Below are 54,601 nucleotides of genomic sequence, written 5' to 3'. Positions count from 1 at the left end.
GGCCGGCGCTGGCTCGCCAGTGACGATTTCCCCGCTGGCCAGCTGGCCCACGATGGCCGCCAGCACCACGCCCGGATGCATGGCGCATACGTACCCCCCTTTGATATTTGGCAGATAGCCGATGACGGGTACGCCGTCAAGCGGCATGGGCCGCAGGCCGATGCAGGCGAATTCCGGCGCGATGGCCTCCGCCCCCTCCAGTTCTTCCCGTATCGCGCTGGCCGTGTGTAGCGCCATGGCGGCGGGCTGGTTATCCGGCGCGTCGTCCACGTAATCTTCCGCTGCCAGCATGGTCCCGTCCTCGGCTTGCCGCACTTCCATTGCATGACTGGAAATAATCGCGCGCACGAGGCCGGGCGGCGCCTGGTAGCGCAGGAAGATGGCGGGCGAGGCGATAATCGGCAAGTCAACTCCCAGCTGCGCGGCCAGTTTGGCCGTGCCCGTGCCTGCCGCCAGCACGACCATATCAGCCTCGATGAGGCCCGCAGCCGTTTCCACGCCCGTCACCTGCGCGTCCTCGGTTGCAAAGCCCAGCACGGGCGTATGCGTGCGGACCGTCGCACCGAGCGCGTCGGCCGCCGCCAGCAAGGCGTGCGTCGCGGCAACGGCATCGAGGGCGCCCTGCTCCGGCTCGTACAGCGCTTGTTCCGGCGGCTGCCGCAGTTGCGGTTCAAGCAGGGCGATGCGCGAGCGGTCTATCAATACGGACTCGGGCGACACGCGCCCATCCTGCGTGCCATACGACAAGGCGCCATGCCAGCGTACCGTCAAGCCCGGCACCTGCGTTTCCAGCTGGCGCCAGGCGGCGATGGCGTCGCCGCGCAGGGCCGCAATGGAATCAATCCCCGCGCAGGACGTGTTAATCCACGCAAACGAGGTGCCCGTCACGCCGGACGCGATGCCGCCCGCCTCGAGCACGGTGACTTGTGCGCCCTTGCTGGCCAGGTGGTAGGCGAGCGACGCACCGACGATGCCGGCGCCGATGACGACGATGCGTTTTGGGTCTTCATGATTCATCTCTGCCAACTTTGCTTATTTATCACAAGTCAGAGTCTACCCCAGCCGCCGCAAATCCAGCGCATAAGCATGGCCATCGACGGCCTTCCCTGCCACCAGGGCAATATCGGGCACGGCCAATCCCTGCACGAAACCGCAGCGCTCGAGCACGCGGATCGATGCCGCATTGCCGTCGATGGCGTAGGCGCACAGGCTGGCCAGCTGCCATTCGTCTTGCGCCAAGTCAATCAGGTGGCGCAGCGCGGCCGTGGCCAGGCCCTTGCCCGCCTGCTGCTGCCCGATGCGGTAGCCCACTTCGGCCGTTTGCGTCTGCCCGTCGATATCCTTGAGGTTGGCGCGGCCGATCAGCTCGCCGTGCTCGTCGACGATGACGCAGGGGTGCATGCGGCCTTGTGCGTGCTCGTCCAGGAATTGCGCGACGTGCGCCTGCACGCCATCGATGCTGTAAAAATCGTCGGGGCGCCGGTCGATATGGCGCTCGAACCAGGCCCGGTTGGCTTGCTCGAAGGCCAGCAGCGGCGCGGCATCGTCGGGGCGCAGGGTGCGAATGGTAAATATGCTCATGGAGACTCCTGGAAAGGCATGAGTCTAGTGACACGCCGCCCGGCCCGTCAATCTTGATTCCATCAATCAATATAAAGATACAATCGCCGCCATGAACAACGATCTCTCCGCTCCTGACGCGGCGCGCCTCTTGAACGTCAGCCTGCCCACCCTGTATTCCTATGTGAGCCGGGGCTTGCTGGCCTCCGTCAGCAATGGTGCATCGCGCCGCAAGCGCTATCCGCGGGAAGACGTGCTGCGCCTGGCGGCGCGCAAGAACGACGCCAAACGGGGCGGCCAGACGGCCGTGGCCGCCATGCACTGGGGCTTGCCCGTACTCGAAACGCGGATTTCCCACATTCTCGATGGACGCTTGCTGTACCGGGGGTGCGATGCGACGGCATTGGCCGAGTCCGCGACGCTGGAAGCGACCGCCGGCCTGTTGTGGGACGATGGCCTGAACGACTATTTTCAGCAAGACATCCCTGTCCTGCCGCACGGGCTGGCCTGCGCACCTGAAGCGCCGCCGCTGGCGCGCGCCATGCTGGCCATGGCCATGCTGTCATCCATGCCCGTGTCAGCGGACATGCTGCAATCCGGCCCGGCCCTGATGCGCCTGCTGGCCGCCGCCCTGATGCATACGACGCCGTCCGCACTGCCGCTGCACCGGCAGCTGGCCCGGGCGTGGCAAGCCGATGCGGAGCAAACGGAACTGCTGCGCGCGGCCCTCGTGCTGCTGGCCGACCACGAATTGAATGCGTCGACTTTTGCCGTGCGCTGCGTCGCCTCGACGGGCGCCAGCCTGCCCGCCGCGCTGATGGCCGGGCTGGCGGCCTTGTCCGGCGACAAGCACGGCGGCGGCAGCGCGTCTGCCCGGCGCATGTTGGCGCAGGCGCTGGCCGCACCGGATGCGGGGGCCGCCATCGTCGCCTATTACCAGACCGTCGCGCCGGAATTCGCCGGTTTTGGCCACCCGCTGTATCCAGACGGCGACCCGCGCGCCGCGTATCTGCTGGGAAGCATGTCGGCGCTGTCGCCCGGGTATCCGCCACTGGCCGCCATCCTGGCCGTTTGCGCGTCGGCGGGCCAGCTGCTCGATGCCCGTCCGAATGCCGACCTGGCGCTGGCCGCGATGGAACTGGCGTTCGGCTGGCCCGAGGGCGCCGGAATGAGCGTGTTTGCGCTGGCCCGCTCGGCCGGCTGGATCGCGCATGCCGCCGAGCAAGCCGCCAGCGCGGCACTGATACGGCCACGCGCCCGCTACGTGGGGCGGCACCAGCGCGACTAGCAATAGTCGCTTGATTTATTACGCATACGTAGTAGTATACTTCGCATGCGTACCAATATCCCTCCCCAGTCCGACCTTCCCGATGCCGCCGCCTGCCCGCTGGGCGAGCGTTCGCCGCGCCTGTTCAATCTGCTCAACCTGGCGCGCCAGAACCTGTTCCGCTCGGCCGATGCCGTCTTCACCAGCGAACTGGGGTTTTCCGGCACGCAAGTGGTCGCCCTGTTCGCCCTGAAGGGAGAAGAAGGCTGCCAATTGAAGGATCTGGGACGGGCGCTGCAGCTGAAAAACTCGGCCGTGACAGGCCTGGTGGCGCGCATGGAAGAAAACGGCCTGATCGTGCGCGGCCAGTCGGCGCTCGATGCGCGCGCCGGCACCCTGCACATGTCGGCCAAGGGCGGCGAGGTGCTGGCGGCCGCCCTCCCCCTGCTCGACAGCCTGAACGAACAACTGAAAGCCGGTTTCAGCGAGGAAGAGCTGGCCATCGTCGCCCGCTTCCTGCTGCACGCCTCGCGCCTGCGTTTTGCGCAGGACGTCTGACTCATCCCCACATCACCACCACAGGAGTTACCCATGCACCCGAAAGACATGACCGGCTTGCAACTGATGCAAGCTTTCGCGCAAGGCCTGTTCCCCCGGCCCGGCATTTCCAAGACCATGCCCATGGATGCGCACACGATCGAGCACGGCAGAGTCATCTTCACGGCCACGGCGAATGAAAACCACACGAATCCCATGGGCGGCGTGCACGGCGGTTTCGCCGCCACCGTGCTCGACACGGTCACGGGCTGCGCCACGCATACGGTCTTGCCGGCCGGCGAAAGCTACGGCACGACGGACCTGAACATCAAGATGTGCCGTCCCCTGCCCTTCAACGTGACGGTCTACGCCGAAGGCAAAGTCATCAATGCGGGACGCAACCTGGTCATTTCCGAAGGCACGATCCGCGACGAAGCCGGCAAGGTGTACGCGCACGCGACGGCCACCTGCATGATCATCCGTCCGCGGGAGCAAGCGGCCGCGTGATCCATATTGGCAACATCGAAGAAGCCTGGCAAGTGCTCGATACCCGAATTCGACCAGCGGCGCAGTTCAATCACGGATTGGCCAGGCATACGTTCCTCATTTGCTGACACGTTGAGACAACTCGGTTCGAGATGTCAGCTTACCCAATAATGGAAAGTCAGCTATCGTTTAAAGGCTTTCCATCTTCTTCGCCATACAAGCATCCTGAAGTGACCAAAAAAGTCAAATGTGCAGCACTGGGGCACCCGTCGCGCCGTCCTGTGGCAATTCGACTTGAACTTTCAAAGCGATGAGGAGAGCAGCAAACAGCATCACAACGCCAGCAATAATGAAAACGCCTGTGACGCCACCAAACCCGAACATCATGCCACCCAATGCAGCGCCGGCAGCGATGGAAGATTGCACCGCAGCGACGACCATGCCGCCAGCCGTCTCCGCCTGATCCGGGACAGCACGAGCCACCCAATTGGACCAGGCGACAGGTACGCCGCCGAACGCCAGCCCCCACAGAGCCACCAAAAACATCAGGCTGGTTCCCTGGACTGGCAGCAAGATCATGCCGAATGCCGCGAGGCCCACCAGCGCAGGCATGAGCACTAAAGTGGCACGCAGGCTACGCTCCATGAGCCAGCCGGCCAGCAGCGTGCCAATGAAGTTGGCGACACCAAAACCCAGGAGCATCAGAGACAGACTGTTTACATCAATATGGGCAACACTTTCAAGAGCGGGGCGAATATAGGTGAACAATGCGTATTGCCCCGTATGGGCAAGGACACAGCCCAACATCCCGATCCCAATCCCCGGGCGACGCAGCAATCCCAGTACCGACGTGGTGCGCGTCATCGTGCGCGGCGCCATACGGGGCAGTGTGAACAATTGAAACAAAAGTGTTAGCCCTCCGACAGCTGCGGCGGCTATAAATGCACTGCGCCAGCCATATATCCCCCCCAAGTAGCTGCCCAGCGGTACGGAGACAACCGTCCCGATGGCGATACCGCTGAATATGATGGATAGCGCTCGCGGCACTGACCTTGCTGGCACCAGTCGCATAGCCACGGCTGCCGCCATGCTCCAAAAGCCTCCCAACGCGACGCCCAGCAGTATGCGCATCACCAACAGAACTGTCAGGCTTGACGATAACGCCACCAGCAAGTTCGACGCGATCATCAGCACTGTGAAAGCCAACAGGACGACACGTCGGTCAAAATGACGCGTCAGGCGCGGCACCGAAAGTCCGGCGAACATGGCCACGACGGCCGTCACCGTCACTGCCTGACCAGCTAGCGCCTCCGACACACCAAGATCGAAGGCCATCGGGGTCAATAGGCTGGCTGGCAGATACTCCGCCGTCAGGAGGCCGAAAACTCCCATGGCCAGTGAAAACACTGCCATCCATGCCGCCGCCGCTGGCTCTACAACAGAGGCATCGCTCGCGTCGGGCGTTTGCCGGTTACTTAAAACATCATTGTTCATCTCTAAAATTCCTAAAACGATCAGAGTCGAAAGTCTAGAGCTAAAGTCCAGGATGATCTATGATGACAAGTCTTGATGTTTTGATCGAAACTCCTGAAATGACCAAGAAGAAAGCAGTTTTCCTGTCCTCTAGTCTCGTCAGTGAACTGTTGACGGGTATGCGCCTGCGTGGCGTCCAGTACCGGCGCATTCAGACCGGTCCCACTTTCGGCATGGGCTTTGAAGACAAGCCAGGCCACGCCTACTTCCACTTCGTGGCTGTTGGCACAGCCTACATATGCACGGATGATGGCGAGTTGCATAAGCTGTCCGCCGGTAGCGCCGCGTTCATGCCGCACGGCAGGAGGCACCAGCTGCTGTCGGATGCGGGCATTGCATTTCAGGACATCGAAAAATTCGATGCCGCGCCCCTGGGTGAAGCCGTTAGCGGAGTAGACACATGTCCCAGTACGGCCTCCGTGCCCAGTGCCGTTATTTTTTACGGCTGCATGGAATTCGATCTCGGCGGGATGCAGGGGGTCGGTAAGTTGATGCCAACCGTCATGGTGGCCGACACGCAAGCGCAAGGCTATCCTGGCTTACTGCCTGTGCTTGATTCAATGAAGCGTGAAATCTGCGCCGGTCGTATTGGCTTTGCGGGCATTCTGGCTCGACTGGCAGAGGTTGCGGCAGCAATGATCGTGCGCGGCTGGATTGAATGCGGTTGTGAAAACGCCTCCGGCCTCCTTGCCGCATTGCGTGATCCGCGCCTCGCTCTTGCCATATTGGCGCTGCACCGCCAGCCAGGACGGGAATGGACAGTTGCACAGTTGGCTGCGGAGTCCCATGTCTCTCGCTCTGTCTTCGCACGACGCTTTCAAACCACCATCGGAATGCCGCCCCTACGGTATGCCACGGAACTGCGGATGCGTCTTGCCAGACAATTGCTCACTCACGAAAGAGTGTCCATCGACGTCGTTGCCCGACGCCTTGGCTATACATCTCAAGCGGCGTTCAGTCGTGCCTTTAAGCGCGTCATCGGCAGGCCGCCGGGTGGCGCTCGGGAAGTGCCGTGACGAGAATAGCGTTCGGGGATCAAATAATGATCTGACGCGCCACTTTTCAAACCTCGCCACTATCGAAGAGGCCCCGATGTGGGCATCGAACCATCACTGAAACTTAATGCAAATGTTGAAGAAGAGACTATTTGATGCTATTGCATCTGCGGTGGACCTGGATGACCCTGCAGAACAATTGTTAGCGCAGCGATTCATGATTGAGGCGATAGAAAGGGTGACCTCACAATTGCCTGAGGCTGCTAAGTCAGTCGCCGCTGTGGCGAATCGGTACATCACCGGTGCGGCGACGGCTGAGGAAGTCATTGCTGAGCGTGTACGCCTCTGGCGGGCAATCGAAGGACGCGATCAATCGGACGAGCCAGATGTTTTAAAAATAAGAACTGCCATCTGCGTCTTGCATCCCATGGATATTGGCGCCCCTGCCGAAACACTGGAGTATTTTTTTGAATTTTGGCGGCGAGGAGGCTTGCCGCAGGCTGAGCTTAAATCCGCTGTTCACAACAAGTATGGAGTTTGAAATGGCTTCTGTCGCCCAGGTCTCGCCTTCGGAGTTCGAAATGAATCCTTTTCTTTGAGGTCAAATGCTGGCCAAAAAGATCGTCTTTATTGTCCTCGGGTTCCTGGTTGGTATCGCCTTCGATATGGTGCCTCATGCGGTTGAGGTCGCTGCAAAGACCAACGTGTGTCGCGAATCATGCTCCAAACTGCTAAAAATCGTGTCAGTCGTCATCTATGCGATCTTGCCAATCGCATGGGCTGGACTCTTGGGGATCGTGATTGGACAGCCCCGCGCACAACGAATACTGTTCATCAGCGCCCTATTCTCTCTGCTGATCATGGCAGTATTCACCTGGCTTCTCTACAAGCAGCAGCACCCATGATTATCATCAGGCCTTCCATTACCTGCTGAAGGCGCGCCGCAAGGTCTTGCCGGACACCCTCACCCCACCGGCTTCTTCTTCCCCTTCAACAAACTCCCGGCCGCATTTTCCTCGAAGCGGCCCGCCTCTTCTATATAGCCATGCACGGTGCCGTCGTGGCGCCAGCCGCCCTGGAAATCGGCACCTGTCATGCTGCGCTTTCTGATTCGCAATGCCTATTGGATACACGCCGTGGCGTACTTTGGCAATCAGGCCAGGGAGCGCATCTACTTCATCAAGCCTTTGTCCTGGAACGCTGCGTAAAGCCGCTTGTTTGTCCATTACTTGCAAAATAAGCAATGTCGCTATACACTGAGCCATTCCGGCCCTCGACATCGCATTTTTGATGAGATGCGATCTGGCATTGCAATTAATGCAATGCATTAGACTTCATCCTCTCCAGAAAGCACGACATGCCAGAGATAATCAGACAGGGCGACACCACATCCCATGGCGGCACCGTATTGGAAGGATCCCCGCTCGACCTGTGCATGGGCAAGCCGATCTCCTACTTGGGTCACAAGGTGCACTGTCCAAAGTGCAAAGGTGTATTTCCGATCGCCGAAGGTGTGACGACAACGTCGCTCTATGGCCGAGGTGTAGCGGTCGCTGGAATGAAAACCTCGTGTGGCGCCGTTCTTATCGCCTCCCAATTCTCCGACACAGTGGAATGGAGCACCGGCGCCGGGCGTGTAGCAGAGTGCTCTTCTAGCGTCGCGATTGCAGGAGCCGCAGCGCAATTAGCGCCCGGTGCTTTGCCTGAAAACGCGCGCGCTACAACCTTGGATGCATCCGAGAGCTATGACGAACAGCCGCAGCTTAACGCCGACGGAATCGATGGCGTTCCGTATTTTGTCGAAATAAAGGACGGACGTCACCTTTCTGGCCGCGCGACGATGGAAGGTATACTGCCGCGCGTGGAAACGTATAACGAAGAGGAATACACCGTCTACTGGGGCGACGTTGCCTTGGCTAAAATGGAAGAGATCGGCTGATGGCGGCGGCGCTCAAGCAACACGCGAAGATCAGGACCAACACCACGAAGGAGTCTGTGTGCAAGATTGACGTGCCCGTCGTCAAATTCGCCGACCTTTGGGAAAACTATGTTACTGGCGCTCCATACAAGCCAGGGGAAGGAGACAGGGGGGACTATAGTAATCAGTGCGCCTTACGCATGAGCGCGACTTTTCACAAGACAGGAATCAAAATGCTTTCCTTCTCGCAAAAAACCGTCAAGCCGATGCCAGGCACACAGGTATTGGGACGCGTCATGTTGAACGGTTCTCCTGCTGCCGCACGGGCCTACGAACTGGGCGAATGGCTCAAGCTCCAGCCGTTTTGCGGCTTGCCAAAGAAGCCCGAGGACATCACTGGCAAGGATTGGGAATCGAAGGTCAAGGAGCGTACCGGCATCATCATGTTTCATGCATACTGGACGCGCGGCGGGGAAGCGCCTGCTAGCGCAAGCGGAGGCCATATTGACCTTTGGAATGGCAAGCGAATGACGGTTTCCGGCGCTGAAGGTTTCATCGCGGTGGTGGGCCGAAGAATTGGCGTATCAAGTGTCCATATTCCCGGCACCTCGATTGGTTACTCGGACTTGAGCAACGCGAGACTCATCCTGTTTTGGGAGGTCAAGTGAAACGTATTTGCCTGTCGGTGGGGTTTCTCATTATTGGGCTGCTAACAACCTGGGCTGCGATGTTCGCCGGCAGTCACATGTCGTTCAGGTTTCATATCAAGCTGTTACACCACGACTCCAGAGCTTGCTATGAAATAGGACCGTGTTCGGTGTCTTGGTGGGTCACTGCCGCGCTTGTAGCCTATATTCTTGGCCCATCGTTAATTTTTACGGTGACGGGATGGGTTAGCGCACGACCCGGCGTTACTACATCTAAAAAACTGAGCAGACTCTTGATACTGACAGTCCTTACCGTCCTCCTGTATTTACTAGGGTATGTCATCAGTTGAATGTGAAATGAACATGTACGCTGCAAGGTCTTGCCGGGCACCCTCACCCCACCGGCTTCCTCTTCCCCTTCAACAAACTCCCGGCCGCATTTTCCTCGAAGCGCCCCGCCTCTTCTATATAGCCATGCACGGTGCCGTCGTGGCGCCAGCCGCCCTGGCGCTTGATGGCCTGGAAATCGGCGCCGGCCCGGTGGGCGCTGGTGGCCATGCCGCGGCGCAGGCTGTGGCTCGATAGTTCCGGCACGTAATCGAGCCCGGCCAGCCGGGCGCAGCCTTCCAATATCGTGTTGATGCTGCTCGCGTGCAATCCCTTTCCTCCCACATGGCCCCACTGGTTGACGGTGCGCAAGAGCGGACCGCTGGCGATGCCCGCCACGCCCAGCCAGGCGCGCAGGGCCGTGGCCGGGCAGCAGACGCCGTCGCCGAACGGGATCGCCTTGACGATGCCCTCCCCCAGTTGATCCGTTTTCGAGCGGGGCAAGGTGATCACCAGGCCTTGCGGCTCCCAGCGCACGTCTTCCAGCTTTAAACCCACCAGTTCGCTGCGGCGGAATCCGCCAAAAAAGCCCAGTTGCAGCAAGGCGCTGTCGCGCAAGGCCTTGTTGGTGCCCAGGGCGGCCAGCCTGGCGACGATCAGTTCCATGTCTTCCAGGGGCAGCGCCCTCGCCTTCTTTTTCGGCTTGCCGTGCAGGCGCGCGATACCCGCCAGGGTCTTGCGCACGGTGGGCGTGGACGCGGGGTCGGCAAAGCCCTGATACACATGCCATTGTGACAGGGCCGTCAGGCGCAGGGCCAGGGTGCGCGCGTTCAGGCTGTCCGCATACGCCATCAGGTAGCGGATGATGGTGGACTCGTCGGCAGGCAGCGCCCCGCCCCAGGCCTGGAAGTGGCGAATGGCGGAACGGTAGGTGCGGCGCGTGTTGTCGGACGTGGCGGCGGCGAGAAACGCCTGGTGGCGCGCGGCCAGCTCGGCATCGACGAGGGCGCCGCGTAACGGCACGGGAGCCAAGGCGGCGCTTTTGGGCACGCCAACACGGCGTTTCGGGAGGGGCAAATCGGGCATGGCGGCGGCGAAATCACGGTTTTGTACTGGGAGACACACAGAATAGCATGCCAAACACCCCTATAACACGCGATAAGCGATCTTATCGTGCTTTATATTTTTCAAGAACTATCAAAATTTATATCGTAATATTATTTGATATTACGTATCATGTAATACGTTACTAAATTTCGCTCATAGGTGATTTCATGGCCCGCACCGGCATTCTGTACTCTGATGTTATGAAAGCAGCCCAAATCGTCGCTGCCGATGGGCGTAATCCCACGGTCGACAATGTGCGCGAAGCGCTGGGCAGCACGGGCAGCAAGAGCACCATCGCGCCCCTGCTCAAGCGCTGGAAGGAAGAGTTCCAGGGCGCGGGCGCCGTGAAAACGGAGTCAGGCTTGCCGGCCGAATTGATGGAAGCGATGCGCGGTGTCTATGACAAGCAGCAGCGCGATGTGGCGCAGCAGCTGGAAACGGGCATGCGGGAACACCGCGCGGAACGCGATGCGGCGCTGGAAACACTGAAGAAAACGGAAAGCGAACGCTTGAAACTGACCGAGGCGCGCGCCGCCCTCACCCAGGAATTGCGCGCCACGCAGCAGGCGCTGGCGCAGCTGAAGGAAGAACACCATTTCCGCGCCGTCACCCTGGCCACCTTGCACAGCGACAACGCGGGCCTGACGCAGCGCCTGGCCGACCGGGGCGAGGAAATCGCCGCCCTGAACCGCCAGCTGGCGCAGGTTCGCTCGCAGTTCGACCATTACCAGGAAGCGGCCGCCGCCCAGCGCAGCGAGGAGCGGGCCCAGGCACAGCAACGGATCAGCCGTCTCGAGCAGGACAATGCGCAGCTGCAGCAGCGGCTACAAGGCCAGCAAGCGACCCTGGTGCAGCAGGACATGCGCCTGGCGCAGCTGCAGGTCGAGCACACGCGTCTGGCTGATGAAGCGGCCGCCGACCGCGAGGCACTGGCCACCGTGCGTCCCGAGCGCGACCAGTTTGAATTTCAATATTTGCAGGCGGCCGCCTCGGCAGACGCCCTGCTGGCCAAGCTGGACACGGCCTTGCTGGCGCTGAACGACGCCAGGGTGGCGCTGGCCGCGCAGGACAGGCAGCTTGACATGCTGGCGGAAAATACCGAGGCGGCGCAGCAGCGCGCCGAAGCGCTGGCGCTGGAACGCGATGCCTTGCTGCGCGACAATGCCGGGATGGCCGCGCGCCTGGCGCTGCAAAACAAGGAAAAACGCGATGCTTGAACCCGTCTGCATGGTAACAAGGGCATCCTGACAGGCATCGCCGCCCGTCTGCGAACAGGTCTTTGCCTATGCACCCGGTATCAGCATCTGCCCTGGCTGAACGGAACAGGACGAGCGCCAGGCCGGCGCCGAAATAATCGAGGAAATCGAGGCCGGCAAGGAACACGGCGGTATCGGCCGGGTCGCTCGGCCGGTAATGCCCCCGGATGCGGGCGCCTGGCGCCATGCGGGCCGGGTCCATCGCGCCGGGACTTTCATTGCACGGGCGCCCCGGCCTGGTAACGCACGCGTATCCACGCGCCCTTGGCGTCCACCCCGCCGTCGCCATCGTCCTCGACCCAGCCTGCGCGCGCATACAAGCGCCGCGCACCCGTATTGGCCAGCTGCGTCTTCAGGCTCAGATGGGGGCCGAAACGCGCCACCACGGCGGCCAGCAGCTGCGTGCCGATGCCCCGTCCGCTGTGCGCCGGGTGCACGTACAGGTGGTGCAGGAAGTACTCGGGTGCGTCGCCCGTATGCACGGCGGCAAAGCCGGTGACGATGCCATCGCGTTCGGCAACGAGGATGGCTTCGCCCTGCGTCGCGGCCGTGAATGCGGCGCTACCGGCGACAGGGCCGAAGGCGCCGCGCCCGGCCAAGGCCAGGATGGCGGTGCAGGACTGCGTATCCGCGCTGGTGAAGGGACGAATCAGGCACATGGCTGGCGCGTTGTTCATTCGTTACAAGCGGCGGTTCAGCACGCTGTCGATATCGTGGGTTTTCAGCTCGGCCTGGACCGCGCCGTCCTGCAGCCAGTAGGCATCGCTTCCCCGCTGCAGCGCGTCCACGTCGAGCGCGCCCAGCGCTGGCGGGATGGCGCTGGCGAGAAGCTGCGCCACATCGTTCCATGCCGCATACAGCAGTTTCAGGTACCAGCCGTCGTCGTGGGCAAAGGCGAGAAAGCGGCTGCGCAAGGCGGCAGGCGGCCCGAGTGCGCCACGGTGGCCGAGTATCGCGGCCACGTCCGCATCGCCGGGGGCCGGCGGCGCGCCATGGTAATCGGCCCAGGCGTGGCTGCCGCAGGCATGCAGGTCTTCCCGGGCCAGGGCTGGCAGCTGCTGCCGCGCCAAGGCCTGCCAGGCGGCGGGTTTCCCGGCCGTCCCGGCGCTGCCCCTGCGCAGCACGATGCCGTCCGCGTCCAGGAGCGCGGGGATGACATCGTTGAATTCGATGCCGGAAGCGACCAGCATGCGCGCGGCCGGGTCGTGCCAGATATACAGATAATGTCTCAAGTATTCGTTCGCTTTGGTTTGGGCGCCGTATTTGCGGCCAAGGCGGCGCGTATCAGCGCCTTGAACGCCGCGGCATCGAGATGCTCGCCTTCGTGGATGTCGATGGCCCGGCGCGTGTTGCCGTCCAGGCTGGAATTGAACAGGCCGGCCGGATCCGGCAAAGCGGCGCCCTTGGCGAAGGTGAGTTTCACGGCCAGTTTATAGGTTTCGCCCGTGCAAATCATGCCCGCATGCGACCAGACGGGCACGCCGCGCCATTTGACTTCCTCGACCACGTCCGGGTCCGCCTGGTGGATCAGTGCGCGCACGGCGGCCAGGGTCTTGCCGCGCCAGTCCGCCAGCGAGGCGATTTTCGCATCGATCAGGCTGGCGGCCGATTCGGTGCCTGCCGCTTCCTCGGCGGGCGGCGTACTTGTTGCGGCTTTTTTCATGGTTCACGTCTCCTTCCTGTGCGCTTGTCTTACTGCGCAGGATCGGCCAGGCAGTTGGCAAGCGAAGCAATGAATTGGTCGCGCAAGGCCTGGTATTGGGCGTCCGTGGCAAAGTCGCGCGGGTCGGCCGGCTGGTTCAGCACGTAGGCGCTGGCGACCGTGCCGCTGGCGGCATGCAGCAGCGTATAAAAACTGATAATGCCCGGTGTCTCCGCGATGCCGGCGTTATTCAATCCTAGCACTTCCACGCCCTGGCGCGCGTCCGTTTCCAGCGGCACCTGATGTGGCGGCCTGCTGCCGGCCGACATCTCCTGCATTTGCGCCACGATGGTCTCGCGGTCGGCGGCAAACTGGCCTGCGGCGCTGCGTTCGATCTTCAGATTCGCGAAGGGCTGGCTGCTCTTGCGGAACAGCATCAGCCGGTAGCCGTCGGCCGTCGAGACCCGGCGCTCCCCCGCCGCCATCTTGACAACGCGCGTGGTCGCGCTGGCCGGCAAGCGGTCCTGCGTTTTGAACTGGAACTGGCTGCGGTTGATGCATTGCGCCAGCGGCGCCAGAGGATCGGCCGTGCGGTCTTGCGCGTGGGCGCCCTGCGCGGCGAGCAGCATGGGGATGGCAAGCAGGAGGCGGAGTTTCATGGGGTGCAATCATTTCATCGGGTCACAGTGACGCGAGCATAACCGGCCACGTTGCCAAAAGGCAAATGTTTAGTTGCCATCCTCTACATCCCCGTGGGAATAGCTTCTTAATATGAAATTCACCTGGCCCGCGTAGCATTCAAATTGGCAAGGCTCTCATTGTGCAGCGCCTGCCATTTTCCGGCAGAACCATGAATGACATCGCTTTGACCTTGCTCCACAGTGCCGCCGTGCCGCCCGCCGTGCCACGATATTCCGCCCGCGGCCACCGCCTGAAAGCGGCGCTGGGCGCCCTCTTCTTTCCCCGCCAGCGCACGCGCTGGCAAGCTTTCCTGGGCAGCATGCCAGGCTTGAACTCGCTGGCGCAGTTGCATCCCTGCCTGCGCTTCAAGATCTACCGCCCGTACGCCTCGCGCCAGCTCGGTTGCGCGGATCGCCTGGCCTTGTTGGAGGGACATTACCGCTTTCTGTGGCAAGCGGGTGCGCGTGCGCTGGTCGAGCGGGCCGCGCGCGAAGCCGTGGTGCTGGCCGCGTTCGACGGCAAGGATGGAGCACAATACCGTCTGCAGATGACGGCCATCCACGACAGCTACCGCGAAGGCGAACTGTGCCTGCGCCTGACGCGCGACGGCCTGCCCCTGTACCTGGCCAGCTTTCTGTTCCTGCCGCGCGCCGACGGCGTCTCCTTGCAGCTGGGCGCGCTGCAAGGCTTGCGCTCGGAAGCGGGCAAGCTGGCCGTCAAGGACGCCACGCGGGCGCTGCACGGTTGCCGTCCGAAAAACCTGATGGTGACGGCCTTGCGCGATTTCGGCGATTTCTTTGCCTGCACCAACCTGTTCTTGATCAGCAATGACAACCGCATCGCCCTGAATGCGCGCCGGCGGCGCCATATCGCCGCCGATTACGACCTGGCGTGGCAGGAATTGCATGCCTTGCGCATGCGTGACGGCAATTATCACTTGCCCTGCGCCCCCTACCGGGTGCCCGATCTGGCCGAGGTGCCGTCGAAGAAACGGGCCGATGCGCGCCGGCGAGGCGAATTGCTGCTCGGCATGGCCGCCGACATGCGCGCGCAACTGGCGGCCATGATCGCCACACCATCTTGCCAAAACGGCCATCTTGCCAGTGATGCTGTTATGCTGTATTCCCACCAATCACTTTCCTGACGGAATCGACGATGCCTCCACGCTTACGCACCCTGCTGCTGCCCGTCCTGTCCCTGTCCGGCGCCGCCGCGCTGGCCGCACCCACCCTCGATACCGCCGTGCGGGAGCGGGCGGAAGCATTGGTGCGCGACGGCAAGCATGCGAGCCTGGTCATCGCCGTGATCGACGGCAAGGACAGCGCCGTGTACGGCTTCGGCCGCGCGCGTCCGGGCGACCAGGGCGTGCCCGATGCCGACACCGTGTATGAAATCGGCTCCGTGACGAAAACCATGACGGGCCTGCTGCTGGCGGACGCCGTCGTGGCGGGCAAGGCGCAACTGGAGCAGCCGGTGGCCGAGCTGCTGCCCGCCTACGCCATCCCGGCCTTTGCCGATCAGAAAATCACGCTGGGCCAGCTGGCCACGCACTTTTCCGGCTTGCCGCGCCTGCCCGCCAACCCGGCGCCGGCGGACAGGCGCAATCCCTACGCCGACTATGGCGAGGCGCAGCTGCGCACCTTCCTGGCCGGCCATACCCTGGCGCGCGCGCCCGGCGCCGTGTACGAATACTCGAACCTGGCCTATGGCTTGCTGGGCACGGCCCTGGCCGCGCAGGCAAACATGTCGTATGAGGAACTGCTGCAAGCCCGCCTGTTCCGTCCGCTGGGCATGGCTTCCAGCACCACGCTGACCACGCCCGCTCTGCGCGCGCGCCTGGCGCCGGGCCACCTGGCCGACGGCAAGCCGGCCGCGAACTGGGACTTCCAGGCCATCGCGGGGGCCGGCGCCGTGCGCTCCAGCGCGCGCGACATGATTGCCTACGTGCAATCGTACATGCAGAGCGCCAGCCCGGCGCAGCAGCTGGCCGTGCAGCCGCGCCTGGCGCTGGCCGGCGAAGGCGATGGCGACGGCGTGAAAAAGATCGGCCTGGCGTGGATGCTCGACCGGGTCAAGGGCCAGCCTCTCGCCTGGCATAACGGGCAGACGGGCGGCTATGCCAGCTTTGCCGGCTACACCCTGGACGGCAAGCGGGGCGTGGTGGTACTGAGCAGCACGGGGCGCGAAGTGGACGCCCTGGGCATGGGCACCTTGCGGCCCGGCAGCCTGCCGCCGACAAATGGACCGGCGACCAAGGAAATCGCCATCGCCCCTGCGGAACTGGCGCAATATGCGGGCCAGTATGTGCTGCTGCCTACCTTTGTCCTCAGCGTGCGCCAGGGTCCGGACGGCTTGCTGGTGGGTGCCACGGGCCAGCCTGAAGCGCCCGTGTACGCCAGCGCGAAGGACACCTTCTTTTACAAGGTGGTAGAGGCGCAACTGGTGTTCGAGCGCGATGCCCAGGGCGCCATCACCGGACTCGTCCTGCACCAGAATGGCCAGGCCATGCCGGCCAGGCGCAAGCCTTGATTTTTCATTAATAATGGCATAAAACTCAGGCAAGCTTCATGTTGGGGCCGTATGCTTTCCAGGGCATGCCAGCCATCTTATCCAGGTGCCGGCGTGCATACAGCCCACCCTGGACAAGGTTACCCATGACACCCACTTTCGCCCTTCTCCCCCTTTGCCTGCTCGGCGGCGCCGCGCTGGCCGCGCCCGTCCTCGATGACGCCGTGCGCCAGCGCGCCGAGGAACTCACGCGCACGGGCATGCACCCGAGCATCGTCATTGCCGTGATCGACGGCAAGACCAGCGCCGTCTACGGCTTTGGCAGCGTGCAGGCAGGCAAGAATGCCAAGCCTGGCGCCGACACCGTCTACCAGATCGGTTCCGTCACCAAGACCATGACGGCCTTGCTGCTGGCCGACGCCGTCGTCGAAGGCAAGGTCAAACTCGACGAGCCGGTGGCGGCAGTATTGCCTGGGTACACCATGCCGGCCTTCGACGGCAAGCAGATCAGCCTGCTCGACCTGGCCACGCATTATTCTGCGCTGCCGCGCCTGCCCGACAATTTCGCGCCCAAGGACCCCGCCAATCCGTATGCGGACTACACGGAAGCGAAGCAGCGGCAATTTCTCGCCGCCTACCATCTGCCCCACGCACCGGGCACGGCATTTGACTACTCGAACATCGGCTACGCCGTGCTGGGCACGGCCCTGGCCGCACAGGCCGGCAGCAGCTATGAAGCGCTGCTGCAAAAGCGCCTCGCCGTGCCACTGGGCATGCGCTCGACGTCGAACACGCCCACGCACGGCATGCTGGCGCGCCTGGCGCCCGGCCATTTGCTGTCGGGGGAGCCGACACCCGCCTGGGATTTGAACGTGGTGGCGCCGGCCGGCGGCGTGTATTCGAGCGCGCGCGACATGGTTGCCTATCTGCAAGCGTACATGTTCAAGCCGCTGCGCCCGTATGCGCTGACAATCAAACCGCAGCGGGCGCTGGCGCCCGGCGGCGAGACGAAAATCGGCCTGGCCTGGCTGCTGGAGCAGCGGCAGGGTCGAAGCTACGCCTGGCACAGCGGCCAGACGGGCGGCTACACCAGCTATGCGGCGTTCACGACGGATGGCAAGCGGGGCGTGGTGGTGTTGACGAACACGGCGCGCGATATCGATGCGCTGGGCCTGTCCGCCTTGCTGCCCGGCACGCCCTTGCCGCCGCTGAAAAAGCCGCCGGTCGCCATCGAACTGCCGCGCGCCGCGCTGGCCGAATACGTGGGCGAGTATCCAATGGGCACCGATTTCACCCTGACGGTGACCTTGGGCAAGCATGGCCTGGAAGCGGCCGGCACGGGCGTCGGCTCGGCCCCCTTGTTTGCCAGCGCGAAAGACCAATTCTTCTTCCGCGCCATCGAGGCGGACCTGGCCTTTACACGCGATGCCGCGGGCAAGATCATCAGCGCCGTGCTCACGCAAGGCGGGCAGGACGTGGTCTTGCCGCGCAAGCCGTAGCGCTCAGGCTGCCGGGTCCTGCATGAATTGCTCGACCCGGGCGATAAACGCCGCCTTGCTGCGCGTGCGAAATTCACCGAGGAAGGCGTCGCTGCCCTGGACGATCTTGCCGTGGCGGTCGTATGCCACCTTGCCCATTTCCAGCACGAACTCACCCTGCGGATCGTCTTCCGGCTCGAAGTGCGAGTTGAAGCAGTAACCGCTGTCGCGGCAGCTGCCCCACAGCAGCAGCGCGCTGCTGAACCATTGCATGGTATCCGGGCCCGGCTCGACCTCGAACAGGGTGTTGACGGTGATGTGCCAGCCGCCCGGCACGCGTAGCGGTTGCAAGGGATAGGGAAAGCGTGGCTGTTTCATATGGACGATGGCAAGCGGCGGCTTGCGTAAAAGGCGAGGAAGTCCAAGGCGGGCAGCGCTTTGGCAAACAGCCAGCCCTGGCCGAATTCGACCTTGCGTTCCAGCAAATAGTCGGCTTGCTGCTGCGTTTCGATGCCTTCGGCCACGATCAGCATGTTCAGGGTGCGCGCCATGGCGATGATGTGCGGCGTGACGCTGCTGGTGGCCGCGTCCGTGCCGATGGTGTCGACGAAGGACTTGTCGATTTTCAAGGCGTCGAGCGGCAGGTTTTGCAGGCTCGACAGGCTGGAATAACCGGTGCCGAAATCGTCGATGGCCACGGCATGGCCCCGTGCCCTGGCCTTTTCGATGGTGGCGCGGGCCGCTTCCACGTTGATGAAGCCCCGCTCCGTCGCTTCCAGCCAGATCTGCTGCGCCTCGATGCCCGTGCCGGCCAGCGCCCGCTCGAGCACGTCGAGCACTCTGCCCGTCTCGATGTCGCTGGCGCACAGGTTGATGGCGATGTGCAGCTCGCGGTCGGCCAGCAGCGCGGCGCGCATGTCGGCGATCACGCAAGCGATCACCTGGTCCGTGATGGGCAGAATCAGGTCGCTTTCCTCGGCCACGGGGATGAACAGGTCGGGCCGTATCATGCTGCCGTCGGGACGGCGCCAGCGTATCAGTGCCTCGGCACCCACGCACACGCCCGTGTCGAGCGCGATGATCGGCTGATAATGAACAAAGAATTCGCGCCGCTCGACCGCCGTTTCCAGTTCGCCGCGCAGCGACAGCCGGCGGCGCGACAGCCACACGACGATGCCGAAGATAAAGGCGGCCATCAGCAGTCCCAGCGGCAGGAGCAGCAGCTGTTCGCGGCGCAGCCTGTCGTTGAGCTTGCTGCGCGGCTCGATCATAACGGCCGTCAAGCCATCGCGGTACAGCGTCGCATGGATGCTGCCGTCGTGCGCGGCGTCTCCCGTCGCCGGCAAGCCGGCGAGCAAGCTTTGCACCAGCGCGGGGTCGGGATGGTGCAAGGTGTCGAGCACGCCTTCCCTGCCGATGGCCACGGCCATCTGGATATCGCTGTCGACGATGACGTCGGAAAAGCGCACGGGATCGATCAGTACCTTGTAGGCGCGGTAGGACAGTCCCACCATGCGCTTGCCGCCGCTGACGACGGGGCGCAGGTTGAAATCGATACCCATGCCGTTGGCCAAGGTGAAATCGGCGGGCGTGACGGCGATGCGCGCCTCTTCGAGGCCCGTGGACGTGCATTTGAGAAGGCCATTTTCCACGTAGCCGATATCGTCGATGCTGCGCGTGGTGATGGTGATGCGGCGCAACTGCTGGATATGCGCCTCCGAACACGGCGCCAGGTCCAGCGCATCGGCGCTGCGCAAGGCGACGCCGGCCGATGCGATGGAACGGTGGGCGCGCTCGAGCGCATAGCCGGCCAGCAGGCGCAGGCGTTCCTGCTCGCCCTGCTCGGCGCGCACGGACGACAAATAGAAGGCCAGGCTCAGGGGAGCGGCCACGCCGATGACTGCCACCAGCACGCTGGTGATGATAATGCGTTTTCTGCGCATGCACTTCCCTGCGGTAGTTATATGATTGCCATGTATTTCTCGATGGCATCATATTACAAGTGTGGGCGGCGCACGCGCATATTACTGAAGAGTTACACTTTTTCCAGCGGCCTGGCCAGCACGAACACCAGCGCCGCCGCCACGGCCGCCAAGCCGCCAGCCAGGTAGAGCACGCTGGCAAAACCGTCGATGAAGGCATGCCGCGCCGCTTCCTGCGCCACGGCTTGCAGCGCGGGCGGCAGCTGGCCGAAAGCGTCGGCCGCGTTGCCGGCGACGATGCGCCCTATCATCTCGGGCGACGCCTTCAAGCCGTGCAGCCACGCCAGCTTCTCGAACGAGGCGGCCGTGCGCATGGCCAGCACGGCCCCCAGTGCGCCGACGGCCAGAACGATGCCGACGAAGCGCGTGGTGGTGCTGATGCCGGAACCCATGCCCGTGCGCTCGCGGGGGATGCAGGCGAGGATGGCCTTCTGCGTCGTGCCGTTGAGCAATCCCGCCCCCGCGCCGGTGACGACCATGCCGGCCGCCACCCATCCGTACTGCAAGCTGGCGGCGGCCAGGGCCGTGGCGACGTTGCCCACGGCGACGATCAGCAAGCCCGTCACGAGAATGCCGCGGTCGTCCAGCACCCGCATGGCGCGCGGCGCCAGCCTTGACAACACCACCATGGCGACGGCGAACGGCAGCATGGCGCAGCCGGCCAGCACGGCGGAAAAGCCGAAGCCGTTCTGCAGGTACAGCGGTAAAAACGTCATCATCACTTGCGCGGCGATGGCGTAGCCGAACATGCCCAGCACGGCGCCGACGAACACGCGCCGGCCAAACAGGGATAAATCGACCATGGGCGCGCGCTGGCGCCGTTCCACCAGCACGAAGACCAGCAGCAGCGCGGCACCGGCCGCAAAGCGCAGCATGGTGGCATGGCTGGACCAGCCCGCCACGCTGGCGTCGATCAAGCCCCAGATGATGCAGAACAGGCCGGCGGAAAACAGCAGCGCCCCCACCGGGTCGAAGCTGGCGTTCGAGGCGTCCTTCGATTCATCCACGTGCTTGCGCACCAGCCACATCAGAATGGCGACGACGGGCAGGTTCAGGTAGAAAATCCAGCGCCAGTTGACGGCGCTCGTGACGAGGCCGCCCAGCAGCGGCGCCACCGTCATGGCCACGCCCATGGCGGCGCCCCACACGGACCAGGCCCGTGCCCTCTCCTTTTCCGCGTGAAACGTGTGGCCGATGACGGCCAGCGCGGACGTCAGCAGCAGCGCGGCACCGAGTCCCTTGACGGCGCGCGCCACGTTGAGCACGAACGGCGTCCACGCCAGGCCGCACAGCAAGGAGGCCAGCGCGAATACGGAGAGGCCGAACAGCATGACCTTGCGCCGTCCCAGGCGGTCGGCGATGCTGCCGGCCGGCAACAGGAACGAGGCGAACGCCAGCATGTAGGCGCTGACCACCCATTCCACGTCGACGAAGCTGGCGTTGAGCGAGCGGGCGATCGACGGCAGCGAGACGGCCACGACGTTGGTGTCGAGCATGATCAGCGCGCACACGCCCGAGCACGTATATAAAGTCCAGTTGGTATTCTTCATGCCTGTATTTTAAGCAGGCTGGTGTTATTTCCTGTTATAAGACAAGCGCCTTATAATTCACCTATGGTGAATACAGAAAAAGACATGGAATTGCGGCATTTCCGCTGCGTGCTGGCCGTGGCGCACAGCCTGCATTTCGCGCGGGCGGCGGCCGAGCTCGGTATTTCGCCGCCCGCGCTGACCAAGCAGGTGCAGGAAACGGAGCAACTGCTGGGCACGCGGCTGTTCCAGCGCAGCAAGCGCGCCGTGTCCCTGACGGCGGCCGGAGAATTGTTCGTGCTGGAAGCGGCGCGCGCGCTCGAGCAGCTGGCGCAGGCGCAGGACGTGGCGCGCCGGGCGGGACGGGGCGAACTGGGACGCCTGGAAATCGGCTACGTGGCTTCGGCCGCATACTCAGGCGTGCTGCAGGGCCAGTTCGCGCGCTTTCGCGCCAGCCACCCGGGCATCCACATCGGCGCGCGCGAATACGCGATGGACGCCCTGCCCGGCTTGCTGGACCAGGGCCGCGTCGACCTGGCCTTCGTGCGCCCGCCCCTGCACTTGCCGGAAGGACTCGACAGCGTGGTGTTGCTGCGCGACCGCTTCGTGCTGGCCGTGCAGGCCGACAGCCCGCTCGCCGGGATCGACGTGGCAGCACCGGCCGCGCTGGCGCAGCAGGCGTTCATCGTGCCGGAACAGGAATTGGGAACATTGGAGGTGAGCCGGCGCGGCGGCTTTGCGGCGCAGGTGGTGTCGCGCCCGGGCAGCCTGGTGGCCGTGCTGACGGAAGTGTCGCTGGGCGTGGGCTGCGCCATCGTGCCCCACTCCGTGATGGCCAGCGTCCGATTGCCCGGCGTGGTCTTCCGCGAACTGGCAGCACCGCAGATCAGCTCGGAAATCGCCGTGGCGTTTCGCCGCCACGAACAGGCGCCCGCCGCGCGCGCCTTCATCGCCCAGCTGCGCGCTGTAGCGCTGGCTTAGCCTCGGTTCTTCAGGACGGCCACGGCATAGGTGCAAGCGGATGCCGTTTCATTGCGGAATACGCAGTCGGCCGGCGGGCCCAGCTCCAGGCAATCGCCCTCGTCCAGCACGTGGCGGGTCTCCCCTTCGATGAAGACGAGGCTGCCGCTGAGTGACCAGATCAGCTGGCGCCGCGCCACATAGGCGGCGGCCGGCATGGCCACCACGGCGCCCGGCGGCAAGGTAATGTGCACGAGGTCGAGCGGCATGTCGGACGCGGGCGACACGTGGCGCCGCACATAGCCGCTCTGCGGGTCAACCCACACGGGCTGCTCAAGCTTGCGCAGCAAGCGCCCCTCGCGCATTTCCGCGCGGGCGATCAGTTCGGACATGCTCAGGCCGAAGGCGCCCGACAGGCGCGCCAGCAAGGTGGCCGTGGGGCTGCAATCGCCGCGCTCCACCTTGTGCACCATCGCGCGCGACACGCCCGAACGGGCCGCCAGGTCCGTCAGCGACCAGCCCAGGCTTTCCCGCTCGAGGTGCACCCGGGCCCCGATGCGCTGGTTCAATTCGTCTGGTTTAGTGGACATGTATCGCGTTCCATTCGGATTTTATTGGACAAGGCGTGGGCGCCGCTCTATGATTTGTCCATTATAGTAGACGCTTAGCTAGGAGATCAACATGCACATACGCGATGCCCACGCGGGCGATATCGAGGCCATCACGGCCATCTACAACGATGCCGTCAGCAACACCCTGGCCATCTGGAATGAACGGACGGTCGATGCGGCCAACCGCGCCGCATGGCTGGCCGACCGCGAGCGGGCCGGCTATCCCGTGCTCGTCGCCATCGATGCGGATCAAAACGTGGCCGGCTACGCCTCGTTCGGCGACTGGCGCCCGTTCGAGGGTTTCCGTCATACGGTCGAGCATTCCGTGTACGTGCGCGCCGACAGTCGCGGTGCCGGCGTCGGCAAGGCCTTGATGGGGGAATTGATTGTACGGGCGCGCGGCCTGGGCAAACACGTGATGGTGGCGGGCATCGAGGCGGGCAATGCCGGCTCGATCGCCCTGCACAAGCAACTGGGCTTCGAGGAAGTGGGCTTGATGCGCCAGGTGGGCACCAAGTTCGGCGCCTGGCTGGACCTGGCATTCTTGCAGCTGCAACTCGATGCGCGCAGCGATCCGGACGGCATTGCGCCGCCCGGCTAAGGTCACGCAGGCGTCAAGGATCGATCTCCGGTGGCGGGCGGCGCAGCGCCATGTGTTCCCACACGGCCACCAGTACCAGCACGCAGCTGGTGATGCAGGCCAGGGTCAGCGGCGAATACAGGCGGCCGTAGGCCATCGGAATCAGCGCCAGGATGATCAAAATGCCCAGCAGGTGCGACAGCGGCGGCGTGGAGCGGTCGCTGCTGACCCATTTGAATAGCGCATTGCCCAGCAGATACAGGATCGGGCCGCCCAGCAAGGCGCTGATGCCGGCGAAGCTCGCCTCGTCCGGATGCACGAGCGCCAGTTCATCGGCCACGGCGGAAACAATCACGCCACCCACGATCAGCAAGTGGATATACGTGTAAGCCTTGCGGGCGATGCGGCCCGGGTCCTTCGAGTGGGCGATGCGGTGGTGGCCCGCCTCGGCGCCCGTATCGAAATAAATCCACCACATGGCGATGCTGCCGACCAGGGCCGACAAAAAGCCCAGCCAGTTGCCGGCCGTCCATTCCAGTCCCGCGAACGTGGCGCCCGTCACCAGCAAGGACTCGCCGAGGGCGATGATGACGAACAGGCCGCAGCGCTCGGCCATGTGGCCGCCATCGACATCCCAGTCGGCCGTCGAGGAACGCCCCAGGCCCGGCATGCCGAACTGCATCCACGGACCGGCAAAGTCGATCAGCAAGGCCAGAGCCCACCAGAAGAGGCGCTGTTCGGGCGCGGCCAGGCCGCCGGCGATCCAGAAGAGGCCGGACAACGCGGCCCACAGGGCGATGCGCTGGAAATTGCGGCGGCGCGCCAGCGCTTCGTGGCGCACGGCCCACCAGGCAAACAGGGGCCGGCCCACCTGCATGGCGACATAGGCAGCCGCGAACGCCAGGCCCCGCGTGCCGAACGCTTCGGGAATCGAGGCTGACATGATGAGTCCGCCCAGCATCAGCGCAAACAGGCTGATACGTACGGGAATGCGCTCGGGATCGAGCCAGTTGGTGATCCACGACGTGTAAATCCACACCCACCAGACGGCCATCAGCAGCAAGCCTGTCTGCAGCCAGCCCATGGCGCTCAGGTGCGCCAGCAAGCCGTGCGACAGTTGCGTTACAGCAAACACGAACACGAGATCGAAGAACAGCTCGATCATGCCCACCTTGCCGCTGTCCAGCCCGCCCCGCGTGCGCAACAGCGATTTACTTAATTCCATAGCGACTCTTTCATTCATGCTTGATTAAAACGGTACGTCCCGGGTGGGTATTTATAGCTTTACTGGCGTCAACAAGGGCAAGCCGGCGAAGTGCGCGGCCAGGTTATCGACAACCAGTTGCCCCATCGCATGGCGCGTTTCCACGGTCAGGCTGCCCACGTGCGGCGTGAGCACCACGTTGGGCAAGGCGCGCAGGGCGTCCGGCACGCGCGGTTCGTCCGCAAACACGTCGAGGCCGGCCGCGCCCAGGTGGCCATCCTGCAAGGCAGCGATCAGGGCGTCTTCGTCGATCAGGGCGCCACGGGCGATATTGATCAGGGTGCCTTGCGGACCGAGCGCGTCGAGCACGGTGCGGTCGACGATCTTGCGCGTGGCCGGCGTGCCCGGCGCGCAGACGATCAAATAATCGCTTTCCTGCGCCAGGGCCAGCAAGGATTCCGCGCGCGGCACGCTGGTGCCGGCAATGGCGCGCGGCTGGAAATAGCGCACGTGGATACCGAAGGCGGCCAGACGCAGCGCGATGGCTTGCCCGATCTGGCCGAAACCGAAGATACCGGCCGTCTTGCCGCGCAAGCTCGATGCGGGGGCGATGGCCTCGCGGCGTTCCCAGCCGCCATCGCGTACGAAACGGTCGAGTGCCATGACATGCCGCGCGCTGGCCAGCAGTAGGGCCAGCGCCATGTCGGCCACATCGTCCGTCAGCACGTTCGGCGTGGTCGTAACGGCAATGCCGCGTTCGCGCGCCAGGTCGAGCGCCACGCCGTCGAGGCCCACGCCATTGACGGCGACGATTTCCAGCTTCGGCAGCATGGCCATGTCCGTGGCGTTCAAGCCCAGCGCGCCCGTCGTGACGACGGCGCGGATGCCCGGTGCGCGCTCGGCCAGCCAGGCGTGGCGTTCGTCCGCCGGCACTTGCCAGGCGTGATGACAGTTGTATTGCTGCTCCAGCTGCGCGTTGACGGCAGCCGAGGGACTGGGGGCGAGGATGAGGAGTTCGGGTGGCATGGGCGTCCTGGGTCATGTCGACAAGATTTGCAGACGCAACTTAGCATATTTGAGACCCAGCCGGGGATGGCATCGCCTACTACCACCCCTAAAACCCTGCACGACGCGCGGTCTTTGCCTGCCCGATTCCGCCGTAGGTCGGCTTAGCCCACCGGGCGTAAGCCGACAAGCGCCGCCACGCAACCTGTCAGATTACGCTGCGCTAATCTGACCTACACAGCCTTCAATCCGGCTCAACCAGGGCAAGGCACGCGTTTGACCTTGCCACCTGTCTTGAACGGGTCGGCGCCCGCGCCCGGGTTCGCATCCATGCCAAAACACGTGGCGCCGCCGGCGCTGACGACGCGCGTGACGGGCCGCCCATCGGCCGTCAGGTATTCCTCCACGCGGATGACGGGGCCGCCGCGCCAAGCGGAGGCGACCTGTTTCTGGAAGGCGCTTTCGCTTTTGAGGTCGGCCGCGGCCAGCCACGGCTTGTCTTGCTTGAGTTCGCCGCGCAAGGCCTTGTCGGCGGCGCCCGCCGCCAGGCGTGCGCGCGTGCGCAAGTCTGTAGTGGACGGCGCGATGGCGGGCGCGGCGGGTGATTCCTCGGCAGGTACGGTGATGGTTTCCGCCGCCACGGCGGGCGGCGCGAAGAGAGCGGGCGGCACGGTGGCCCGCGCGCGCGGCATGGGGGCCGGCATCGGCAGCGGCAAGGCCATCGGCGGCGTTTGCGGCGGCGGCCGGGGCGGCAGCAGGGTCATGAAGGCCACTTCCGTGTATTGCTTGAGTTGCCGCGCCGGCAGCAGGAGGAAATACAGGCCCAGCGCGTGCATGGCCAGGATCAGCGCGACAGCCGCGCCTTTCAGGCTCAAGCCCCGCCGCATGCGCAGGGAGGCGGACTGTAGATGGCTGTGCAGTGACATGCGGTTTCCTGTGGGCGCCGGGCGCGATGGTTTATTTTAGCGAAACTTGACCAAAGGCATTAATAAATCCACAAGGTATCGCCTGGCGCGCCTTTTTCCGCCAGATTCCAGTGCCTGGACCGCCGGGTGATGTACAAATGACGACTTTTTCATCGCTTGCTCACGCATTCCCACGCGCGGCGCCGCGCTGGATTATAATGATAATCATTCTCATTGATATCAAGATAATTCCATGCGCACCTTCCGCCCCGTCCCTACTCCGTTCGCCCTGGCCGCCTTCCTGCTGGCCAGCGCCGCCGCCCACGCCCAAACCAGCACCGCAGCAGCGGCCGGCGACGCGCCAACCATGCCGACCGTGGTCGTGAATGCCTCGGCCGACGCCTCGGCGCAAGGTTTGTCGAAGGCGTATGCGGGCGGCCAGGTGGCGCGCGGCGGGCGCATGGGCATCCTTGGGTCCGTGGACATGATGGACTCGCCATTCGGCAGCACCAGTTATACGCAGCAGTTCATTGCCGACCAGCAAGCGCGCAGCGTGGGCGACTTGCTGCAAAGCGATGCCGCCGTGCGCATGTCTCGCGGTTACGGCAACTTCCAGGAAGTGTATGTGATCCGCGGCTTCGCCCTCGATTCGGACGACGTGGCCTACAACGGCCTGTACGGCGTCCTGCCCCGTCAATATGTTTCGCCGGAACTCTTGGAGAGAGTGGAAGTGTTCCGCGGCGCCAGCGCCTTCCTCAACGGCGCGGCGCCTGGCGGCAGCGGCATCGGCGGCGCCATCAACCTGATGCCCAAGCGCGCCGGCAACACGCCGCTGACGGAACTGACGGTGGGCGTGGAATCGGGCGGCCACGCCTATGCGGCCGTCGACGTGGCCCGCCGCTTCGGCGAGCACCAGGAATTCGGCGTGCGCGTAAACGCCGCCAAGCGCCAGGGCGAGACCGGCATCAAGCGCGAAGACCACGACGTGGGCATGTTCTCGGTGGGCCTCGATTACCGGGGCCGCAACTACCGCCTGTCGGCCGACGCGGGCTACCAGAATTTTGACCTGACGGCGCCCCGCCCTTCCGTCAACACGGGCAGCCTGACGGCCTTGCCGGGCGCACCCGATGCGTCGAAGAATTTTGCCCAGCCATGGAGCTATTCGAAGGAGCATGACGTGTTCGGCACGGCGCGCGCCGAAGTCGACCTCGCCACGGATGTGGTGGCCTGGGCCGCGTTCGGCAGCCGCTCGACGAAGGAAGCCAACAGCCTGGCCCAGCCGACGTTGAACGCGCTCAATGGCGATGCCAGCGTGTACCGCTTCGACAACGCCCGCAAGCAGGCAATCCGCACGGGCGAACTGGGCGTGCGCGGCAAGCTCCATACCGGCGCCGTCCGGCACACCCTGGTGGCCAGCTGGTCCGGGCACTGGAACGAGGCGAAAAATGCGTATGCGATCAGCGATTACGCTGGCTTGCCGACGAATATCTACCATCCGGTGGACGTGGCCATGCCGCCCACCCTGCCCGCGAACTCGGGCGGCGTGATGAGCGACCCACGGCTGACGCAAAAGACTATCCTCAACAGCTACGCCGTGGCCGATACCATGGCCTTCCTCGACGACCGGCTGCTGCTGACCGTGGGCCTGCGCCGCCAGCAGATCCGCGATGCGGCATATGCCTACGGCACGGCCGTGCAATATTCCAGCTATGACAAGAGCGCCACCACGCCTGTCGCCGGCATCGTCTACAAGGCCGGCAAGAACGTGTCGCTGTATGCCAACTACATCGAGGCGCTGGTCAAGGGTCCCGTGGCCAACGGCACCTACTTCGATGGCAAGGAGAACCAGCTGGTCAGCAACCATGGCGAAGTCTTCGCGCCGTACAAGTCGAAGCAGAAAGAAATCGGCATCAAGTATGACGGCGGCAGACTGGGCATGAGCGCCGCCCTGTTCTCGACGGCCAAGCCCTTGCCGGCCATCGTCGGTACGCGCGCCACCTTGTCGGGCGAGCAGCGCAACCAGGGCCTGGAACTGTCCGTCTTCGGCTCGCCGATGGCGGACGTGCGCCTGCTGGGCGGCCTGACCTGGCTCGATACGCAACAGCGCAAGACGGACAAGCCGGCCAACAATGGCAAGAACGCCATCGGCGCGCCGAAGATGCAGGCTAGCGTGGGCGGCGAATGGGACGTGCCCGGCGCGCCTGGCTTGAGCCTGAATGCCCGCACCGTCTACACCTCGACCCAGTATGCGGATCTGGCCAACACCAAACAGTTGCCATCCTGGACCCGCGTCGACATCGGCGCGCGCTATCTGACGCAACTGGCGGGCCACGAGGTGACCTTGCGCGCGCGCATCGACAACGTGGCCGACCGCAGCTACTGGGCCTCGGCCGTCTCCTCGTTCGACGCGGGCAGCCTGGTGCTGGCCGCGCCGCGCACCTTCGTCGTGTCGGGCAGCGTGGCGTTTTAACCCGGTCTGCGCGAAGCTGCTTCCCCGGGCAGCTTCGCGTGCGCGCCTGTGCCAACGGCCGGATTTGGGCGACAATGCCCGCATGAAACTCCCTTCCCTCCTGTTATTGCTCTGCCTATCCCTGCCCGCCGCTGCCCAAAAGCAGGCCGGATGCCCGTATGCCGCCTGGAAAAGCGGTTTCAAGGGCGATGCGCGGGCGCAAGCCACGTGCCTGCTGCGCCCTGTGAAACTGTATGCGCGCCTGGGCGACAGCGCGCCGCTGCCGGCCTTTCTTGCCGCCCACGTCGGCCAGCGCACGGGCATCTCCCCCGTCGCCCTGCGCGCCTGGCTGGCGCAGCAAGACATCGCCGAGGCGGACGCGGGCGGCGCCGTCGATGCACCGCTGTCGCGCGCCGTGGGCCGGCTGGCCGCGCCGATGGCCCGCTATTTCGTCATCCACGACACCAGCTACCCGAATTTCTTGTTAGAAACCATTCCTGCTCACATCAACGACGCCAGCTGGGATTTCAACGATTTCACTATACGTAACCCCGCGCTGGGCGACGGTCCGAAAGGCCATGTCTACGTGAACCGCCTCGGCGATTCCCTGGCCGTGCGCGACTTCGGCACGGCCGGCTACGCCAGCAAGCTGGAAAAGGACAAGCCGTCGCTGACGGGCCTGTTCCTGCACGTGGAACTGGTGCAGCCGCGCCGCTCCGTGCCCGGCGGCGGCAAGGGCAACGACGGGCTGGCGCCCGATCCTGGCTTTACGCCCGCGCAATACGAGCGGCTGGCCCTGCTGTACATCGCCGCCAGCGTGCGCAAGGGCACGTGGCTGATCCCCGCCTTCCACGCCGTGCTCGATACGGGCTTTGCCAACGGCCATGACGATCCGCAAAACTTTTCGCTGGAGCAATGGGATGCGGCCCTCAGCCATTTGAGCGCCGTCATTGCGGGCGCCCACGCGCCACATTGAACACCACCTAAGCGCCGATTTGGAGGATACTGTAGCTCCCGCTTTGCATCGCGCGGATGCCGGGATGTCGATGGGGAGCCGCGATGACCTATGCCTCTGACCAGAAAATGCATGCGCTGGACATGCCCGCCCGCACGCGGCGCATCTTCAGCATGCGCGATGCCGTGCTGACGCAGTGGGAACACGAGGTGCGCGCCAAGGTCCGCGGCGCCGACGCCTTGCTGACGCCCATCCTCATCAACACCTTGCCCGCCTTCTTCGACAACCTGGCCGAAGCGCTCACGCCCGGCTACCCGCGCGACGACGCCACCAGCAACACCAACGCTCCTGCCGTGCATGGCAACGAACGGGCGCGCATGACCAGCTATGGCCCGGAACAGGTGATCCAGGAATACCAGATTTTCCGCGACTGCTTCGCCGCCGCCGCGCTGGAGGCGGGCGTGCCGCTGCGGCGCCGCGACTGGAAGGTGATCAACGCCTCGATCGATACGGGCATCCGCGAAGCCATCCTGGAATTTACCGCCATGCACGCAAGCTTTCAGCGCCGCATCGCCGCCGGCCTGTCGCACGACATGCGCAACCCCCTGTCCGTCATGCTCAACAGTGCGCAGCTGCTGCAGCGGCGCGCGCAACAGCCGGACGTGGCGGCGCTGGCGCTGAAAATTCTCGAGCACGGCAAGCGCCTCGACGACATGATCCAGGAATTGCTCGATACGCTCAGCTATCACCGGGGACAAAAGCTGCCCCTCGTCCTGCAGCGCTTCGACATACTGCCGCTGGCGCGGCAAGTGGCCGACAGCGTCAATATCGGCCATCCGGGCAAGTGCGTGGTCAGCGGCATATCCGTGACGGGCTGGTGGTGCGAAAATTCGCTGCGCCGGGCCCTGGATAACCTCGTGGGCAATGCCGTCAAGTATGGCGACGACGGTCCCATCCATATTCATATCGACAGTTTGCGCGAACGCATGATCTTGAGCGTGCACAACACGGGCAGCAACATCGCACAAGACCAGACGCAGCGCATCTTCGAATACCTGCGCCGCGAGCACGAAGGCAGCGCGCCCGGCTGGGGCATCGGCCTGCCCTTCGTGCAAAACGTGGCGGAAAGCCATGGCGGCAGCGCGCTGGTCGACAGTGCGCCGGAAACGGGCACCACGTTTACCATCGACCTGCCCGTCGACTGCCGGCCCTTCGTCACGCCGGACGCCTGATCTCGGCTGCCCTGCGCCCCATCTGCCTGCAAAATCGATGCCGTAGCGCACCAAAGCGGTGCGAATGACGGTTTTACGCCACAAAAGTGATCATTTTTTACATACTTTCGGGCGTGCGGCATTGGCACGCTTCCTGCTGAGCTATAGTCAGACACGGCTCAAGGGAAATCACAACATGGCAAATTTTTTCAATGAAATGACTGCAGATGACGTGGGTACGGACAGCAAGGTACGTGAACACTATCGTGAATTCAACAACTGGCTGGAACAGCAATCGCCCGAGACCATCGCCCGCAAGCGGGCCGAAGCCGACCTGACGTTCCGCCGCGTCGGCATCACGTTTGCCGTCTACGGCGACGATGCCGGCACGGAACGCCTGATTCCGTTCGACACCATCCCCCGCATCATCCCCGCCGCGGAATGGGCGCAGATGCAGACGGGCCTGGTGCAGCGCGTGCAAGCCTTGAACATGTTTATCCATGATATTTATCATGAGCAAAACATTATCAAGGCGGGCATCATTCCCGCCGAGCAAATCTACAAGAATGCCCAGTACCGCCCGGAAATGCAGGGCATTGCCGTCGCCTCCGACATTTACGCGCACATCGCCGGCGTCGACATCGTGCGCGCGGGCCAGGGCGAATTCTATGTGCTGGAAGACAATTTAAGGGTGCCGTCCGGCGTGTCCTACATGCTGGAAGACCGCAAGATGATGATGCGGCTGTTTCCGGAACTGTTCGCCCGCAACCGCATCGCCCCCGTCGACCATTATCCGGACATGCTGCTCGACAATCTGCGCTCCGTCGCGCCGATGGGCGTCGATGACCCGACGGTCGTCGTCATGACGCCGGGCATGTACAACTCCGCCTATTTCGAGCATGCGTTCCTGGCCCAGCAGATGGGCGTGGAACTGGTCGAAGGCAAGGATTTGTTTGTCAACGACAATTCCGTCTACATGCGCACCACGCGCGGGCCCAAGCGCGTCGACGTCATTTATCGCCGCGTCGACGACGATTTCCTCGATCCGCTGGCCTTCCGCTCCGATTCCTCGCTGGGCGTGCCGGGCCTGCTGTCCGTCTACCGCGCGGGACGGGTCACCCTGGCGAACGCCATCGGCACGGGCGTGGCCGACGACAAGTCGATCTACCCTTTCGTGCCCGACATGATCAAGTTCTACCTGTCACAGGAGCCGATCCTCAACAACGTGCCGACGTACCAGTGCCGCAAGGCGGCCGACCTGTCCTACGTGCTGGCGAATTTGCCGAAACTGGTGGTCAAGGAAGTGCATGGCGCGGGCGGCTACGGCATGCTGGTGGGCCCGGCGTCGAGCCTGGCGCAGATCGAGGACTTCCGCCAGCGCCTGCTGGCCAATCCGGACGGTTACATCGCCCAGCCGACCTTGGCCCTGTCCGCCTGCCCCACGTATGTCGAAGCCGGCATCGCGCCGCGCCACATCGATTTGCGTCCGTTCGTGCTTTCCGGCAAGACGATTTCCATGGTACCGGGCGGCCTGACCCGCGTGGCGCTCGGCGAAGGCTCGCTGGTGGTCAATTCCTCGCAGGGAGGCGGCACCAAGGATACCTGGGTACTGGAAGCCACATCCGCTTTTGCAGGAGAGAAAACATGCTGAGCCGCACTGCCGATCATTTGTTCTGGATGGCCCGCTACACGGAACGGGCGGAAAACACGGCGCGCATGCTCGACGTCAACATGCAGACGTCGATGCTGCCCCAATCCGAGCAGGACGCGGAGCAAGGCTGGCGCGCCACCCTGGGCATTTCCGAGCTGCAAAACGCGTACGACCACAAATATGGCCGCTTCCACACGCGCGACGTGCTCGACTTCATGGTGCGCGACCCGAACAACCCCTCGTCCATCCTCGCCTGCCTGACGGGCGCGCGCGAAAACGCCCGCGCCGTGCGGGGAACGTTGACGACGGAAGTGTGGGAAATCCAGAACGCCACCTGGCTCGACATGCAGAAGCGCCTGAAAAGCAATCTGCTGGAAACGGACCCCAGCGCCTTCTTCGAATGGGTCAAGTACCGCTCGCATTTGTCGCGCGGCGTGACCCTGGGCACCATGCTCAAGGACGAAGCGATTTATTTCATTCGCCTCGGCACTTTTCTCGAGCGGGCCGACAACACGGCGCGCATCCTCGACGTGAAGTTCCATGGCGCGCGCGACACCTCCAAGGACATCACGCAGCGCGACTTTTACTACTGGGCGGCTTTGCTGCGCTCCGTTTCCGGCTTCGAGATCTACCGCAAGGTGTACCGCGACGTCATCACCCCGGAACGGGTGGCGCAATTGCTGATGCTGCGCGGCGACATGCCCAGGTCCTTACTTGCCTGCATGGATGACGTGGTGGAAAATCTGAAACATATCCGCAACGACGTGTCGGCCGATACGGAACGGTTCGCCGGCAAGCTGCATGCGGAGTTGAAATTCGGCCATATCGACGACATCATGAAGGCGGGATTGCACCATACCCTGACGGAGTTTCTGGAAAACATCTATGAGCTGGGCAACCGGGTCAGCCGCGATTTCCTCGTTCCCCTGGCGGCCTGATGCAGCTCACCATCCGCCACGCTACCCACTACGCCTACAGTGCACCGCTGGCCTATACCATCCAGCAGCTGCACCTGACGCCGCGTATCGAGCCGCAGCAGCGGGCACTCTCCTGGCAAATCACGACGCCGGGCCAGTGCCACGCCTATACGGATGCCTACGGCAATCTGTCGCACATGCTGACGATCAACGGCAGCCATCAATCGCTGAGCCTGGTCGCCCAGGGCGTGGTGGAAACCATCTACCCGCACAAGGGGCGGCTGAACCTGGTCGACACCTTGTCGCCGCTGCTGTTTACCATGCCGACGCCGCTGACGGAAGCGAACCCCGCCATTGTGGAACTGACGGCCGCCAGCCTGCCGGACCGCCGCGTCACGGCCGGCACGGGCCATTTGCTGCGCCTGGCCGAGCACATCGTCGGCAAGGTGGCGTATGAAAGCGGCGCCACCATGGTCACCACCACGGCCGGCGACGCCCTGGCCCTGGGACGCGGCGTGTGCCAGGACCACGCGCATCTGTTCCTCGCCTGCTGCCACGCCTGGGGCATCCCGGCCCGCTATGTATCCGGCTACATCGATCCGGGCACGACGGGCCATGCGGCCAGCCACGCCTGGGTCGACGCCTGGACGGAAGACACGGATTTCGCGGGCTGGGTCAGCATCGACGTCACGCATGCGCGCTTGATGACGGATGCGTATTGCCGCCTGGCCATCGGGCGCGACTACGATTCGGCGGCGCCCGTGCGCGGCGTGCGCCAGGGCGGCGGCACGGAAACCCTGCACGTGGACGTACAGATCGAGCCTGTGTAAATGGGCAGGAATGAGGCTGGCCGGGGCTTGCGGCGGATAGTCTAGCCCCGGCTGGTGTAGAATGCCCCCCTTTAGATTTGATTTACGACGATGACTTATTGCATAGGCATGCGCCTGAACGAAGGCCTGGTCTTCCTGTCCGACTCCCGCACCAACGCCGGCGTGGACCAGGTGGGCACCTTCCGCAAGATGAGCGTGTTCGAGAACCCGGGCGACCGCATGCTGGTCCTGATGACGGCCGGCAACTTATCGATCTCGCAAGCGATCCGCCAGATCGTCTCCGAACACGTCGATGCGGACGGACGCAGCATCTGGAACGTGTCCAGCATGTACGATGCGGCGCGCATCGTGGGCGAAGCCGTGCGCACCGTGCACCTGCGCGAAGCGAAGGCCCTGGCCGACTGCGGCATCGATTTCAATGTCAGCATCATCCTGGGCGGCCAGATAGGCGCCGAGCGCTGCCGATTGTTCCAGGTGTATTCGGCCGGCAATTTCATCGAATCGCACGATGAAAACACGTATTTCCAGATCGGCGAAGCCAAATATGGCAAGCCCATCATCGACCGCGTCGTCAACCCGTTCACGCGCCTCGATGAAGCGGCCAAGTGCGCGCTGATCTCCATGGACTCCACCCTGCGCTCGAACATTTCCGTCGGCTTGCCGCTCGATCTGCTCGTCTACGAGACGGGCAGCCTGGCCGTCACGCGCTTCGTCACCATCGATGAAAAGAACCAGTATTTCCGCATGATCCGCGACACCTGGGGCGAGCAATTGAAACATGTGTTCGAAGGCATCGTCGATCCCGTGTGGAACGCGGCGCCGGAAACCACGACGAACGTGCTGTCGTCCGCCAACATGCACAGCAAGCCCGTGCGCGTGGCCATCCCCGAGCACGTGAGCCGCGGCGGCCTGACGGTGGCGCCCCTGCAATCCTTGGCGCAGCAGTTCAGCGACGACAAGCAACATTGATCTGCCGCGCGCCGCCTGCGCGCGATGCTGGACAAGTCGCTTTCCGCGTGCTTTTATGGCAATATGAATTGATATTTAATTCATATTGATCAGAGAGGCAGGTGGCGCATGGACTTGATTACTTCCGCCGTCGTCGCGGCCATCGAACATGGCGCGCCCGGCCACGCGCCCGAGGCAGTCGCCAGCCACTATCAGCGCCTGAAGCTGGCCATCGCCAAGTTCGACGGCGCCGCCGCCATCCTGGCCGCCATCGCCGCGCTGGAGAACGAACCAGCCCATACCCAGCTGCAACTGGCCCTGGCGGCGGCCCTGTCCACGGCAAAAGTGCCCGATGACATGGAAACCCTGTTTGCCGCGCAAGGCTTGCTCGATGCGCTGCAGCGCCCGCCTTCACCGTTGCCGGAGGTGGAAACCGCGCCCTCCCCGGCCGATAAAAGCGCCGTCGTGTCGAACTATGCCGTGGTGAAAGTGTATTTCGCCACGGACCGCCAGCGCGACGTGGGCAAGCCGCCGGCCCAGCGCTTCAGTGGCGAACGCAACATCATGGGAGGCAATGGCCCGCTCAGCTATGGCAGCTGCGACATCAGCATCCCCCGCGACCACCGCATGGGACAGCTGGAATCGCCGTCGCTGTGGCGCCTGGAATTTCGCGACGACCCGGCCAAGCACGTGGTGCTGCTGTCCGCCGACGTGCAAGACCGCGACAACTACTTTGCAGCATTAAAAACGCAAATCCGCGCCTCGGCCGGCAAGAGCGCCTTTATCTTTATCCACGGCTATAACGTGACTTTCGAGGATGCGGCGCGGCGCACGGGACAGATGGCCTACGACCTCGGTTTCGATGGCGCGCCCGTGTTCTACAGCTGGCCGTCGCGCGGCGACATCGCCGCCTACACCATCGATGAAAACAATATCGAGTGGAGCACGCCCCACATCACGGCCTTCCTGGCCGACTTTCTCGCCAGCACGGAAGCGGCGCAAGTGTATCTGGTGGGCCACAGCATGGGCAACCGGGGCCTGGCGCGGGCCGTGGCCGACTTGCTGGCGGCGCAGCCGCAACTGGCGCAAAGGATTACGGAAATCATCCTCTCCGCGCCCGATATCGACGCGGCCATCTTCAAGCACGATATCGCGCCGCAACTGGCCCACGCGCGCAACCCCGTCACTTTGTATGCCTCCTCGCAAGACCTGGCCCTGGCCGCCTCGAAAGCCGTGCACGGCTACCCGCGCGCGGGCGACAGCGGCGCCGGCATGCTGATCGTTGCCGGCGTGGAAACCATCGACGCCACGGGCGTGGACACGAGCTTCATGAAGCACTCGTACTTTGCGGAAAAACGCTCGGCCCTGTCCGACATGTTTTACTTGATACGCAACCAGGCGCGCGCGGACCAGCGCTTTCTCGACCCCGTCGATACGCCGGCGGGCCGCTATTGGACGTTCAAACCATGACGCGGCTTCATGCTGTGCGGCACGCATGCTAAGATACGGCCCATAGGGTGGCACAGGCACGGCGATGACGCCGCCAGCCGATCCACCGCAAGCAGGCCTATCATGTTGACATCTTCTTCTACACCGCACGCCGAATCGCTGATCCGCAACACCAACGCCCGCGTCACCAAGACGCGCGTGAAGGTGCTCGACTTTTTAATGGCGCAAAGCCGTTCGCTGACCCACCATGAAATCCAGCAAGCGCTGTCGCAGGACAGCGATATCGATTCCGTCACCCTGTACCGGGTGCTGGAATGGCTGACGGAAAATGAACTGGTGCACCGCATCGCGGGCGCCGACCAGGTGTGGCGTTTCAGCGCCGGCGCCGGCCACCAGGCGCACGAGCACGCGCACTTCCAGTGCACCAAATGCGCGAACGTCACCTGCTTCAATGAAGTCAAGCTGCCGCCGCCCGTGCTTTTGCCGGAAGGCTTCAGCGGCGGCGAAGTCGATTACCTGATCAAGGGCCTGTGCCCGCGCTGCAAGTAAGCCCCTTCTGACGTCACTTGAGCAGCAAGGCCAGGTGATGCTCGTCATAAAACAGCTCGCCCACGCGCATCGAGCGCGGCTCCGTGCCATACGCGATAAATCCCAGCGATTCATACAGGCGCAGGGCGGCGTTGTTTTCCGCATTCACGCTCAGGTGCACTTGCATGATGGCAGGGTCCGTCTCGGCCTGTTCGATGCAGGCGTTCACCAGACGCCGCGCCACGCCCTTGCCGCGCTGCGTCACGTCGACGAACACGCCCCATAACACGGCCTTGTGCGACAGCTGGCGCAGCGGTTCACGCCGCAAACCGGCAAAACCCACGAGACGCTCGCCATCGAAGGCGCCAAAGCCGCGCTGCATGACACCGCCGGCGATGCGCTGCACGTGTTCCTCGGGCGTGCGCGCCAGCTCATCCTCGCGCGACGCCGAAAACGAGCTAGGCGAATCCAGGATGGCGCGCAGGCGCAGCGCGCAAAAGGCGGCGGTGTCGGCTGGCGTCAGCAGGCGGATGACGATATCGGAAGCGGGCATGGGAGGACTCGGCGGTTTTTTCCCCATTATACCCACGCCCTTCCCTCAGGCACGCACGCGGCGCAAGCCCAGCAAGGTCCAGCCGTACAGGGCCGCCATCAGCAGCACCATGGCCGCGCCCAGCGCCGCCATCCAGCTTTCCGGCAGCGACCAGGCCGGTTCCAGCTTGCCGGCAGCCATGTAAGCGGCCATCGCCACGCAGATGGCGACGATGGGCCAGCCCAGGCGTCGCCGGAAGGCGCGCACGATGTCATTCTTGCCGGTGCGCATGACCTTTGCCGTGACCCAGCCATCGAAGGCATCCGTCACGCCCATGCCCACGGCAAACACCGTACCCGTCAGCAAAGCCGGCGCCATGCCGCCCAGCGCGACGGCCGCATAGCCCCAGGCGGCCGCCTGCAAGGCCGTGTCGAACACGAGTGCGAACAGCATGCCGACGAGGATGGCGGCAAAGGGCCCGGACGCGCGCCGCAGCCAGCCCGGCAGCAGCCGGCCGCGCACCTCGGCCAGCTGCGCGCCAGCCAGCAAGCTGCGCGCATTCAGGGCGGCAATGACCAGCAGCAAGGCGATGGGCAGCCATTCCAGCCAGCCGAACACGGTTTCCGACAGGGAGAAGTGCCTGGATGCCAGCGCGGCGACGGCCACGATGGCCAGCACGCAGACGCCATGGCCCAGCGCAAACAGCGCGCCCATCCACGGCGTCCAGCGCGGATGGGCCGCCTGGCTGCGCAAGGTGAGACCGTCGACGGCGGCCAGGTGATCGGGTTCCAGGCCATGGCGCATGCCAAGAAGAAAGATCAGCGCCAGGGCGGGCAAGCCCGCTTCCACGCTCATTCGGCCCCCTCGACGGGACTATTCGCCTTGACCACGCAGCGGTCCAGGCCCCGGATCAGCATATCCTGCGGCAAGTCGCGGCCGATAAAAATGATCTTGCTGGCGCGCGGCTCATCGTCGCGCCACGGCGCGCCCAGTTCCGAGCCCATCAGCATGTGCACGCCCTGGAACACGGCGCGGCACGGCAAGTCGGCAACATGCAAAATGCCCTTGTAGCGCATCAGCTGGCTGCCGAACAGCTGCACCACGGCATCGAGAAAGTTTTCCACCTGCGGCAGATCGAGGGGCTGGGACTGGTGATACACGAACGATTGCACGCCGTCGCCATGGCGGTGCCCCAGTTCTCCGAGGAAATCCGGCTCCAGCTCGACGATGGCGTTCAGATTGAAACCGCGGATGTTCAGGATATCGCGCAGCGGCACATTGCCAAAGCGCACTTTCTGTATGCTGGCGCGGCCATTGATGGCGACCAGGCGCTGGCGCAGCGCGGCCAGCGCTTCCTTGCTGACCAGGTCCGTCTTCGACAGCAGGATGCGGTCGGCAAAGCCCACCTGCTCCTGCGCTTCCTTGTGCTCCGTCAATTGCTGCTGCGCATGGCGCGCATCGACCACCGTCAGGATGGCGTCGAGCATGTAGCACTCGCTGACGGACGGTTCCGCAAAGAAGGTTTGCGCCACGGGGCCCGGTGCGGCCAGGCCCGTCGTTTCGATGATCACCTGGTCGAAAGCGATGCTGCCCGCCGCGCGTTTGGCGTGCAGCTCGCCCAGGATGCGGATCAGGTCGCCCCGCACGCTGCAGCAGATGCAGCCATTGTTCATTTCCACGATCTGCTCGTCGCTGTCCTGCACCAGCAAGCCATGGTCGATGCTTTCGGCGGCGAACTCGTTTTCGATCACGGCAATGCGCACGCCGTGATCGCCCTGCAATATGCGCTTGAGCAAGGTGGTTTTCCCGCTGCCAAGAAAACCCGTGATGATGGTGACGGGGATCAGTTCTGTCATGGTGTATTCCTGTTCAAGTTAGTCTTCGAGTTCTTCCATGCGTTGCCATTGGGGAAACGGATCGGGCAGCTGGCGCCAGGCGGCCATGCCCTGGCGCGTTTCCGTGGTGTTAAGTTGACACTTCTTCAAGTCCGCCTCGATGGCAGCCTGGTCCATGTCCTGGCCGATGAAGACGAGCTCCTGGTAGCGGTCGCCGTACGTTTCGCTCCAGCCCGCCTTGACCTCCGCCAGCGAGGCGGCATCCGTGGGCCAGCGCTCCTGCGGCACGGCCGCCCACCACAGGCCCACGGGCTCGATATTCATCAGCTTGCCCGCGCCGGACAGGCTGGCCACCCATTCGGGGCGGCTGGCCAGCCAAAAGTATCCCTTGCTGCGCACCACGCCCGGTATCGGTTGCGAAATGTAGTCGTGCAGGCGCTGCGCGTGAAACGGTTCCTTCGCCCGGTAGACGAAGCTGCCGATGCCGTAGGTTTCCGTCTCCGGCGTGTGGGTGCCCGCCAGGGCCAAAGCCCAGCCCGGCATGGCGGCTGCCTGCTCCAGGTCGAACAAGTGCGTGCCCAGGATGGCATCGAGCGGCACGACGGAATGGTTGGTTTCGATGATGCTCGCGCCGGGATTGAGGGCTTTTAAAATGGCCAGCACGCGCCGGCGCTCATCGGCCCCCACCATGTCGACCTTGTTGAGGACGATGACATTGGCAAACTCGATCTGTTCCGTGAGCAAGTTGGCCAGTTGGCGGTCGTCGCCCTCGCCTGCCGTTTCTCCCCGCTGCTCCAGGCTGTCTTCGCTATGAAAATCCGCCAGCAGGTTGGCGCAGTCGACGACGGTGACCATGCAGTCGATGCGGGCCACGTCGGTCAGGCTGTCGCCGTGCTCGTCCTCGAAGTCGAAGGTGGCGGCCACGGGCATCGGCTCGCCCACGCCCGTCGATTCGATCAGCAGGTAATCGAAGCGGTCCTCGGCAGCCAGGCGCCGTACTTCCAGCAACAGATCGTCGCGCAGGGTGCAGCAGATGCAGCCGTTCGACATTTCCACGAGCTTTTCTTCCGTGCGCGACAGCGCCGTGCCGGCCGCCTCGGCACTATCCTTGACCAACGAAGCGTCGATATTGACTTCGCTCATGTCGTTGACGATGACGGCCACGCGCTTGCCTTCGCGGTTGCGCAGTATGTGGTTGAGCAAGGTGGTCTTGCCGGCGCCAAGAAAGCCGGACAGGACGGTAACGGGGAGTTTGCGCTGGAGCATGGGGAATCCTTCGGATTGGTGAGTGCGTGATGGTCGATGCAAATGCAGTTCACTTGCATTTGCGAATTATAATGCAACTTACTTGCACTGGCTCGACAATCGTCACCTGCCATCCTGAACACGCCGCGCAGTCCAGCCCACGCTCCTCAAGGTGCTATAGTGGAATCGCGCCGGCCAGGCTATCGAAGCAAGCGCCTGGCGGCTGAACAGATAAATGCTTAGCGTTTCCAAGGAATCGATGATCTTACGCAGCTATACAACGTTTTTTGCAGTGGCTTTTTTGATGATGGGCAGTGCGATTGCCGCGGAAATAAAACACCCGATCAAGCACTATATTTACTTCAATCACCGTGAACCGCACGGGGAAAACATACGTGCGGATAAGGCATTAAACGATCCGCGCTTCAGCGGTGCTCAAATCGTGTACACCTGGCGCAGCCTGGAGCCGGAACAAGACCGTTACGATTTTGCGGCGATCCGCCACGACATCGCCTATCTCGACTCGATCGGAAAAAAGCTGTGGATACAACTGCAGGAAAAATCCTTCACGCCGCGCCATAATGTGCCGGCCTACTTGCTCAGCGATCCTCGCTACCGGGGCGGCATCATCAAGCAGAGCATGCTTTCCGCACCGGAACGCGACCCGCATAAAGCGGTGACGGATGATGAACATGGCTGGTCGCCAAAAATGTGGGAAGCGCCGGTACGCGAGCGTTATCAACGCTTGATCCAGGCGCTGGGCAAGGAATTTGACGGGAAAATCGAGGGCATCAATTTCAGCGAAAGCTCGATCGACATTGGCGTGGAGGACAGCAAGGGAAATACGACGTTCCCCGATGATTTCAAGCCACAACAATATGTCGATGCCATCAAGGAAAACATGCAGGTACTGGCCGCGGCTTTTCCCCACACCACCGCCATGGTGTATCTGAATTTTCTGCCCGGCGAATGGCTGCCATGGACCGACAAGGGCTATATGCGCAGCCTGTTTGCACAGGCGCAAACGCTGCGGATGGGCGTGGGCGGTCCTGACCTGATGCCATACCGGAAAAGCCATATGGGCCAGAGTTACGGCTTTATCAAGGCCTATCCGGCGAACCTGGTCAAGGGCATGGCCGTACAGGACGGCAACCTGCGCCAAATCAATCCCCGTACCAGGAAAAAGAATTCAGTGGAAGATTTGCTCGATTTTGCCCGTAATTACCTGGACCTCGACTATATTTTCTGGGTAGAAGACGAGCCTTACTTTAGCAATGAAGTGCTGAAAAAACTGCCGGGGCATTGACAGGCAGCCGCGCCATCGCGCGCAGCCCTGCATCCATGCGCCTTGCACGGCTGTCATCGCCGCGTCATATGGCGGCGTTACAGTCGCGTCCTTTGAATCTTTCCGAGGGCGGTAATGAAAACAAATTGGGTCATGCTGGCGGCGCTGGCAAGTGCGGGTCTCGTCGGTTGCAACGGCAGTTCGAATACGGCGCCAGCCATTCCCGAAGGCACGACGGTCACCGTGGCATTGCTGGAAACCACCGATATCCACTCGAACGTTTTGAGCTACAACTATTATGCGCTGGCGGAAGACACGAGCCTGGGCCTGGAGCGTACATCCACCCTGATCCAGGCGGCGCGCGCTGAAAATCCGAACAATGTGCTGCTCGATGATGGCGACGTCATCCAGGGCACCTTGCTGGCCGACCTGCAGGCCGTGGCCGCACCCGTGCCCTGTTCCGGCACCCTGGCCGTGCACAAGGCCATGAATGCGCTGAAATACGATGCGGGCGGCATGGGCAACCATGAATTCAACTATGGCTTGCCCTACCTGAGCCAGATCACCAACACGGATTTCGGCATCCCCGGCGTGGCCAAGCCGACGGGCACTTGCGGCGCGCCCGCCTTCCCTTCCGTGCTGAGCAATGTCGTCGGCGTGAGCAGCGGCAAGCCCATCTTCCAGCCCTACGCCCTGCTGCCCCGCGATTTCGCCGCCACGGCGCCCGACGGCAGCAAGCTGACCGTGAAAATCAATGTGGGCGTGCTGAGCTTTGTACCGCCGCAAATCCTCGAATGGGACCAGAAAGTGCTCGCCGGCAAGGTCAGCGTGACGGGCGTGCAGGAAGCGGCGAAACAGTATGTGCCGGAATTGCGCAACAAGGGCGCCGACCTCGTCGTGGCCCTGTCCCATGGCGGCCTGGACACCAGCGCCTACAGCCCGAAGATGGAAAACGGCAGCTATCACCTGACCAGCACGGGCATCGACGCCCTGATGATCGGTCACTCGCATTTGATCTTCCCGAAAGGCAAGGAAGTGGGCGCGGCCGCGCTGGACGCCTCGTTTGTCGCCTTCCCCGCCAGCGCGAAGATCGACGCCGTCAACGGCTTTGTGAACGGCGTGCCCACCGTCATGGCGCAAAGCTGGGGCCGCCGCCTGGGCATCATCAAGCTGACGATGGTGTACCAGGCTGGAAAATGGGTGGTGCAGCCGGCCAAGACGACGGTGGAATCGCGCGGCTTCAAGTACACGGACGGCACGACCCTCGTGAAAGCCGACCCGGCCATCGCGCCGCTGGTAGCCACCGAACACGCGGCCACCATCGCCTACGCCAAGCAGCCGCTGGGCATCAGCACGGATTTCGAGATGTCCGCCTACTTCGCGCTGGTGGGCGACGTCAGCGCCATCCAGCTGGTGAACCAGGCCCAGCTCGATTACGTGAAAAACTTCATTGCCACCAGCACGGATGCGACCTTGTCCAGCTACAAGAATATCCCCGTCATCTCGTGCAGCGCGCCGTTCAAGGCGGGCCGCAACGGACCATCGGACTTCACGGACGTGGCTGCGGGCGCGACGCCGGCCGCGCCAATCGGCTTGCAAGTGCGCAATCCGGGCGACCTGTATTTATATAGCAATAACAACCTGCAAGCCGTGAAAATCAAGGGCGCGGACTTGAAGGCGTGGCTGGAAACGTCGGCCAAGCAATTCGCCCAGATCGATCCGAGCGCCACGGCCGAGCAGGATCTGGTGCCGTCGTATGGCACGATCTATAACTATGACGTGTTCTATGCGGAAAACAATGCGCTCACCTACCAGATCGATGTGACGAAAAAGCCGGGCAGCCGCATCGTCAACCTCACGTACAAGGGCGCGCCGGTCGCCGATGGCGATGACTTCATCGTTGCCACCAATGATTACCGCGCCGGTGGCGGCGGCGCCGTGCCGGGCATCGATGGCAGCAAGACCATCATCAAGTCGCCCGATGCCAACCAGGCCGTAGTCAGCAACTACCTGGCGTCGCTCAGCACCAAGGGCGGCAAGGTGACCCTGGCGGCCAATGGCAGCGCGCGCAGCTGGAGCTTCGTCAAGACGGCCACGGCCGGCCCCGTGATCCTGCGTTCGGCGCCGGGCCACCTGGCGCTGGCGCAAGGCAGCGGCATCGCCAACGTGGCGGCCGAAGGCGGGCTCGACGCCAGCGGTTTCGCCAAGTACCGCATCGACCTGAGCAAATAAGGTCCATGGGCCGGAGCTGCGGCAGTTCCGGCCTGTTTTGATGAAAGGTATCCAGATGAAACAGGCACTCTCCCTCCCCGCCGTCGTGCTGGCTAGCGTCCTGGCCGCCTGCCAGGCGTCACCGCCGCCCACGGCGGCCGAAATCGAAGCCGTCGCCATGCACGCGCGCCAGGCGGGCGACCACCAGGCCGAACGCAAGATACGCGGCTGGGCCGGCAAGGACATGCCCGTCGCCGAGCGCGAACTGGCGCTGATTTACCAGTCCCGTCCAGAACGCCGCGCCGATGCCTTGAACCTGTTCGAACAGGCGGCCCGCGCCGGCGATACGGAAGCGGCGTTCGAGCTGGGCCAGATGCTGCGCGCGGCCACGCCGACCCAGGCCTGGCTGTGGTACCGCCAGGCGGCGCAGCAAGGCCATGCGAAGGCAGCCCTCATGCTGGGCTTGCTGGCGGCGAATGGCGAAGGCGTGCCGCAAGATTCCGTCATAGCGGCCCGCTGGCTGGCAAAATCAAGCGAACTGGGTAATCCACACGCCATGTTCCTGCTGTACAACGCCTACCGCGAAGGCCGCGGCGTGCCGCGCGACTTGGCCAAAGGCCGTGAGTTGCTGGAAGAAGCGGCCCACCACGACTACCCGCCCGCCATCCAGGAGCTGGCCATGACGCTGCAGGCCGACGACGCCCTGCGCGCGGGCCACCTGATGAAGGAAGCGACGGAGCACCGGCATAACAATTGGAACAAGTTTTAAAAACTGGGCAAAAGGCCAGTGGCGTGAGCGAGGCCGGCCTTTATATACTTGCAACTTGCAAGCGTGTGAGGCCGGCAGTGACTCAGCGGTTATGATGCAAGTGCACCGCCTGAGCTTGCCCCGGCGGCGTGGCATGCTGTCCTGTACGAAAAGGTTTACACTGATTTGCATTTTAGAAATTTTACTCTGGACCAGCCCCGGTGAGTGTGCATTCAACCCAGCCAGTGTTTGAGTAGCGCCGGTGCGTCCATTGCTCTGCCTAGCCATGAAAGAATGAGTCCAATGAAAAAGCTGACCACCGCCTTTGGCGCGCCTGTTGTCGACAACCAGAACATCCAGACGGCCGGCCCCCGCGGCCCCGCCCTGCTGCAAGATGTCTGGTTCCTGGAAAAGCTGGCCCACTTCGACCGCGAAGTCATTCCCGAGCGCCGCATGCATGCCAAGGGATCGGGCGCGCATGGCACGTTTACCGTCACGCACGACATCACGCGCTACACGCGCGCGAAGATTTTTGGCGAAGTGGGCAAGAAAACGCCGATGTTCGCGCGTTTTTCCACGGTGGCCGGCGAACGGGGCGCGGCCGATGCGGAACGCGATATCCGCGGCTTCGCCCTGAAATTTTATACGGAAGAAGGCAACTGGGATCTGGTCGGCAACAATACCCCCGTGTTTTTCATGCGCGACCCGCTGAAATTCCCCGATCTGAATCACGCCATCAAGCGCGACCCGCGCACCGGCTTGCGCAGCGCCAACAGCAACTGGGACTTCTGGACCTCGCTGCCTGAAGCGCTGCACCAGGTGACGGTGGTGATGAGCGACCGTGGCTTGCCGCGCAGCTTCCGTCACATGCATGGCTTCGGCAGCCATACCTTCAGCTTCCTGAATGCGCAAAACGAGCGTTTTTGGGTCAAGTTCACCTTTAAAACCCAGCAAGGCATTCAAAACCTGACGGACGCGGAAGCCGAGGCGCTGGTGGGCAAGGACCGCGAAAGCTCGCACCGCGACCTGTATGAAAGCATCGAAAACAAGGATTTCCCCCGCTGGACCCTGTACGTGCAGATCATGCCGGAAAAAGAGGCAGGCACGTATCACCTCAACCCCTTCGACCTGTCGAAAGTGTGGCCGCACGGCGACTACCCGCTGATCGAAGTGGGCGTGCTGGAACTGAACCGCAATGCGGACAACCATTTCGCGGAAGTGGAACAGGCGGCCTTCAACCCGGCCAACGTGGTACCCGGCATCAGCTTTTCGCCGGACAAGATGCTGCAAGGCCGGCTGTTTTCGTATGGCGACGCGCAGCGCTACCGCCTCGGCGTCAACCACAGTCATATTCCCGTCAATGCGCCGAAATGCCCGTTCCACAGCTACCACCGCGACGGCCAGATGCGCGTCGACGGCAATCAGGGGGGAACGTTGGGCTATGAGCCGAACAGCGAGCAGGAATGGGCCGAGCAGCCCGACTTCCGCGAGCCGCCGCTGAGCATCGAGGGCGCGGCCGACCACTGGAACCACAGGGTCGACGAGGATTACTATTCGCAGCCGCGCGCCCTGTTCCGCCTGATGACGGCGCAGCAGCAGCAAGCCTTGTTCGACAACACGGCGCGCGCCATCTCGGGCGCCTCGGAGCAAGTCAAGCAACGCCACATCGGCAACTGCACCCTGTGCGACCCCGCCTATGGCGCGGGCGTGGCCGAAGCGATAGGCCGCCTGAGCAAATAAGGCAGGCTGAAAGGAACCCGGAAGGCTTGGCAACAGGCCTTCCGCCGCAACGATCCGCGGCAAGTCGGCCAGGCCTGCCTACCAGCGCTGGATCTCGATCTGGCCCGTGATGCTCGTTTCCACCGGATAGCCCTCGATCTGCAACGGCACGCGCCGCTTGACGGACGAGTCGCGCAGATACACGACCAGCGCTTCCTTGCCCACGGCCGTCTGCCCCAGGCTGACGCCTTCCACGCCATCGATGGCCATCAGCGCCCGCTCGTTGCGCCGCTTTGCCGCTTCCAGACGGCCCTGGGGCGCGGCCGGGGTGTACTGCCCCATGCCCTGTCCAGGAATCTCATCCGGTAAGTACGGCATGGCAGCGTCTTCGAAGACGGCATATGGCGATGGTACGAATTTACTGTTTGACATGACAACCCTCCTGAGGCATTCCATGATACACCCGGCCATCCGGCGCTGCAGCGCCGTTCGCCGGGCACAACCATGCATGGCTGCGGCCTCTGATACAATCATCATCGTGCAAAAAGCAGCGTTATGCAAGGCCGCACCTGGCAGCGTGCTCAGGTGTACAAATTGATGTCGAGCGCCACCACGACGCGCCGCATCTGGTTGGCAAACGTGATGTTGTTACCGCCCGCAAACAGCAGGCCGACGGGATTGCGCTGCTGGTTCCAGGTCCAGATGGAGGAGCCGGAATCGCCGCCCGCGCTGAAGGCGCCGCTCACGCCCGTGATGGCGATCTGGTCCTGGAACAGCGCGATCCTGCCGCCGCCGTAATTGACGTTGATGGTGGCGCCCAGGCCCGTGATGCGCCCCTGCGTCAATTGCGTCGTGCGGCCGGACTTGCCGACCATCATGCCCAGCGCCGGCGCCACCAGCGCATTGCTGATGCGGAAGTACGCAGGCACGCCGCCGCTCAGGTAGACCAGTTCGGGCCGCACGCGGTCGGGCCAGGCCCAGCCGGTGGCGCAATCGACGTAATTGACGCCGCCGCTGAAATTGATGGGCACGAAACGCTCGAGCACGGCCACCTGGTCTTGCGGGCAGCGGCCGCCGTCAATGGGGCCAGGCTGCACGATGCAATCGTTGAACACGCCGCCGTTGGAATTGGCGAGCACGTGATTATTGCTCAGGATCATCAAGCGGCCGCTGCGCGGCGCGCTGCGTCCCACGGCCAGGCAGCCGATGGTGCCGGCCGTGATGCGGAAATGCCCGACCGACACGCCGCCCGGCGCCGGGCGCAAGCGGAAACGGTGCGGTTGCGCATCGATCACGCCCGTGACGACGATGTTGACGGGGACATTGTCGCTGGCCACGGCGCGCACGCCCATGGCCCCCACGATGGCGGCCTTGGCGCGGTCGACGGAGGTGGGTTCGGCTACATACAAGGTCAGGGCCGGCAAGCCCGGCTCGCCGGACGAGCTGTCGCTGGCGCCCTCGCCCAGGCCGATGGACACGCCCTGGATATTGCCGCCGTCGCTGAAGGCATCGGCCGCGCGCACGCCGCCCGCCTGCGAAATGCTTTGACGCATGCCGTCTTCGATGCTGCGCTTGATTTCGAGCAATTCCATGCTGATGCCGCTCAAGGCATCGGGCACGTCCGCGACGGACGCGCTCTCGATCGTATTGTCGTCTGCGCCAGGGACGGCAAATTGGCCGACGGCCTCTTCATCGTCCGCGCTTTGTCCCCTGCCGCTGCCGCCAGGCGGGGCGCTGAAACCATTCTCGTTGCCTATCATCGTGTTCTCCTCGTGGGTCGCCGCAAACCACCAGTGTGGACGGCCCCCGCAGGCCGGTATTGATCTGGATTGAACCGCGCGGACATGTGGCCACCCTGCGCCGCAAGGGGCAGCGAAGGAAAAAATAGTTCCCTCGTCAACGTTGAGCAAGATCAGGCGTGCGGCCAGAGGCGCCGCCGTATACTTGACTGACAGGCGGGAACTGGGCCTGCTCCACGGCAGCAAGGTGAGCAGCGGCAGCAATGCCAGCAACGGTATGGATGGGGAAACAATGACGAGCCCTGGTACAAGCGACGACGACGCGCCTGCGGGCGGACAGGCAGGCCACAGCGCCGCGGATGCCGGCGGTTCCAGCACAGGCCAGCACGCCGGTTTTGTGCACGGCATGGCGGCCTGGGCGGAAAAACACCGCATCAGTCCTTGGCGCGGCAGTTTTGCCGACTTCATCGAACAGATCCTGCCCGGCCGCGCCGCCCTGCTGACGCGCAGCGCGCACCAGTACCTGTGGGACATGATGCGCTGGAATGGACAGACCGACGCCGCCGGGCGCTTCCGCTGCCGCCTGTTCGACGACGAGCTGTTCGGCATCGACGAGGCGATCGACCGGGTCGCCGCCTACTTCAAGGCGGCCGCCGCCGGCTCCGAAGTGGGCCGGCGCATGCTGTTGCTGCTGGGCCCGCCATCGGGCGGCAAGTCGACCATGGTGATCCTGCTCAAGCGGGGGCTGGAAGAGTACAGCCACAGCAGCGAAGGCGCGCTGTACGGCATCGCCGGCTGTCCCGTGCACGAATCGCCACTGCATCTGGTGCCGCACAGCATGCGCGCCGACTTTCGCGCCAGCTATGATGCCGAGCTGCATGGCGAACTGTGTCCCCATTGCCGCGCCCGCCTGGAAGAGCAGTACGGGGGCGACTTCCTGCGCATGCCCGTCGAACGCATCCACCTGTCCGAGGCGGGCCGCTGCGGCATCGGCACGTATGCGCCGCACGATCCCACGACGGCCGACCTGGCCGACCTCGTGGGTTCCGTCGACCTGTCGAAAGTGGCGCAATACGGCGACGAAGGCGATCCGCGCGCCTGGTCCTGGTCCGGCGCCGTGTATGCGGCCAGCCGCGGCATGCTGGAAATGATCGAAATCCTCAAGGTCAAGCGGGAATTCCTCTACACCCTGGAACACTTCCCGAACCACCACCGGGCGCTGGCCTCGATGGCGAAACTGGGCCTGCGCCTGAAAAGCGCGCAGCCGCCCGGCGCCCGCTACACGGTCAGCTGCTTTTTCGAGCGCGCCATCGCCTTCGCGCCGCACGACGTGACGGCGCGCATGGTGTTTGGCAGCTACCTGCTGGCCACGGGCCAGGATGCGGCAGCGCTGGAACAACTGGACTCTGCCAGCCGCCTGGCGCCCGACCAGGCCACCATCCAGTACAACCTGGGCCTGATGTACGTGAAAAAGAAGGAATACGAAAAGGCCAGCGCGCACGCGCAAAAAGCCTATGCGCTGGGCTTTCCCCTGCCGGGACTGAAGAACAAGCTGAAGGCGGCGGGCAAGTGGAAAGAACCGCCGCCGGCGCCGGCCGTCGTCGAAGCGAAGGAAGCACGGAAAACCGAGGAACCGGCCGTGCCGCCGGTCGAAGAACCTAGCGGGGAATGACGGCCGGCCGCCGGGCTACGCTCAGGTGCCCCGTCGGCGAGGCGCCCAGCGCGGCGGCCAGATCGCGCCGCGATTGCGCCTTGTCGGCGACCTCGCTGATGAACGCCAGTTCGGCCGGCTGCAGCGCGGTGACGGTGAGCAGCAGCACCTCGCCATATGGCGTATCGAACGATGGCACGATGCTGCTTGCGCCCTGGGCCAGCAGCACGCCCACCTGTTCGTCCTCGTCTTCGAGGCCTGCCGGCGCATCCCGCACGTCCAGCACCATCGACACGCTGCCGTGGCGCTGCACCAGCAAGTCGATGGAGCCATGGTCGGCCACGTTCTGGCTGACCTGATAAATGAGGTCGAACAGCCAGGAATGCGCCACGTCCTTGCCGTCGAAGGCGGCCAGCGGCGCCTCGATGCACACTTCCAGCAGGTGGCCGCGCGGCACAAACACGTCGTCGTCATCCTCGAACGGATCGCTCAAGCCGTCGCTGGCGATGATGATGGAATCGGCACGGCGGATCACCCTCCAGGCCTGGCGCAGCGACGGCCAGCGGGGGCCGCCCATGAAGGCGGGATTGACCAGCGGCGCCAGCACGTCGGCGTCTACGGTGCCCAGCGTGGCATAAAAGGCGTCGCGCGCGGCGCAAGCCGTTGCCAGCATCTGCGCACCCGCTTCCTTGCCGACGACGGCGTCGTCCGGCTGCGGCACTTGTGGCATATCGTTTTCAGGCATGAGATTGGTCTTTGTATTAGTCGGCGGGAGGGAAGTCGTGATAATTGCGGGGCAGATAGCCCCAGAGGCGCGCCACCTGGTCCCGCACCTCGAAATCGAAGCCGATGCGCTGGAGCTCCGGCACGATCCACACGCCATGGTCGATGATTTTCTTCGGCAGCAGCATGGCCACGTGTTCTTCCGAGTACAGGCTGATGTCGAACCACTCCACGCCCAGGAACGGGAACGGCGGGTGGTAGTCCCATTCCGTATCCCAGCGCGAGACGTAGCCGGTGACGGAGCCGTAGCGGTACGACGGCACCCAGTCGGTCTGCCCGCGCATGAAGGCCAGCAGCTCGTTCCACTTGCAGTCGTTGGCGGCGCCGGCCAGATTGCGCCGCGCGATGTGGCCGCGCAGCTTGCGCTTGATGTCATCGCCGCCGGCATCGGCCTGCGGCAGGCTGGGGTCCGCCACCAGGGCCATCAGCGCGCCACCGGCTTGACTTTGGACGCGGCCAGCACGGCGCGCTGGCGGGCCGTGTCGATATCGTCCGCCGCGGCCAGCGCCACGCCCATGCGGCGGCGGGCGAACGATTCCGGCTTGCCGAACAGGCGCAAGTCGGCGCCCGGCACCTTCAAGGCCTCGGCCACGCCTTCGAAGGCGATGCCTTTCGCTTCCAGCTGGCCGTAGATGACGGCCGAGGCGCCGGGCGAACGCAGCGCCACGTTGACGGGCAAGCCGAGGATGGCTTTCGCGTGCAGTTCGAATTCGCTCTGCACCTGGCTGGCCATGGTGACCATGCCCGTGTCGTGCGGACGGGGGCTCACTTCCGAGAACCACACCATGTCGTCCTTGACGAACAGCTCCACGCCGAACAGGCCCAGGCCGCCCAGGTTGTCCGTCACCTTGCGGGCGATCTCGCGCGAGCGCTCGAGGGCCAGCGGCGCCATGCGAGCCGGCTGCCACGATTCCACGTAGTCGCCGTGCACCTGCAAGTGGCCGATCGGCTCGCAGAACTGCGTTTCGATCTGTCCTGAAGCACCGACGGCGCGCACCGTCAGCAGGGTGATTTCGTAATCGAAGTCGATGAAACCCTCGACGATGACGCGGCCCGTGTCGACCCGGCTGCCGCTGGCCGCGTACGCCCACGCCGCGTCCACGTCAGCGGCGCTATCGAGCTTGGACTGGCCCTTGCCAGACGAGGACATCACGGGTTTGACCACGCACGGGAAGCCGATCTCCTGGCAAGCGGCCTGCAACTCCTGCAGGCTGCTGGCGAAGCGGTAGGGAGAAGTCGCCACGCCCAGGGTTTCGGCCGCCAGGGTGCGGATGCCTTCGCGGTTCATCGTCAGCACGGCCGCGCGCGCGTTCGGGATGCAGGTGATCTGCCCCGCCGCTTCCAGCGCCGCCAGGGTGTCGGTAGCGATGGCCTCGATTTCCGGTACGATCAAATCCGGCTTTTCCAGGTCGATCAGGGCGGCCAGCGCCACGCCATCGCTCATGTCGATCACGTGCGAGCGGTGCGCCACGGGGTGGCCCGGCGCGTTCGGATAGCGGTCGACGGCGATCACTTCCACGCCCAGGCGCTGCAGCGCAATGATCACTTCCTTGCCCAGTTCGCCGGAACCCAGCAGCATGACTTTGATGGCGGTGGAAGACAGGGGCGTGCCGAAGGTGCGGGGCGCGATGGTGCTGCTGGTGCTAGTGGTCATGGCAGGGTCTGTAGGCGAATGAAAAGATGGCTGGGACTATAACAAATGCCAGCCATCTTGGACAGGGCGCGCCGCTGGCGTGCGCCTGGCGGCAAGACGCCTATCCCGCATACGCGCGCTTGATCTCGTCGATGTCGATTTTCTTCATGCCCATCATGGCCTTCATCACGCGCTGGGCCTTGACGGGATCGGGGTCGCCCAGCAGCTTGACCATGATGGTGGGCACGATCTGCCACGATACCCCGAACCGGTCCTTGAGCCAGCTGCATTGCTGCGCTTCCGGCGGCCCGCCTTTGGACAGCAGGTTCCAGTAGTGGTCGACCTCGTCCTGGGTTTCGCAATTGACCTGGAACGAGATCGCTTCGGAAAACTGGAACAAGGGGCCGCCATTCAAACCCGTGAACGTCTGGCCATCGAGCTCGAAGGCCACCGTCAGCACGCTGCCAGGCTCCTGGCCGTGGATTTCCTTGCCTTCCTCACCATAACGCAGGATCTGGCCGATCTTCGAATTGGGAAATATTTCCGTATAAAACCGGGCTGCCGCCTCGGCGTTGCCGTTGAACCATAAACATGGGGTAATCTTTTGTACGCTGTGCATGATGTCTCCCTAGTCCGAAACAGGAACGCCTTCCCTGTGCGGGAAGGACCGCCACCAATATAGTCATTATTGGGCCGCCGGGGCGCGCAATTTGCCTGTCCCTTGCGCGACATCGTCGCGTGCCAGCATGCCGGCGCTGGCCAGCAGCCGCAGCCGGGCCGATCGCCATTCCGCCTGGCAACGGATGCGCTCCTGCTGCGCCTCGAGCAGCGCCGACTGCGTATTGAGCATTTCCAGGATATCGGCCGCGCCCAGGCCGAACTTGCGCCGCACGCTGGCCAGCGCGTCCTGCGCCGCATCCAGCCACGCTTGCGACGCGGCCAGGTTGGCCAGCGCCGTGCTGGCCTCCGCATGGGTTTTCACCAGTTCCATCAGGGTCTGCTGCTGCACTTCTTCAGCCTCGGCTTCCCTTTGCCCCGCCTGCGCCTGCGCGCCGCGCACCTTGTAGTGGCGCGCAAAGCCGTCGAACAGGGGAATGTTGAGCGAGATGCCCACCAGGGTTTCGCGCGTGGAAGCCGGCGACAAGCCCTGGTTGGGCCGGCCGTTCTGGTAGATATTGGCCGTCAGGTCGATGCTGGGGCGGCCCTCCGAGCGGGCAATCTCCACCCGGTCGCGCGCCGCCGCCAGCTGCGCCTGCGCCGCCAGGATGGCCGGATGGCGCTCCCTGGCCCTTGCCAGCCAGGCATGCAACTCATCTTGCAAGCCCTCGCGCAGGCCCGCCGCCGCGCCGTCCCCGTCGTCGTCCAGGATCACGCCCGCATCGGCCGGCAAGCCCAGGGTGTAGACCAGCACGGCACGGGCTTTCTGGAACTCGCCGTCGGCGCGGCTGGCGCCCAGGGCCGCCTTGGCCAGGGCGCTGGCCGCCTGCAGGGTGTCGCTGTGCGAACCGAGCCCCCGCTGCGCGCGGCGCTGCGTCGCCAGCACCGTTTCATTGGCCAGCGCCTG

At 63.9% G+C, this 54,601-nt stretch carries 55 protein-coding genes (2 of these 55 running past the window's edge); 28 read left to right on the top strand and 27 right to left on the bottom strand.

What is annotated here, in order from left to right:
- Both ACQ4WQ_RS10720 and ACQ4WQ_RS10715 read right to left on the bottom strand, forming a co-directional pair.
- A protein-coding gene (locus ACQ4WQ_RS10720) for an NAD(P)/FAD-dependent oxidoreductase (protein WP_436496869.1) crosses the window boundary here: on the bottom strand, window positions 1–1,017 show its 5' portion. Its footprint begins 39 nt before the window's first position; the window shows 1,017 of its 1,056 coding nt (coding positions 1–1,017); it begins with the start codon at window positions 1,015–1,017; its stop codon lies off the left edge, out of view.
- Window positions 1,018–1,053: 36 nt separating this feature from the next.
- Window positions 1,054–1,581, bottom strand: coding sequence for a GNAT family N-acetyltransferase (locus tag ACQ4WQ_RS10715; protein ID WP_436496867.1), 528 nt, complete (start codon window positions 1,579–1,581; stop codon window positions 1,054–1,056).
- A gap of 91 nt (window positions 1,582–1,672) precedes the next feature.
- On the opposite strand from ACQ4WQ_RS10715, the gene ACQ4WQ_RS10710 reads away from it, so the two are divergent.
- Genes ACQ4WQ_RS10710 through ACQ4WQ_RS10700 form a run of 3 tightly spaced genes read left to right on the top strand, consistent with a single transcriptional unit; the run spans window position 1,673 to window position 3,871 of the window.
- Window positions 1,673–2,848 carry a citrate synthase gene (locus ACQ4WQ_RS10710; RefSeq protein ID WP_436496865.1) on the top strand — a complete coding sequence of 392 codons (1,176 nt, stop codon included), beginning with the start codon at window positions 1,673–1,675 and terminating at the stop codon, window positions 2,846–2,848.
- 45 nt (window positions 2,849–2,893) lie between these two features.
- Entirely contained in the window at window positions 2,894–3,385 is a 492-nt protein-coding gene (locus ACQ4WQ_RS10705; RefSeq protein ID WP_436496863.1) for a MarR family winged helix-turn-helix transcriptional regulator, read from the top strand.
- A 33-nt stretch (window positions 3,386–3,418) separates the two neighbouring features.
- Window positions 3,419–3,871 (top strand): PaaI family thioesterase, encoded by a 453-nt coding sequence (locus ACQ4WQ_RS10700; protein ID WP_436496861.1) that lies wholly within the window; start codon window positions 3,419–3,421, stop codon window positions 3,869–3,871.
- 222 nt (window positions 3,872–4,093) lie between these two features.
- Here ACQ4WQ_RS10700 and ACQ4WQ_RS10695 read toward each other — a convergent pair whose 3' ends face one another.
- Window positions 4,094–5,344: an MFS transporter gene (locus tag ACQ4WQ_RS10695; protein ID WP_436496859.1), complete on the bottom strand. Its 1,251-nt coding sequence runs from the start codon at window positions 5,342–5,344 to the stop codon at window positions 4,094–4,096.
- A gap of 62 nt (window positions 5,345–5,406) precedes the next feature.
- Here ACQ4WQ_RS10695 and ACQ4WQ_RS10690 point away from each other — a divergent pair, with 62 nt between their 5' ends.
- The 3 genes from ACQ4WQ_RS10690 (at window position 5,407) to ACQ4WQ_RS10680 (ending at window position 7,283) form a co-directional block, all read left to right on the top strand.
- Window positions 5,407–6,399: a cupin domain-containing protein gene (locus ACQ4WQ_RS10690; protein WP_436497399.1), complete on the top strand. Its 993-nt coding sequence runs from the start codon at window positions 5,407–5,409 to the stop codon at window positions 6,397–6,399.
- A gap of 106 nt (window positions 6,400–6,505) precedes the next feature.
- Window positions 6,506–6,919 carry a hypothetical protein gene (locus ACQ4WQ_RS10685; protein ID WP_436496857.1) on the top strand — a complete coding sequence of 138 codons (414 nt, stop codon included), beginning with the start codon at window positions 6,506–6,508 and terminating at the stop codon, window positions 6,917–6,919.
- A 64-nt stretch (window positions 6,920–6,983) separates the two neighbouring features.
- Window positions 6,984–7,283: a hypothetical protein gene (locus ACQ4WQ_RS10680; protein WP_436496855.1), complete on the top strand. Its 300-nt coding sequence runs from the start codon at window positions 6,984–6,986 to the stop codon at window positions 7,281–7,283.
- 59 nt (window positions 7,284–7,342) lie between these two features.
- Here ACQ4WQ_RS10680 and ACQ4WQ_RS10675 read toward each other — a convergent pair whose 3' ends face one another.
- Window positions 7,343–7,474 (bottom strand): hypothetical protein, encoded by a 132-nt coding sequence (locus ACQ4WQ_RS10675; RefSeq protein WP_436496853.1) that lies wholly within the window; start codon window positions 7,472–7,474, stop codon window positions 7,343–7,345.
- A 261-nt stretch (window positions 7,475–7,735) separates the two neighbouring features.
- On the opposite strand from ACQ4WQ_RS10675, the gene ACQ4WQ_RS10670 reads away from it, so the two are divergent.
- A complete protein-coding gene (locus ACQ4WQ_RS10670) occupies window positions 7,736–8,317 on the top strand; it encodes a PAAR domain-containing protein (protein WP_436496851.1) in 582 nt (193 codons plus the stop codon).
- Window positions 8,317–8,964 carry a T6SS effector amidase Tae4 family protein gene (locus ACQ4WQ_RS10665; protein WP_436496849.1) on the top strand — a complete coding sequence of 216 codons (648 nt, stop codon included), beginning with the start codon at window positions 8,317–8,319 and terminating at the stop codon, window positions 8,962–8,964. The genes ACQ4WQ_RS10670 and ACQ4WQ_RS10665 overlap by 1 nt, the downstream gene beginning before the upstream one ends.
- Before the next feature lie 372 nt (window positions 8,965–9,336).
- Here the strand turns inward: ACQ4WQ_RS10665 and ACQ4WQ_RS10660 are convergent, their stop codons facing one another.
- Entirely contained in the window at window positions 9,337–10,356 is a 1,020-nt protein-coding gene (locus tag ACQ4WQ_RS10660; RefSeq protein WP_436496847.1) for a site-specific integrase, read from the bottom strand.
- Between the two features lie 221 nt (window positions 10,357–10,577).
- Here ACQ4WQ_RS10660 and ACQ4WQ_RS10655 point away from each other — a divergent pair, with 221 nt between their 5' ends.
- Window positions 10,578–11,594, top strand: coding sequence for a DNA-binding protein (locus ACQ4WQ_RS10655; RefSeq protein ID WP_436496845.1), 1,017 nt, complete (start codon window positions 10,578–10,580; stop codon window positions 11,592–11,594).
- A gap of 254 nt (window positions 11,595–11,848) precedes the next feature.
- Here the strand turns inward: ACQ4WQ_RS10655 and ACQ4WQ_RS10650 are convergent, their stop codons facing one another.
- Genes ACQ4WQ_RS10650 through ACQ4WQ_RS10635 form a run of 4 tightly spaced genes read right to left on the bottom strand, consistent with a single transcriptional unit; the run spans window position 11,849 to window position 13,934 of the window.
- Complete coding sequence (locus tag ACQ4WQ_RS10650) at window positions 11,849–12,310, bottom strand: GNAT family N-acetyltransferase (protein ID WP_436496843.1); 462 nt, start codon at window positions 12,308–12,310, stop codon at window positions 11,849–11,851.
- A 3-nt stretch (window positions 12,311–12,313) separates the two neighbouring features.
- Window positions 12,314–12,865 (bottom strand): hypothetical protein, encoded by a 552-nt coding sequence (locus tag ACQ4WQ_RS10645; RefSeq protein WP_436496841.1) that lies wholly within the window; start codon window positions 12,863–12,865, stop codon window positions 12,314–12,316.
- On the bottom strand, window positions 12,862–13,296 hold the full coding sequence (locus ACQ4WQ_RS10640) for a DUF1801 domain-containing protein (protein WP_436496839.1): 435 nt from the start codon (window positions 13,294–13,296) through the stop codon (window positions 12,862–12,864). The genes ACQ4WQ_RS10645 and ACQ4WQ_RS10640 overlap by 4 nt, the downstream gene beginning before the upstream one ends.
- Window positions 13,297–13,325: 29 nt before the next feature.
- Window positions 13,326–13,934, bottom strand: a complete 609-nt coding sequence (locus ACQ4WQ_RS10635) for a hypothetical protein (protein ID WP_436496837.1) — start codon at window positions 13,932–13,934, stop codon at window positions 13,326–13,328.
- Between the two features lie 191 nt (window positions 13,935–14,125).
- Here ACQ4WQ_RS10635 and ACQ4WQ_RS10630 point away from each other — a divergent pair, with 191 nt between their 5' ends.
- The 3 genes from ACQ4WQ_RS10630 to ACQ4WQ_RS10620 all read left to right on the top strand — a co-directional run bounded on the left by ACQ4WQ_RS10630 (window position 14,126) and on the right by ACQ4WQ_RS10620 (window position 17,963).
- Window positions 14,126–15,100: a VirK/YbjX family protein gene (locus ACQ4WQ_RS10630; protein ID WP_436496835.1), complete on the top strand. Its 975-nt coding sequence runs from the start codon at window positions 14,126–14,128 to the stop codon at window positions 15,098–15,100.
- A gap of 11 nt (window positions 15,101–15,111) precedes the next feature.
- Entirely contained in the window at window positions 15,112–16,485 is a 1,374-nt protein-coding gene (locus tag ACQ4WQ_RS10625; RefSeq protein WP_436496833.1) for a serine hydrolase, read from the top strand.
- 125 nt (window positions 16,486–16,610) lie between these two features.
- Entirely contained in the window at window positions 16,611–17,963 is a 1,353-nt protein-coding gene (locus ACQ4WQ_RS10620; protein WP_436496831.1) for a serine hydrolase, read from the top strand.
- Between the two features lie 3 nt (window positions 17,964–17,966).
- Here ACQ4WQ_RS10620 and ACQ4WQ_RS10615 read toward each other — a convergent pair whose 3' ends face one another.
- The 3 genes from ACQ4WQ_RS10615 to ACQ4WQ_RS10605 form a co-directional block, all read right to left on the bottom strand.
- On the bottom strand, window positions 17,967–18,320 hold the full coding sequence (locus ACQ4WQ_RS10615; protein ID WP_436496829.1) for a hypothetical protein: 354 nt from the start codon (window positions 18,318–18,320) through the stop codon (window positions 17,967–17,969).
- Window positions 18,317–19,885 (bottom strand): EAL domain-containing protein, encoded by a 1,569-nt coding sequence (locus ACQ4WQ_RS10610; protein WP_436496827.1) that lies wholly within the window; start codon window positions 19,883–19,885, stop codon window positions 18,317–18,319. The genes ACQ4WQ_RS10615 and ACQ4WQ_RS10610 overlap by 4 nt, the downstream gene beginning before the upstream one ends.
- 92 nt (window positions 19,886–19,977) lie before the next feature.
- The gene (locus ACQ4WQ_RS10605; protein WP_436496825.1) at window positions 19,978–21,474 is read right to left on the bottom strand and encodes an MFS transporter; all 1,497 of its coding nucleotides are present in this window, start codon (window positions 21,472–21,474) and stop codon (window positions 19,978–19,980) included.
- An 84-nt stretch (window positions 21,475–21,558) separates the two neighbouring features.
- Here ACQ4WQ_RS10605 and ACQ4WQ_RS10600 point away from each other — a divergent pair, with 84 nt between their 5' ends.
- Window positions 21,559–22,434 carry a LysR family transcriptional regulator gene (locus tag ACQ4WQ_RS10600; RefSeq protein ID WP_436496823.1) on the top strand — a complete coding sequence of 292 codons (876 nt, stop codon included), beginning with the start codon at window positions 21,559–21,561 and terminating at the stop codon, window positions 22,432–22,434.
- Here ACQ4WQ_RS10600 and ACQ4WQ_RS10595 read toward each other — a convergent pair.
- Window positions 22,431–23,003, bottom strand: a complete 573-nt coding sequence (locus tag ACQ4WQ_RS10595) for a helix-turn-helix domain-containing protein (RefSeq protein WP_436496821.1) — start codon at window positions 23,001–23,003, stop codon at window positions 22,431–22,433. The genes ACQ4WQ_RS10600 and ACQ4WQ_RS10595 overlap by 4 nt on opposite strands.
- A gap of 91 nt (window positions 23,004–23,094) precedes the next feature.
- On the opposite strand from ACQ4WQ_RS10595, the gene ACQ4WQ_RS10590 reads away from it, so the two are divergent.
- Window positions 23,095–23,625, top strand: coding sequence for a GNAT family N-acetyltransferase (locus ACQ4WQ_RS10590; protein WP_326459474.1), 531 nt, complete (start codon window positions 23,095–23,097; stop codon window positions 23,623–23,625).
- 13 nt (window positions 23,626–23,638) lie between these two features.
- Here the strand turns inward: ACQ4WQ_RS10590 and ACQ4WQ_RS10585 are convergent, their stop codons facing one another.
- From ACQ4WQ_RS10585 to ACQ4WQ_RS10575, 3 genes are all read right to left on the bottom strand, one after another.
- Window positions 23,639–24,829, bottom strand: a complete 1,191-nt coding sequence (locus tag ACQ4WQ_RS10585; RefSeq protein ID WP_436496819.1) for a low temperature requirement protein A — start codon at window positions 24,827–24,829, stop codon at window positions 23,639–23,641.
- Between the two features lie 51 nt (window positions 24,830–24,880).
- The gene (locus ACQ4WQ_RS10580) at window positions 24,881–25,834 is read right to left on the bottom strand and encodes a 2-hydroxyacid dehydrogenase (protein ID WP_436496817.1); all 954 of its coding nucleotides are present in this window, start codon (window positions 25,832–25,834) and stop codon (window positions 24,881–24,883) included.
- Window positions 25,835–26,067: 233 nt separating this feature from the next.
- Complete coding sequence (locus ACQ4WQ_RS10575; protein ID WP_436496815.1) at window positions 26,068–26,739, bottom strand: hypothetical protein; 672 nt, start codon at window positions 26,737–26,739, stop codon at window positions 26,068–26,070.
- Between the two features lie 232 nt (window positions 26,740–26,971).
- Between ACQ4WQ_RS10575 and ACQ4WQ_RS10570 the strand changes: the two genes are divergently transcribed.
- The 9 genes from ACQ4WQ_RS10570 to ACQ4WQ_RS10530 all read left to right on the top strand — a co-directional run bounded on the left by ACQ4WQ_RS10570 (window position 26,972) and on the right by ACQ4WQ_RS10530 (window position 37,677).
- A complete protein-coding gene (locus tag ACQ4WQ_RS10570; RefSeq protein WP_436496813.1) occupies window positions 26,972–29,188 on the top strand; it encodes a TonB-dependent receptor in 2,217 nt (738 codons plus the stop codon).
- 82 nt (window positions 29,189–29,270) lie between these two features.
- Window positions 29,271–30,143: a hypothetical protein gene (locus ACQ4WQ_RS10565; RefSeq protein ID WP_436496811.1), complete on the top strand. Its 873-nt coding sequence runs from the start codon at window positions 29,271–29,273 to the stop codon at window positions 30,141–30,143.
- A gap of 83 nt (window positions 30,144–30,226) precedes the next feature.
- Window positions 30,227–31,354: a sensor histidine kinase gene (locus ACQ4WQ_RS10560; protein WP_436496809.1), complete on the top strand. Its 1,128-nt coding sequence runs from the start codon at window positions 30,227–30,229 to the stop codon at window positions 31,352–31,354.
- Window positions 31,355–31,529: 175 nt separating this feature from the next.
- Entirely contained in the window at window positions 31,530–32,984 is a 1,455-nt protein-coding gene (locus tag ACQ4WQ_RS10555; RefSeq protein WP_436496807.1) for a circularly permuted type 2 ATP-grasp protein, read from the top strand.
- On the top strand, window positions 32,978–33,922 hold the full coding sequence (locus ACQ4WQ_RS10550) for an alpha-E domain-containing protein (RefSeq protein ID WP_436496805.1): 945 nt from the start codon (window positions 32,978–32,980) through the stop codon (window positions 33,920–33,922). Before ACQ4WQ_RS10555 ends, ACQ4WQ_RS10550 begins: the two co-directional genes overlap by 7 nt.
- On the top strand, window positions 33,922–34,731 hold the full coding sequence (locus tag ACQ4WQ_RS10545) for a transglutaminase family protein (protein WP_436496803.1): 810 nt from the start codon (window positions 33,922–33,924) through the stop codon (window positions 34,729–34,731). Before ACQ4WQ_RS10550 ends, ACQ4WQ_RS10545 begins: the two co-directional genes overlap by 1 nt.
- Window positions 34,732–34,821: 90 nt before the next feature.
- Window positions 34,822–35,700: a proteasome-type protease gene (locus ACQ4WQ_RS10540; RefSeq protein ID WP_326459464.1), complete on the top strand. Its 879-nt coding sequence runs from the start codon at window positions 34,822–34,824 to the stop codon at window positions 35,698–35,700.
- A 108-nt stretch (window positions 35,701–35,808) separates the two neighbouring features.
- The gene (locus tag ACQ4WQ_RS10535; RefSeq protein WP_436496801.1) at window positions 35,809–37,149 is read left to right on the top strand and encodes an alpha/beta hydrolase; all 1,341 of its coding nucleotides are present in this window, start codon (window positions 35,809–35,811) and stop codon (window positions 37,147–37,149) included.
- A 102-nt stretch (window positions 37,150–37,251) separates the two neighbouring features.
- On the top strand, window positions 37,252–37,677 hold the full coding sequence (locus tag ACQ4WQ_RS10530; RefSeq protein WP_070218730.1) for a Fur family transcriptional regulator: 426 nt from the start codon (window positions 37,252–37,254) through the stop codon (window positions 37,675–37,677).
- A gap of 13 nt (window positions 37,678–37,690) precedes the next feature.
- Here the strand turns inward: ACQ4WQ_RS10530 and ACQ4WQ_RS10525 are convergent, their stop codons facing one another.
- From ACQ4WQ_RS10525 to zigA, 4 genes are read right to left on the bottom strand one after another with little or no spacing between them, the layout of a single operon-like run.
- Entirely contained in the window at window positions 37,691–38,209 is a 519-nt protein-coding gene (locus ACQ4WQ_RS10525) for a GNAT family N-acetyltransferase (protein ID WP_436496798.1), read from the bottom strand.
- A gap of 45 nt (window positions 38,210–38,254) precedes the next feature.
- On the bottom strand, window positions 38,255–39,043 hold the full coding sequence (locus tag ACQ4WQ_RS10520) for a HoxN/HupN/NixA family nickel/cobalt transporter (protein WP_436496797.1): 789 nt from the start codon (window positions 39,041–39,043) through the stop codon (window positions 38,255–38,257).
- On the bottom strand, window positions 39,040–40,044 hold the full coding sequence (locus ACQ4WQ_RS10515) for a CobW family GTP-binding protein (RefSeq protein ID WP_436496795.1): 1,005 nt from the start codon (window positions 40,042–40,044) through the stop codon (window positions 39,040–39,042). Before ACQ4WQ_RS10515 ends, ACQ4WQ_RS10520 begins: the two co-directional genes overlap by 4 nt.
- A gap of 18 nt (window positions 40,045–40,062) precedes the next feature.
- Window positions 40,063–41,289: a zinc metallochaperone GTPase ZigA gene (zigA, locus tag ACQ4WQ_RS10510; protein ID WP_436496793.1), complete on the bottom strand. Its 1,227-nt coding sequence runs from the start codon at window positions 41,287–41,289 to the stop codon at window positions 40,063–40,065.
- 238 nt (window positions 41,290–41,527) lie between these two features.
- Here zigA and ACQ4WQ_RS10505 point away from each other — a divergent pair, with 238 nt between their 5' ends.
- From ACQ4WQ_RS10505 to ACQ4WQ_RS10490, 4 genes are all read left to right on the top strand, one after another.
- Window positions 41,528–42,574: a hypothetical protein gene (locus ACQ4WQ_RS10505; RefSeq protein ID WP_436496791.1), complete on the top strand. Its 1,047-nt coding sequence runs from the start codon at window positions 41,528–41,530 to the stop codon at window positions 42,572–42,574.
- A gap of 114 nt (window positions 42,575–42,688) precedes the next feature.
- Window positions 42,689–44,785 (top strand): bifunctional 2',3'-cyclic-nucleotide 2'-phosphodiesterase/3'-nucleotidase, encoded by a 2,097-nt coding sequence (locus tag ACQ4WQ_RS10500; protein WP_436496789.1) that lies wholly within the window; start codon window positions 42,689–42,691, stop codon window positions 44,783–44,785.
- 55 nt (window positions 44,786–44,840) lie between these two features.
- Entirely contained in the window at window positions 44,841–45,533 is a 693-nt protein-coding gene (locus ACQ4WQ_RS10495; RefSeq protein WP_436496787.1) for a tetratricopeptide repeat protein, read from the top strand.
- Window positions 45,534–45,815: 282 nt separating this feature from the next.
- Complete coding sequence (locus ACQ4WQ_RS10490; RefSeq protein WP_326459455.1) at window positions 45,816–47,252, top strand: catalase; 1,437 nt, start codon at window positions 45,816–45,818, stop codon at window positions 47,250–47,252.
- 78 nt (window positions 47,253–47,330) lie between these two features.
- On the opposite strand, the gene ACQ4WQ_RS10485 is transcribed toward ACQ4WQ_RS10490, so the two are convergent.
- Together ACQ4WQ_RS10485 and ACQ4WQ_RS10480 are read right to left on the bottom strand one after the other, a co-directional pair.
- The gene (locus ACQ4WQ_RS10485; protein WP_436496785.1) at window positions 47,331–47,663 is read right to left on the bottom strand and encodes a hypothetical protein; all 333 of its coding nucleotides are present in this window, start codon (window positions 47,661–47,663) and stop codon (window positions 47,331–47,333) included.
- Between the two features lie 149 nt (window positions 47,664–47,812).
- Window positions 47,813–48,991 (bottom strand): chymotrypsin family serine protease, encoded by a 1,179-nt coding sequence (locus ACQ4WQ_RS10480; RefSeq protein WP_436496783.1) that lies wholly within the window; start codon window positions 48,989–48,991, stop codon window positions 47,813–47,815.
- A 184-nt stretch (window positions 48,992–49,175) separates the two neighbouring features.
- Here ACQ4WQ_RS10480 and ACQ4WQ_RS10475 point away from each other — a divergent pair, with 184 nt between their 5' ends.
- On the top strand, window positions 49,176–50,642 hold the full coding sequence (locus tag ACQ4WQ_RS10475; protein WP_436496781.1) for a hypothetical protein: 1,467 nt from the start codon (window positions 49,176–49,178) through the stop codon (window positions 50,640–50,642).
- On the opposite strand, the gene ACQ4WQ_RS10470 is transcribed toward ACQ4WQ_RS10475, so the two are convergent.
- The 5 genes from ACQ4WQ_RS10470 to ACQ4WQ_RS10450 form a co-directional block, all read right to left on the bottom strand.
- Window positions 50,629–51,366, bottom strand: coding sequence for a hypothetical protein (locus ACQ4WQ_RS10470; protein WP_436496779.1), 738 nt, complete (start codon window positions 51,364–51,366; stop codon window positions 50,629–50,631). The two genes, ACQ4WQ_RS10475 and ACQ4WQ_RS10470, sit on opposite strands and share 14 nt — an antisense overlap.
- A 16-nt stretch (window positions 51,367–51,382) precedes the next feature.
- Window positions 51,383–51,829 carry a DUF6678 family protein gene (locus ACQ4WQ_RS10465; RefSeq protein ID WP_436496777.1) on the bottom strand — a complete coding sequence of 149 codons (447 nt, stop codon included), beginning with the start codon at window positions 51,827–51,829 and terminating at the stop codon, window positions 51,383–51,385.
- A complete protein-coding gene (gene purT / locus ACQ4WQ_RS10460; RefSeq protein WP_436496775.1) occupies window positions 51,829–53,058 on the bottom strand; it encodes a formate-dependent phosphoribosylglycinamide formyltransferase in 1,230 nt (409 codons plus the stop codon). The genes ACQ4WQ_RS10465 and purT overlap by 1 nt, the downstream gene beginning before the upstream one ends.
- 100 nt (window positions 53,059–53,158) lie before the next feature.
- Entirely contained in the window at window positions 53,159–53,656 is a 498-nt protein-coding gene (locus ACQ4WQ_RS10455; RefSeq protein ID WP_436496773.1) for a VOC family protein, read from the bottom strand.
- A 66-nt stretch (window positions 53,657–53,722) separates the two neighbouring features.
- Window positions 53,723–54,601, bottom strand: the 3' portion of a protein-coding gene (locus ACQ4WQ_RS10450; protein ID WP_436496771.1) for a TolC family protein. The gene runs 519 nt beyond the window's last position; the window shows 879 of its 1,398 coding nt (coding positions 520–1,398); the start codon falls outside the window, past its right edge — the gene reads right to left on this strand; the stop codon is at window positions 53,723–53,725.

Origin of the sequence: Janthinobacterium goodfellowi (assembly GCF_051380695.1) — a bacterium.
Taxonomy (GTDB): Bacteria; Pseudomonadota; Gammaproteobacteria; order Burkholderiales; family Burkholderiaceae_D; genus Janthinobacterium.
The sequence above is the reverse complement of the archived record's forward strand: the minus strand, read 5'-3'. Positions and strand labels throughout refer to the sequence as shown.

Coding starts and splice junctions, on each gene's coding strand:
- ACQ4WQ_RS10715 (WP_436496867.1), bottom strand. CDS start 1,581: ATGAGCATATTTACCATTCGCACCCTGCGCCCCGACGATGCCGCGCCG.
- ACQ4WQ_RS10710 (WP_436496865.1), top strand. CDS start 1,673: ATGAACAACGATCTCTCCGCTCCTGACGCGGCGCGCCTCTTGAACGTC.
- ACQ4WQ_RS10705 (WP_436496863.1), top strand. CDS start 2,894: ATGCGTACCAATATCCCTCCCCAGTCCGACCTTCCCGATGCCGCCGCC.
- ACQ4WQ_RS10700 (WP_436496861.1), top strand. CDS start 3,419: ATGCACCCGAAAGACATGACCGGCTTGCAACTGATGCAAGCTTTCGCG.
- ACQ4WQ_RS10695 (WP_436496859.1), bottom strand. CDS start 5,344: ATGAACAATGATGTTTTAAGTAACCGGCAAACGCCCGACGCGAGCGAT.
- ACQ4WQ_RS10690 (WP_436497399.1), top strand. CDS start 5,407: ATGACAAGTCTTGATGTTTTGATCGAAACTCCTGAAATGACCAAGAAG.
- ACQ4WQ_RS10685 (WP_436496857.1), top strand. CDS start 6,506: ATGCAAATGTTGAAGAAGAGACTATTTGATGCTATTGCATCTGCGGTG.
- ACQ4WQ_RS10680 (WP_436496855.1), top strand. CDS start 6,984: ATGCTGGCCAAAAAGATCGTCTTTATTGTCCTCGGGTTCCTGGTTGGT.
- ACQ4WQ_RS10675 (WP_436496853.1), bottom strand. CDS start 7,474: ATGACAGGTGCCGATTTCCAGGGCGGCTGGCGCCACGACGGCACCGTG.
- ACQ4WQ_RS10670 (WP_436496851.1), top strand. CDS start 7,736: ATGCCAGAGATAATCAGACAGGGCGACACCACATCCCATGGCGGCACC.
- ACQ4WQ_RS10665 (WP_436496849.1), top strand. CDS start 8,317: ATGGCGGCGGCGCTCAAGCAACACGCGAAGATCAGGACCAACACCACG.
- ACQ4WQ_RS10660 (WP_436496847.1), bottom strand. CDS start 10,356: ATGCCCGATTTGCCCCTCCCGAAACGCCGTGTTGGCGTGCCCAAAAGC.
- ACQ4WQ_RS10655 (WP_436496845.1), top strand. CDS start 10,578: ATGAAAGCAGCCCAAATCGTCGCTGCCGATGGGCGTAATCCCACGGTC.
- ACQ4WQ_RS10650 (WP_436496843.1), bottom strand. CDS start 12,310: ATGAACAACGCGCCAGCCATGTGCCTGATTCGTCCCTTCACCAGCGCG.
- ACQ4WQ_RS10640 (WP_436496839.1), bottom strand. CDS start 13,296: ATGAAAAAAGCCGCAACAAGTACGCCGCCCGCCGAGGAAGCGGCAGGC.
- ACQ4WQ_RS10635 (WP_436496837.1), bottom strand. CDS start 13,934: ATGAAACTCCGCCTCCTGCTTGCCATCCCCATGCTGCTCGCCGCGCAG.
- ACQ4WQ_RS10630 (WP_436496835.1), top strand. CDS start 14,126: ATGAATGACATCGCTTTGACCTTGCTCCACAGTGCCGCCGTGCCGCCC.
- ACQ4WQ_RS10625 (WP_436496833.1), top strand. CDS start 15,112: ATGCCTCCACGCTTACGCACCCTGCTGCTGCCCGTCCTGTCCCTGTCC.
- ACQ4WQ_RS10620 (WP_436496831.1), top strand. CDS start 16,611: ATGACACCCACTTTCGCCCTTCTCCCCCTTTGCCTGCTCGGCGGCGCC.
- ACQ4WQ_RS10615 (WP_436496829.1), bottom strand. CDS start 18,320: ATGAAACAGCCACGCTTTCCCTATCCCTTGCAACCGCTACGCGTGCCG.
- ACQ4WQ_RS10610 (WP_436496827.1), bottom strand. CDS start 19,885: ATGCGCAGAAAACGCATTATCATCACCAGCGTGCTGGTGGCAGTCATC.
- ACQ4WQ_RS10605 (WP_436496825.1), bottom strand. CDS start 21,474: ATGAAGAATACCAACTGGACTTTATATACGTGCTCGGGCGTGTGCGCG.
- ACQ4WQ_RS10600 (WP_436496823.1), top strand. CDS start 21,559: ATGGAATTGCGGCATTTCCGCTGCGTGCTGGCCGTGGCGCACAGCCTG.
- ACQ4WQ_RS10595 (WP_436496821.1), bottom strand. CDS start 23,003: ATGTCCACTAAACCAGACGAATTGAACCAGCGCATCGGGGCCCGGGTG.
- ACQ4WQ_RS10590 (WP_326459474.1), top strand. CDS start 23,095: ATGCACATACGCGATGCCCACGCGGGCGATATCGAGGCCATCACGGCC.
- ACQ4WQ_RS10585 (WP_436496819.1), bottom strand. CDS start 24,829: ATGGAATTAAGTAAATCGCTGTTGCGCACGCGGGGCGGGCTGGACAGC.
- ACQ4WQ_RS10580 (WP_436496817.1), bottom strand. CDS start 25,834: ATGCCACCCGAACTCCTCATCCTCGCCCCCAGTCCCTCGGCTGCCGTC.
- ACQ4WQ_RS10575 (WP_436496815.1), bottom strand. CDS start 26,739: ATGTCACTGCACAGCCATCTACAGTCCGCCTCCCTGCGCATGCGGCGG.
- ACQ4WQ_RS10570 (WP_436496813.1), top strand. CDS start 26,972: ATGCGCACCTTCCGCCCCGTCCCTACTCCGTTCGCCCTGGCCGCCTTC.
- ACQ4WQ_RS10565 (WP_436496811.1), top strand. CDS start 29,271: ATGAAACTCCCTTCCCTCCTGTTATTGCTCTGCCTATCCCTGCCCGCC.
- ACQ4WQ_RS10560 (WP_436496809.1), top strand. CDS start 30,227: ATGACCTATGCCTCTGACCAGAAAATGCATGCGCTGGACATGCCCGCC.
- ACQ4WQ_RS10555 (WP_436496807.1), top strand. CDS start 31,530: ATGGCAAATTTTTTCAATGAAATGACTGCAGATGACGTGGGTACGGAC.
- ACQ4WQ_RS10550 (WP_436496805.1), top strand. CDS start 32,978: ATGCTGAGCCGCACTGCCGATCATTTGTTCTGGATGGCCCGCTACACG.
- ACQ4WQ_RS10545 (WP_436496803.1), top strand. CDS start 33,922: ATGCAGCTCACCATCCGCCACGCTACCCACTACGCCTACAGTGCACCG.
- ACQ4WQ_RS10540 (WP_326459464.1), top strand. CDS start 34,822: ATGACTTATTGCATAGGCATGCGCCTGAACGAAGGCCTGGTCTTCCTG.
- ACQ4WQ_RS10535 (WP_436496801.1), top strand. CDS start 35,809: ATGGACTTGATTACTTCCGCCGTCGTCGCGGCCATCGAACATGGCGCG.
- ACQ4WQ_RS10530 (WP_070218730.1), top strand. CDS start 37,252: ATGTTGACATCTTCTTCTACACCGCACGCCGAATCGCTGATCCGCAAC.
- ACQ4WQ_RS10525 (WP_436496798.1), bottom strand. CDS start 38,209: ATGCCCGCTTCCGATATCGTCATCCGCCTGCTGACGCCAGCCGACACC.
- ACQ4WQ_RS10520 (WP_436496797.1), bottom strand. CDS start 39,043: ATGAGCGTGGAAGCGGGCTTGCCCGCCCTGGCGCTGATCTTTCTTCTT.
- ACQ4WQ_RS10515 (WP_436496795.1), bottom strand. CDS start 40,044: ATGACAGAACTGATCCCCGTCACCATCATCACGGGTTTTCTTGGCAGC.
- zigA (WP_436496793.1), bottom strand. CDS start 41,289: ATGCTCCAGCGCAAACTCCCCGTTACCGTCCTGTCCGGCTTTCTTGGC.
- ACQ4WQ_RS10505 (WP_436496791.1), top strand. CDS start 41,528: ATGATCTTACGCAGCTATACAACGTTTTTTGCAGTGGCTTTTTTGATG.
- ACQ4WQ_RS10500 (WP_436496789.1), top strand. CDS start 42,689: ATGAAAACAAATTGGGTCATGCTGGCGGCGCTGGCAAGTGCGGGTCTC.
- ACQ4WQ_RS10495 (WP_436496787.1), top strand. CDS start 44,841: ATGAAACAGGCACTCTCCCTCCCCGCCGTCGTGCTGGCTAGCGTCCTG.
- ACQ4WQ_RS10490 (WP_326459455.1), top strand. CDS start 45,816: ATGAAAAAGCTGACCACCGCCTTTGGCGCGCCTGTTGTCGACAACCAG.
- ACQ4WQ_RS10485 (WP_436496785.1), bottom strand. CDS start 47,663: ATGTCAAACAGTAAATTCGTACCATCGCCATATGCCGTCTTCGAAGAC.
- ACQ4WQ_RS10480 (WP_436496783.1), bottom strand. CDS start 48,991: ATGATAGGCAACGAGAATGGTTTCAGCGCCCCGCCTGGCGGCAGCGGC.
- ACQ4WQ_RS10470 (WP_436496779.1), bottom strand. CDS start 51,366: ATGCCTGAAAACGATATGCCACAAGTGCCGCAGCCGGACGACGCCGTC.
- ACQ4WQ_RS10465 (WP_436496777.1), bottom strand. CDS start 51,829: ATGGCCCTGGTGGCGGACCCCAGCCTGCCGCAGGCCGATGCCGGCGGC.
- purT (WP_436496775.1), bottom strand. CDS start 53,058: ATGACCACTAGCACCAGCAGCACCATCGCGCCCCGCACCTTCGGCACG.
- ACQ4WQ_RS10455 (WP_436496773.1), bottom strand. CDS start 53,656: ATGCACAGCGTACAAAAGATTACCCCATGTTTATGGTTCAACGGCAAC.